At 77.0% G+C, this 50310-nt stretch carries 49 protein-coding genes, 1 pseudogene and 1 riboswitch; of the genes and pseudogenes, 25 read left to right on the top strand and 25 right to left on the bottom strand.

The genetic code is table 11. The features are described 5' to 3' along the window. Positions 1 to 166: 166 nt before the first annotated feature. The 4 genes from E9529_RS08375 to E9529_RS08360 all read right to left on the bottom strand — a co-directional run bounded on the left by E9529_RS08375 (position 167) and on the right by E9529_RS08360 (position 5942). Positions 167 to 1063 (bottom strand): deoxyribonuclease IV, encoded by an 897-nt coding sequence (locus E9529_RS08375; protein WP_236830695.1) that lies wholly within the window; start codon positions 1061 to 1063, stop codon positions 167 to 169. A 4-nt stretch (positions 1064 to 1067) separates the two neighbouring features. Then, the gene (gene pknB, locus E9529_RS08370; RefSeq protein ID WP_236830694.1) at positions 1068 to 3053 is read right to left on the bottom strand and encodes a Stk1 family PASTA domain-containing Ser/Thr kinase; all 1986 of its coding nucleotides are present in this window, start codon (positions 3051 to 3053) and stop codon (positions 1068 to 1070) included. A 175-nt stretch (positions 3054 to 3228) separates the two neighbouring features. Beyond that, the gene (locus E9529_RS08365; protein WP_236830693.1) at positions 3229 to 4692 is read right to left on the bottom strand and encodes a glycine hydroxymethyltransferase; all 1464 of its coding nucleotides are present in this window, start codon (positions 4690 to 4692) and stop codon (positions 3229 to 3231) included. 24 nt (positions 4693 to 4716) lie between these two features. Then, a riboswitch (ZMP/ZTP riboswitch) is annotated at positions 4717 to 4801 on the bottom strand. A gap of 4 nt (positions 4802 to 4805) precedes the next feature. Beyond that, on the bottom strand, positions 4806 to 5942 hold the full coding sequence (locus tag E9529_RS08360) for an alpha-hydroxy acid oxidase (RefSeq protein WP_236830692.1): 1137 nt from the start codon (positions 5940 to 5942) through the stop codon (positions 4806 to 4808). 13 nt (positions 5943 to 5955) lie between these two features. Between E9529_RS08360 and E9529_RS08355 the strand changes: the two genes are divergently transcribed. The 3 genes and pseudogenes from E9529_RS08355 to E9529_RS22665 form a co-directional block, all read left to right on the top strand. Then, positions 5956 to 6279: an Rv2175c family DNA-binding protein gene (locus tag E9529_RS08355; RefSeq protein WP_236830691.1), complete on the top strand. Its 324-nt coding sequence runs from the start codon at positions 5956 to 5958 to the stop codon at positions 6277 to 6279. Positions 6280 to 6322: 43 nt separating this feature from the next. Next, complete coding sequence (locus E9529_RS08350; protein ID WP_236830690.1) at positions 6323 to 6673, top strand: lycopene cyclase domain-containing protein; 351 nt, start codon at positions 6323 to 6325, stop codon at positions 6671 to 6673. Next, positions 6586 to 6879: pseudogene (locus tag E9529_RS22665) on the top strand (hypothetical protein); the annotation flags it as partial. The gene E9529_RS08350 and the pseudogene E9529_RS22665, both read left to right, overlap by 88 nt. Here E9529_RS22665 and E9529_RS08340 read toward each other — a convergent pair. Genes E9529_RS08340 through E9529_RS08330 form a run of 3 tightly spaced genes read right to left on the bottom strand, consistent with a single transcriptional unit; the run spans position 6876 to position 10515 of the window. Continuing rightward, positions 6876 to 7826: a phytoene/squalene synthase family protein gene (locus E9529_RS08340; RefSeq protein WP_236830689.1), complete on the bottom strand. Its 951-nt coding sequence runs from the start codon at positions 7824 to 7826 to the stop codon at positions 6876 to 6878. The pseudogene E9529_RS22665 and the gene E9529_RS08340 sit on opposite strands and share 4 nt — an antisense overlap. Then, positions 7823 to 9319 carry a phytoene desaturase family protein gene (gene crtI, locus E9529_RS08335; protein ID WP_236830688.1) on the bottom strand — a complete coding sequence of 499 codons (1497 nt, stop codon included), beginning with the start codon at positions 9317 to 9319 and terminating at the stop codon, positions 7823 to 7825. Before crtI ends, E9529_RS08340 begins: the two co-directional genes overlap by 4 nt. Next, on the bottom strand, positions 9319 to 10515 hold the full coding sequence (locus tag E9529_RS08330) for a polyprenyl synthetase family protein (RefSeq protein ID WP_236830687.1): 1197 nt from the start codon (positions 10513 to 10515) through the stop codon (positions 9319 to 9321). The genes crtI and E9529_RS08330 overlap by 1 nt, the downstream gene beginning before the upstream one ends. Before the next feature lie 94 nt (positions 10516 to 10609). Here E9529_RS08330 and metF point away from each other — a divergent pair, with 94 nt between their 5' ends. Then, a complete protein-coding gene (metF, locus tag E9529_RS08325) occupies positions 10610 to 11515 on the top strand; it encodes a methylenetetrahydrofolate reductase [NAD(P)H] (protein WP_236830686.1) in 906 nt (301 codons plus the stop codon). A 4-nt stretch (positions 11516 to 11519) separates the two neighbouring features. Here metF and E9529_RS08320 read toward each other — a convergent pair whose 3' ends face one another. Then, positions 11520 to 12158: a hypothetical protein gene (locus E9529_RS08320; RefSeq protein ID WP_236830685.1), complete on the bottom strand. Its 639-nt coding sequence runs from the start codon at positions 12156 to 12158 to the stop codon at positions 11520 to 11522. 63 nt (positions 12159 to 12221) lie between these two features. On the opposite strand from E9529_RS08320, the gene E9529_RS08315 reads away from it, so the two are divergent. Then, complete coding sequence (locus tag E9529_RS08315; protein WP_236830684.1) at positions 12222 to 12599, top strand: hypothetical protein; 378 nt, start codon at positions 12222 to 12224, stop codon at positions 12597 to 12599. A gap of 41 nt (positions 12600 to 12640) precedes the next feature. On the opposite strand, the gene E9529_RS08310 is transcribed toward E9529_RS08315, so the two are convergent. Continuing rightward, positions 12641 to 13396, bottom strand: coding sequence for a crotonase/enoyl-CoA hydratase family protein (locus E9529_RS08310; RefSeq protein ID WP_236830683.1), 756 nt, complete (start codon positions 13394 to 13396; stop codon positions 12641 to 12643). Positions 13397 to 13404: 8 nt separating this feature from the next. Then, positions 13405 to 14946: a class I adenylate-forming enzyme family protein gene (locus E9529_RS08305; protein WP_236830682.1), complete on the bottom strand. Its 1542-nt coding sequence runs from the start codon at positions 14944 to 14946 to the stop codon at positions 13405 to 13407. 80 nt (positions 14947 to 15026) lie between these two features. Here E9529_RS08305 and E9529_RS08300 point away from each other — a divergent pair, with 80 nt between their 5' ends. The 4 genes from E9529_RS08300 to E9529_RS08285 all read left to right on the top strand — a co-directional run bounded on the left by E9529_RS08300 (position 15027) and on the right by E9529_RS08285 (position 18528). Beyond that, on the top strand, positions 15027 to 15632 hold the full coding sequence (locus tag E9529_RS08300) for a TetR/AcrR family transcriptional regulator (RefSeq protein WP_236830681.1): 606 nt from the start codon (positions 15027 to 15029) through the stop codon (positions 15630 to 15632). 63 nt (positions 15633 to 15695) lie between these two features. Next, entirely contained in the window at positions 15696 to 16805 is a 1110-nt protein-coding gene (locus tag E9529_RS08295) for a transcriptional regulator (RefSeq protein ID WP_236830680.1), read from the top strand. Continuing rightward, positions 16802 to 17722, top strand: a complete 921-nt coding sequence (locus E9529_RS08290; protein WP_236830679.1) for an ABC transporter ATP-binding protein — start codon at positions 16802 to 16804, stop codon at positions 17720 to 17722. The genes E9529_RS08295 and E9529_RS08290 overlap by 4 nt, the downstream gene beginning before the upstream one ends. After that, the gene (locus E9529_RS08285) at positions 17719 to 18528 is read left to right on the top strand and encodes an ABC transporter permease (protein WP_236830678.1); all 810 of its coding nucleotides are present in this window, start codon (positions 17719 to 17721) and stop codon (positions 18526 to 18528) included. Before E9529_RS08290 ends, E9529_RS08285 begins: the two co-directional genes overlap by 4 nt. On the opposite strand, the gene E9529_RS08280 is transcribed toward E9529_RS08285, so the two are convergent. Next, the gene (locus tag E9529_RS08280) at positions 18525 to 19325 is read right to left on the bottom strand and encodes a triacylglycerol lipase (protein ID WP_236830677.1); all 801 of its coding nucleotides are present in this window, start codon (positions 19323 to 19325) and stop codon (positions 18525 to 18527) included. The genes E9529_RS08285 and E9529_RS08280 overlap by 4 nt on opposite strands. 16 nt (positions 19326 to 19341) lie before the next feature. Between E9529_RS08280 and E9529_RS08275 the strand changes: the two genes are divergently transcribed. Both E9529_RS08275 and E9529_RS08270 read left to right on the top strand, forming a co-directional pair. Beyond that, positions 19342 to 20091, top strand: a complete 750-nt coding sequence (locus E9529_RS08275; RefSeq protein ID WP_236830676.1) for a CDP-alcohol phosphatidyltransferase family protein — start codon at positions 19342 to 19344, stop codon at positions 20089 to 20091. 138 nt (positions 20092 to 20229) lie between these two features. Beyond that, a complete protein-coding gene (locus tag E9529_RS08270; protein ID WP_236830675.1) occupies positions 20230 to 21207 on the top strand; it encodes a carbohydrate kinase family protein in 978 nt (325 codons plus the stop codon). 9 nt (positions 21208 to 21216) lie between these two features. Here E9529_RS08270 and E9529_RS08265 read toward each other — a convergent pair whose 3' ends face one another. The 6 genes from E9529_RS08265 to E9529_RS08240 are packed head-to-tail and all read right to left on the bottom strand — an operon-like array spanning position 21217 to position 26650. Continuing rightward, positions 21217 to 21891: a flavin reductase family protein gene (locus tag E9529_RS08265; RefSeq protein ID WP_236830696.1), complete on the bottom strand. Its 675-nt coding sequence runs from the start codon at positions 21889 to 21891 to the stop codon at positions 21217 to 21219. Next, a complete protein-coding gene (locus tag E9529_RS22405; protein ID WP_308195265.1) occupies positions 21888 to 23027 on the bottom strand; it encodes a glycosyltransferase family A protein in 1140 nt (379 codons plus the stop codon). The genes E9529_RS08265 and E9529_RS22405 overlap by 4 nt, the downstream gene beginning before the upstream one ends. Continuing rightward, the gene (locus E9529_RS08255) at positions 23024 to 23833 is read right to left on the bottom strand and encodes a carotenoid biosynthesis protein (protein ID WP_308195264.1); all 810 of its coding nucleotides are present in this window, start codon (positions 23831 to 23833) and stop codon (positions 23024 to 23026) included. The genes E9529_RS22405 and E9529_RS08255 overlap by 4 nt, the downstream gene beginning before the upstream one ends. Then, entirely contained in the window at positions 23830 to 25497 is a 1668-nt protein-coding gene (locus tag E9529_RS08250) for an NAD(P)/FAD-dependent oxidoreductase (RefSeq protein ID WP_236830674.1), read from the bottom strand. Before E9529_RS08250 ends, E9529_RS08255 begins: the two co-directional genes overlap by 4 nt. Then, positions 25494 to 26087, bottom strand: coding sequence for an N-acetyltransferase (locus tag E9529_RS08245; RefSeq protein WP_236830673.1), 594 nt, complete (start codon positions 26085 to 26087; stop codon positions 25494 to 25496). Before E9529_RS08245 ends, E9529_RS08250 begins: the two co-directional genes overlap by 4 nt. After that, positions 26084 to 26650: a YbaK/EbsC family protein gene (locus E9529_RS08240; protein ID WP_236830672.1), complete on the bottom strand. Its 567-nt coding sequence runs from the start codon at positions 26648 to 26650 to the stop codon at positions 26084 to 26086. The genes E9529_RS08245 and E9529_RS08240 overlap by 4 nt, the downstream gene beginning before the upstream one ends. 143 nt (positions 26651 to 26793) lie before the next feature. On the opposite strand from E9529_RS08240, the gene E9529_RS08235 reads away from it, so the two are divergent. The 4 genes from E9529_RS08235 to E9529_RS08220 all read left to right on the top strand — a co-directional run bounded on the left by E9529_RS08235 (position 26794) and on the right by E9529_RS08220 (position 33202). Beyond that, positions 26794 to 28314 (top strand): HNH endonuclease signature motif containing protein, encoded by a 1521-nt coding sequence (locus tag E9529_RS08235; protein WP_236830671.1) that lies wholly within the window; start codon positions 26794 to 26796, stop codon positions 28312 to 28314. 288 nt (positions 28315 to 28602) lie between these two features. After that, positions 28603 to 28926 (top strand): DUF6504 family protein, encoded by a 324-nt coding sequence (locus tag E9529_RS08230; RefSeq protein ID WP_236830670.1) that lies wholly within the window; start codon positions 28603 to 28605, stop codon positions 28924 to 28926. Continuing rightward, on the top strand, positions 28926 to 29417 hold the full coding sequence (locus tag E9529_RS08225) for an SAV_6107 family HEPN domain-containing protein (protein WP_236830669.1): 492 nt from the start codon (positions 28926 to 28928) through the stop codon (positions 29415 to 29417). The genes E9529_RS08230 and E9529_RS08225 overlap by 1 nt, the downstream gene beginning before the upstream one ends. Then, the gene (locus E9529_RS08220) at positions 29414 to 33202 is read left to right on the top strand and encodes a DNA polymerase III subunit alpha (RefSeq protein ID WP_236830668.1); all 3789 of its coding nucleotides are present in this window, start codon (positions 29414 to 29416) and stop codon (positions 33200 to 33202) included. Before E9529_RS08225 ends, E9529_RS08220 begins: the two co-directional genes overlap by 4 nt. A 53-nt stretch (positions 33203 to 33255) precedes the next feature. Here the strand turns inward: E9529_RS08220 and E9529_RS08215 are convergent, their stop codons facing one another. Continuing rightward, positions 33256 to 33450, bottom strand: coding sequence for a hypothetical protein (locus E9529_RS08215; RefSeq protein WP_236830667.1), 195 nt, complete (start codon positions 33448 to 33450; stop codon positions 33256 to 33258). A gap of 95 nt (positions 33451 to 33545) precedes the next feature. On the opposite strand from E9529_RS08215, the gene E9529_RS08210 reads away from it, so the two are divergent. From E9529_RS08210 to E9529_RS08195, 4 genes are all read left to right on the top strand, one after another. Further along, entirely contained in the window at positions 33546 to 34166 is a 621-nt protein-coding gene (locus tag E9529_RS08210) for a GDSL-type esterase/lipase family protein (protein WP_236830666.1), read from the top strand. Between the two features lie 70 nt (positions 34167 to 34236). Beyond that, positions 34237 to 34731, top strand: coding sequence for a VOC family protein (locus tag E9529_RS08205; protein WP_236830665.1), 495 nt, complete (start codon positions 34237 to 34239; stop codon positions 34729 to 34731). A 73-nt stretch (positions 34732 to 34804) separates the two neighbouring features. Continuing rightward, positions 34805 to 35536, top strand: a complete 732-nt coding sequence (locus tag E9529_RS08200) for a methyltransferase domain-containing protein (protein ID WP_236830664.1) — start codon at positions 34805 to 34807, stop codon at positions 35534 to 35536. Beyond that, positions 35533 to 36720: an alkaline phosphatase family protein gene (locus E9529_RS08195; protein WP_236830663.1), complete on the top strand. Its 1188-nt coding sequence runs from the start codon at positions 35533 to 35535 to the stop codon at positions 36718 to 36720. Before E9529_RS08200 ends, E9529_RS08195 begins: the two co-directional genes overlap by 4 nt. Positions 36721 to 36741: 21 nt before the next feature. Here the strand turns inward: E9529_RS08195 and E9529_RS08190 are convergent, their stop codons facing one another. Next, positions 36742 to 37698: a helix-turn-helix domain-containing protein gene (locus tag E9529_RS08190; RefSeq protein WP_236830662.1), complete on the bottom strand. Its 957-nt coding sequence runs from the start codon at positions 37696 to 37698 to the stop codon at positions 36742 to 36744. Between the two features lie 234 nt (positions 37699 to 37932). On the opposite strand from E9529_RS08190, the gene E9529_RS08185 reads away from it, so the two are divergent. Together E9529_RS08185 and E9529_RS08180 are read left to right on the top strand one after the other, a co-directional pair. Then, the gene (locus tag E9529_RS08185; RefSeq protein WP_236830661.1) at positions 37933 to 38796 is read left to right on the top strand and encodes an alpha/beta hydrolase; all 864 of its coding nucleotides are present in this window, start codon (positions 37933 to 37935) and stop codon (positions 38794 to 38796) included. Then, on the top strand, positions 38793 to 39596 hold the full coding sequence (locus tag E9529_RS08180) for an MBL fold metallo-hydrolase (RefSeq protein ID WP_236830660.1): 804 nt from the start codon (positions 38793 to 38795) through the stop codon (positions 39594 to 39596). The genes E9529_RS08185 and E9529_RS08180 overlap by 4 nt, the downstream gene beginning before the upstream one ends. A gap of 25 nt (positions 39597 to 39621) precedes the next feature. Here E9529_RS08180 and E9529_RS08175 read toward each other — a convergent pair whose 3' ends face one another. The 3 genes from E9529_RS08175 to E9529_RS08165 all read right to left on the bottom strand — a co-directional run bounded on the left by E9529_RS08175 (position 39622) and on the right by E9529_RS08165 (position 42159). After that, positions 39622 to 40599, bottom strand: a complete 978-nt coding sequence (locus E9529_RS08175) for a sucrase ferredoxin (protein WP_236830659.1) — start codon at positions 40597 to 40599, stop codon at positions 39622 to 39624. 13 nt (positions 40600 to 40612) lie between these two features. Next, positions 40613 to 41836 (bottom strand): cupin domain-containing protein, encoded by a 1224-nt coding sequence (locus E9529_RS08170; RefSeq protein WP_236830658.1) that lies wholly within the window; start codon positions 41834 to 41836, stop codon positions 40613 to 40615. A 68-nt stretch (positions 41837 to 41904) separates the two neighbouring features. Next, positions 41905 to 42159 (bottom strand): BatC protein, encoded by a 255-nt coding sequence (locus E9529_RS08165; RefSeq protein ID WP_236830657.1) that lies wholly within the window; start codon positions 42157 to 42159, stop codon positions 41905 to 41907. 281 nt (positions 42160 to 42440) lie between these two features. Here E9529_RS08165 and E9529_RS08160 point away from each other — a divergent pair, with 281 nt between their 5' ends. The 3 genes from E9529_RS08160 (at position 42441) to E9529_RS08150 (ending at position 44945) form a co-directional block, all read left to right on the top strand. Then, positions 42441 to 43091, top strand: a complete 651-nt coding sequence (locus tag E9529_RS08160) for a permease (protein WP_236830656.1) — start codon at positions 42441 to 42443, stop codon at positions 43089 to 43091. A 112-nt stretch (positions 43092 to 43203) separates the two neighbouring features. Continuing rightward, on the top strand, positions 43204 to 44382 hold the full coding sequence (gene dinB, locus E9529_RS08155) for a DNA polymerase IV (RefSeq protein WP_236830655.1): 1179 nt from the start codon (positions 43204 to 43206) through the stop codon (positions 44380 to 44382). Between the two features lie 164 nt (positions 44383 to 44546). Next, positions 44547 to 44945 (top strand): DUF3040 domain-containing protein, encoded by a 399-nt coding sequence (locus E9529_RS08150; RefSeq protein WP_236830654.1) that lies wholly within the window; start codon positions 44547 to 44549, stop codon positions 44943 to 44945. Here E9529_RS08150 and E9529_RS08145 read toward each other — a convergent pair. Genes E9529_RS08145 through E9529_RS08135 form a run of 3 tightly spaced genes read right to left on the bottom strand, consistent with a single transcriptional unit; the run spans position 44933 to position 49595 of the window. Continuing rightward, on the bottom strand, positions 44933 to 47266 hold the full coding sequence (locus E9529_RS08145; protein WP_236830653.1) for a DUF3488 and transglutaminase-like domain-containing protein: 2334 nt from the start codon (positions 47264 to 47266) through the stop codon (positions 44933 to 44935). The genes E9529_RS08150 and E9529_RS08145 overlap by 13 nt on opposite strands. Continuing rightward, a complete protein-coding gene (locus E9529_RS08140) occupies positions 47263 to 48609 on the bottom strand; it encodes a DUF58 domain-containing protein (protein ID WP_236830652.1) in 1347 nt (448 codons plus the stop codon). The genes E9529_RS08145 and E9529_RS08140 overlap by 4 nt, the downstream gene beginning before the upstream one ends. A gap of 2 nt (positions 48610 to 48611) precedes the next feature. Continuing rightward, positions 48612 to 49595 carry a MoxR family ATPase gene (locus E9529_RS08135; protein ID WP_236830651.1) on the bottom strand — a complete coding sequence of 328 codons (984 nt, stop codon included), beginning with the start codon at positions 49593 to 49595 and terminating at the stop codon, positions 48612 to 48614. A gap of 224 nt (positions 49596 to 49819) precedes the next feature. Here E9529_RS08135 and mraZ point away from each other — a divergent pair, with 224 nt between their 5' ends. Then, positions 49820 to 50254 (top strand): division/cell wall cluster transcriptional repressor MraZ, encoded by a 435-nt coding sequence (mraZ, locus tag E9529_RS08130; protein ID WP_236830650.1) that lies wholly within the window; start codon positions 49820 to 49822, stop codon positions 50252 to 50254. Positions 50255 to 50310: the final 56 nt, after the last annotated feature.

Genomic DNA, 50310 nt, shown 5'->3' with positions numbered 1-50310 from the left:
GGACTCCGACGACGCCGTGCCGCCGGGCCACGTCATCCGCTTCGACCCGCCGTCCGGGATCGAACCATGCGGACTCGTGGTGATCAGCGCCCGATCGCCACGAGTCCGCATGGTTCGGGCACAGGAGGCCGGGCGGACCCCCTCATGACGGGGCCCACGGCGTGGGTCAGTCGCCGATGAGCGCGTTCAGCAGCTTGATGTCGGCCGCGTGCCCGCCGCAGGGGTCGCCGTCCCGCTCGCTGGGGGTCTCGACGACCATCGGCACCGCGGCGGTCGTGCGGTGCCGCACCAGCTCGGCGAACGGGCCGGTGCCGTACTCCCCGGAGCCGATCAGCCCCTCGCCGATCGTGGTGTGCCGGTCCCGCTTGGAGCCGCACTCGTCCAGCGAGTCGTTGACGTGCACGAGGCCCAGCCGGCCGGGTCCGACGGTCGCCTCGAGCGCGTCGAGCGTCGCCGACATCCCACCGGGGACGGCGAGGTCGTGCCCCGCGGCCCAGGCGTGGCAGGTGTCGAAGCAGACGCCGAGCAGCGGGTGGTGCTCCAGCGCCGCGAAGTACGGCCCCAGGTCCTCCACCGTGGCCGCCAGCGCCTTGCCGCCGCCGGCGGTGGGTTCGACGAGCAGCCGCGGGCCGTCGGGGTCGGCGGCCTCCAGCACCGGCAGCAGCTGCTCGTGCAGCTGGCGCAGCGCGGGCTCGTAGCGGTCCTCGCCCACCGCGGAGCCGGCGTGCACGACCACGCCCTGGCAGCCCAGCTGCGCCCCGCGCCGCAGGTTGTGCGCGATCGAGGCGATCGACTGCGCCACGGTCGCCTCGGTGGGGGAGCCGACGTTGACCAGGAACGGGGTGTGGATGAACGACGGCACCCCGCGCTCGGCGCACCCGGCGGTGAACAGCGCGTCCTGCTGCGGGTTCCCGTCGGTGAGCCGCCAGCCGCGCGGGTTGCCGACGAAGACCTGCACGGCCCGCGCGCCGACGGCGTCGGTGTAGGGCAGGCCGCCCTTGGCCAGGCCACCCTTGATCTGGATGTGCGCGCCGATCGGCGGCACGGGGGAGGTGTCGGGCACGGGCCTATCCGAAGCTGAGCAGGATGGTGACGGAGGTGCCGCGCTCGACGGTCTCCCCGGCCGCGGGGCTCTGCCGCAGCACCCGGTTGCCGAAGAAGCGGGTGGCCTCGACCTCCAGGCCCGCCTGCTCGAGGATCGACGCGGCCTCGTCGCCGCTGCGGCCGACGACGTCGGGCACGGTGACCAGCGGGACGCCGGCGGAGACCTGGATGCGCACGGTGCTGCCGTAGGGCACCGGCCCGGCCGCGGGGCCCGGCTCGACGGCCATGACCTCGCCCCGGTCGACCTGGTCGCTGCGCCCGTCCTCGATGCGCTGGACGACGAAGCCCTGCGCCTCCAGGTTGGAGGTCGCCTGCTCCGGGGTCTGCCCGGTCACGTCGGGGACGGAGACCGGCGCCCGGCCCTGGCTGATCACCACCGTCACGAGCTGGTCGCGCTTGAGCGCGGTCCCGGCCGGCGGGTCGAAGCGGATGACGTGGCCCGGCGGCACGGCGTCGTCGTAGTCCTGACCCCGGGTGATCTGGATCGGCAGGTCGGCCTGCAGGCGCGCCTCGACCTCGTCGACCGGGAGGCCCACGAGCTCCGGGGCCACGGTGTAGCGCTCCAGGCCCTTGGAGACGACGACCCGCACGTCGGTGCCGCGGATGACCTCGCCCGAGGCCGGGTCGGAGGAGATGACGACGCCCTCGGGCACCTCCTCGCTCCACTCCCGGACGACCGGGTCGGGGTCGAGGCCGGCGTCCTGCAGCAGGTCGATGGCGGCGGCCTCCTGCTTGCCGGTCAGCTCGGGCACGTCGGTCCACCGGCCCGAGCCCAGCCACCAGCCGACCGCGCCCACGGTGACGGCCATCAGCAGGACGATCGCGATGATCAGCCGGGCGCGGCGGCGGCGGACGTGGTCGGGGACACCGGGGCGCGGCCGGCCGGGGGCGGGCCGGCGACCGTGCACGTCGGTCGTGGGGCCGGCGCCCATCCCCGGCAGCATGCTGGTGCGCCCGGTGCGGTCGGCGCGCTCGCCGAGCACCGCGGTGCCGGGGTTGCTCGGGTGGCCGGGGCGGGGACGCGTCGGCCGGTTGGTGGGGCGCAGCGTGCCGGGGCCCGCGGTGCTCTGCCCGGTCGGCACGGGGACCGGCTCGACGCCGAGGTCGGTGCGGACGTCGGTCAGCTCGGCGAGGAACGCACCCGCGTCCAGCGGCCGCCCGGCGGGGTCGCGCCGGGTGGTGCGGGCGACCAGCTCGTCGACCTGCCACGGCAGGCCGGGGACCTCGGCCGACGGCGCGGGCACGTCGTGGTGCACGTGCTGGTAGGCGACCGCCAGCGGGGTGTCACCGCCGAACGGCGGGTGCCCGGTGAGCATCTCGTAGAGCACGATGCCGGCGGCGTAGATGTCGCTGCGGGCGTCGGCCCGGCCGCGCTCGAGCTGCTCGGGGGACAGGTAGGCGACGGTGCCGATGAGCACCCCGCCGGTCTGGCTGGTCTGCCCGGTGCCGACGACGGCGCGGGCCAGGCCGAAGTCGGCCACCTTGACCACGCCGTCGACGCCGATCAGCACGTTCTCCGGCTTGATGTCGCGGTGCACGATCCCGGCTCGGTGCGCGGCGGTGAGCCCGGCGAGCACCGGCTCCAGGACGGCGAACGCCTCGGCGACGGTGAGCCGGCCGCGTGCGCTGAGCAGGTCGCGCAGCGTGCGGCCGCGCACCAGCTCCATGACGAGGAAGACCAGCCCCTGGTCGCTGCCCTGGTCGCTGACGCCCACGACGTTGGGGTGGCTGAGCATCGCCGCCGCGCGCGCCTCGCGGGTGAACCGGTCGACGAAGGTGGGGTCGTGCGCCAGGTGCTCGGCCATGACCTTGACGGCGACGGTCTTGTGCAGGCGCAGGTCGGTGGCCGCGTAGACCGTGGACATGCCGCCTCGCGCCACCCGCTCCTCGAGGCGGTAGCGCCCCTCGAGAACGAGGCCGACCACGGGGTCGGTCACGGCGGTGTCCACACGGCCGAGTGTATGAGCGACCGGGGCGTCGGTCGCTCCGCGACGCGGCGACGGGGGTCACCGTGGCCCCTGTGACAGGTGGAAAAGGACCTCCCCGCCCCCCGGCGCTCGCGAGCTCGCACCGGGACCCTGCGGGGAGGCCGAGTGCGAGCGGTGAGGGGGACGGGGTCCTTTCTCAGGCGAGGTCGATGCCCGGGTAGAGCGGGTGGGCCGACAGCAGCTCGGCCGCCGCCGCGCGGGTGCGGTCGGCCACGCCGTCGGCGACGACGTACTTGGCCTGCGACGTGCCCCCGTCGCGCGTGGCGGTCGGGGTCGTGGCCGACAGCACGTCGACGATCAGCTCCGCCGTCCGGTCGAACTCCGCCGCGCCGAAGCCGCGGCTGGTGAGCGCCGGGGTGCCCAGCCGGATGCCGGAGGTGTACCAGGCGCCGTTGGGGTCGGCCGGGACGGCGTTGCGGTTGGTCACGATGCCGGCGTCCAGCAACGCGGACTCCGCCTGGCGGCCGGTCAGCCCGAACCCGGTGACGTCGACGAGCACCAGGTGGTTGTCGGTGCCGCCGGTGACCAGCCGGGCGCCGCGCCTGGTCAGCCCCTCGGCCAGGGTCTGCGCGTTGTCGGCCACCGCCCGGGCGTAGCCGGCGAACTCCGGACGGCGGGCCTCGGCGAACGCCACCGCCTTGGCGGCCATGACGTGGGGCAGCGGGCCCCCGAGCACCATCGGGCAGCCGCGGTCGACGGCGTCGGCGAACTCCGGCTGGGCGAGCACGAACCCGCCGCGCGGGCCGCGCAGCGACTTGTGGCTGGTGCTGGTGACGATGTGCGCGTGCGGCACCGGGTCGAAGTCGCCGGTGAGCACCTTGCCGGCGACGAGCCCGGCGAAGTGCGCCATGTCGACCACCAGGGTGGCCCCGACCTCGTCGGCGATCTCGCGCATCGCCGCGAAGTCCACCCGCCGTGGGTAGGCCGAGTAGCCCGCCACGATGATCAGCGGCCGGAACTCGCGGGCCCGGGCGCGGACGGCGGCGTAGTCGAGCAGCCCGGTGGCGGGGTCGGTGCCGTAGGAGGACTGCTCGAACATCTTGCCGCTGATGTTGGGGCGGAAGCCGTGCGTGAGGTGGCCGCCGGCGTCCAGCGACATGCCGAGCATCCGCTGGTCGCCCAGCGCGCGGCGCAGCACCGCCCAGTCGGCGTCGGTGAGGTCGTTGACGTGGCGAGCGCCGGCCTCCTGCAGCGCGGGGAGCTCCACCCGCTGGGCGAGCACCGCCCAGAAGGCGACCAGGTTGGCGTCGATGCCCGAGTGCGGCTGGACGTAGGCGTAGGGCGCCCCGAACAGCTCCCGGGCGTGCTCCGCCGCGAGCGCCTCGACGGTGTCGACGTTCTGGCACCCGGCGTAGAAGCGGTGCCCGACGGTGCCCTCGGCGTACTTGTCGCTGAACCAGTTGCCCATGGTGAGCAGCACCGCGGGGCTGGCGTAGTTCTCGCTCGCGATCAGCTTCAGCGAGCCGCGCTGGTCGGTGAGCTCCCGGCTGATCGCGTCGGCGACCCGGGGCTCGACGGCCCCGATGACCTCCAGGGCGCTGCGGTAGGCGGCCGAGGCGGCGGCGCCGTCGAAGGAGTGGGTGGTGCGGGCTGCGGTCACGGGTGCCTCCTGCGCTGAACGACGGTGAGGTGCCCAGGCGCACGGCGACGGTGGTGCGGACCGCTCCCCGGTGGTGGCCCACCTCGACGCGCCAGTCACGGCCCTCGCAGAGGTTAGCGCGCCGCCACCACGGTGTCGGAGGGCACCGACCGGACGTCGTCGAGGCCGCACAGCACCATCGTGTGCTCGAGTTCCTCGGCGAGCCCGGACAGCACCCGCGCCACGCCCGCCTCGCCGCCGGTGGCCAGCCCCCAGACGACCGGCCGGCCGAGGAAGACCGCCGTCGCCCCGAGGGCGAGCGCGGTCAGCACGTCCGAGCCGGAGCGGACGCCGCCGTCGGCGTACACCTCCACGTCCTCGCCCACGGCCTCGACCACCTCGGGCAGCGCCTGGGCGCTGCTGATCGTCGGGTCCACCTGCCGCCCCCCGTGGGTGGTGACCCACACGGCGGCGGCACCGGCCTGCACGCAGCGGATGGCGTCGTCGCCCCGGAGGACCCCCTTGACCACCACCGGCAGCCCGGAGAGCTCGCCGAACCGGGCGATCTCGTCGAAGGTCCAGGTGCCGGTGGCCAGGCCGTCCAGCGTCGGCTCCTCGCCCTCGGGAGGCCGGTTGGCCATCCGGACCCCGGCCCGGTGCACGAAGTCGTGCCGCAGGTCGCGGCGGCGCCTGCCCAGCAGCGGGACGTCGACGGTGAGCACCAGCGCCCGGTATCCGGCGTCGCCGGCGCGGCGGGCGAGGTCGTCGGTGTGCCGCTCGGAGTGCAGCCGGTAGAGCTGGAACCACTTCGGGCTCGCGGGCGCGACGGCGGCGACCTCCTCGAGGCTGTGGTTCGCGCTGGTGGACACGGTCATCAGCGCGCCGGTCGCGGCGGCGGCCCGGGCGGTGGCGAGCTCGCCGTCGGGGTGGGCCATCGCCTGGTAGGCCCACGGGGCGATGCCGATCGGGGTGCGCACCGGGCTCCCGAGCAGCTCGGTGCCCAGGGCGGCGGTGGTCGTGCCCCGCAGCACCCGCGGCCGCAGCCGCCACGCCCGCCAGGCGGCCGTGGCCTCGCGCACCGTGGTCTCGGTCTCGGCGCCGCCGGCGTAGTAGTCGTACACCGGCTCGGGCAGCAGCTGCCGGGAGCGGGACTCCAACTCCTCGAAGTCGACGAAGGGCGGTTCGGCGCGGGGCTCCTCGGCGGCCTCGGCCGCCCCGTCCCGCCCGCTCGTCCCCGGTACCGGGCTGCTCGCTGGTCCGCCGCTCGCCATAGGCTGACACTCTATGGACACGCTCACGCCCGCGGAGGTCGCCCAGCTGCTGGGCACGTCGCCCAACCGGGTCCGGCAGCTGCTGCGGGACCGGAAGCTGATGGCCGTCCCCGGCAGCGGGAACGGCAAGATCCCCGCGGCGTTCCTCAAGGACGGCGCGGTGCTCAAGCACCTGCCCGGGTTGCTGACCGTGCTGCGCGACGGCGGCTTCAGCGACGAGGAGGCCTTCGACTGGCTGTTCCGCGAGGACGCGTCGCTGCCCGGCACCCCGGTGCAGGCGCTGCGGGACGACCGGCACACCGAGGTCACCCGCCGGGCCCAGGCCCTGGCGTTCTGACCCGGGTGCATCCGGAGCCGGTGCGGGAACGGAAGCCCGACCCGTGGAGCAGCTGACGTACCTGGGCCTGCTGGCCGGCTGCCTGGTGGTGACCGCGCCGCTGGAGCTGGTGCTGGGCGTCCGGGTGTACGCCCGCTGGCGGCGGCTGCTCCTCGCCGTCCTGCCCGAGTTCGTGGTGTTCGTCAGCTGGGTGCTCTACGCCATCGCGCAGGGGCACTGGGACTACTCGGCCGAGCGCACCACCGGCGTCCGGCTGCCCGGCGGGATCCCGTTCGAGGAGGTCCTGTTCTTCCTCGTCGTCCCGCTGTGCTCGGTGCTGGCGCTGGAGGCGGTGCGGAAGGTGACCCGGTGGGACGCCGGGTACCCGGCCGAGGAAGCGGAGGTGGGCCGGTGAGCTACAGCGCGCTGGCGGTCACCGCGGTGGTCGCCGTCCTGGTGGTGGACCTGGCCGTCTACCGCACCCGCATGGTGACCCGGCCGGTGTTCTGGGTGGCCTACGCGATCATCGTCTTCTTCCAGCTGCTGATGAACGGCGTGCTCACCGGGCTGGACGTGGTCACCTACGACCCGCAGACCATCTGGGGGCCGCGCATCGCCTACGCCCCGGTGGAGGACCTGCTCTTCGGGTTCGCCATGGTCACCCTCACCCTGGCCAGCTGGGCGGCGGTCAACCGGCGGGCGAACACGGCCAGGCGGCGCGGCTTGGACACCGACACCCGCCGGTCGAGCACCCGGTAGCCGGCGCGCTCGATCTCGCGCAGGATCCCGCCGTAGAGGTCGGTGGCGGCACGCACGCAGTCCCGGGACTCCGGCGCCAGCATCGGTGTGCCGGGCGCCGCGTCGTCGTACCGGCGGCGCACGATCGCGACCATCTCGCGCATCAGGGCCTCGAACCGCTGGTCGTGGCGCTTGGCCGCCAGCTGCTCGCGGGTCACCCCGTGGGCGGCCATGAGGTCGGCGGGCAGGTAGACCCGGCCGCGGTCGACGTCCTCGCCGACGTCGCGCAGGAAGTTGGTCAGCTGGAACGCCTCGCCGAGCGCGATGGCGTGCGGGGCGGCCTCCTCGCGGGTCACCCCGGGCGCGGTGCCCAGGACGGGGAGCACCTGCAGGCCGATGACCGACGCCGAGCCCCACATGTAGCGGTCCAGCGCGTCCAGGTCGGCGTAGCCGGTGACGTCGAGGTCGCTGGTCATGGCGGCGAGGAAGTCGACGAGGTGCTCGACGGGGATCGCGTAGCGCCGGTAGGTGTGCACCAGGGCCAGCCGCACCGGGTCGTCGGACCAGCCGGTCTCCAGCTCCTCCAGCAGCGCCTTCGACCAGGTCATCAGGTCACCGGCGGGGTCGGCGCCGGGGTGGTCGACGAAGTCGTCGGCGACCCGCGCGGCGGCGTAGAGGGCGTGCACCGCGGGCCGCCGCTCGGGCGTGAGCAGCCGGGTGGCCAGGTGGTAGCTCTTGCCGTGCTCGGCGGCGATGGCGGCGCAGTGCCGGTAGGCCGCGGACAGCTGCGCCTGCCGGGCGGCCTGGGTGCCGGGGGGCTGCAGGATCACCGCGCCACCGGCCCGGTGATCCGCTCGGCGGCCAGCCGGCCGCTGATGAGCACCATCGGGACGCCGACGCCCGGCTGCACCGACGACCCGGCCAGCACCACGTTCTCCGGGCCGCGGCGCGGCAGCGTGGAGGGGCGGAACGGGCCGGTCTGGCCGAAGGTGTGCGCCAGCGCGAAGGGGGTGCCGGCGGCCATGCCCTGCGCCGCCCAGGTGGCCGGGGTGTCCATGTGCTCCACCTCGATCGCGCCGGAGACGCCGGTGAGCCCGCGGGCCTCCAGCGCGGCCAGCAGCTCCTCCCGGTAGCGGGGCCCGAGGGCGTCCCAGTCCAGGTCCGGGTTGCCGCCGCTGCGCCGGTCGAGGTTCGGGGTGGGGGCGACGACGCTGAGCACCTGCCCGCCCTCGGGGGCCAGCGAGCGGTCGGTGCGCGAGGGCATGCTGATCAGCAGGCTGGGGTCGCTCATGGGGCGGCCGTCGCGGGTCAGCTCGTCGAACACCTGCCGCCACGAGTGCCCGAAGCTGATCGTGTGGTGCGCCTGACCGGGCAGCTCGGCCCGCACGCCGAGGTGCAGCGCGACGCAGGAGGGCGAGTAGACCGGGCGGCGGGGCCCGCGCAGGCCGGGCACCAGCGCGTGCGGGGCGTCGGTGGTGACGACGACGGCGTCGGCCGGCAGCCGCTCGCCGTCCTCCAGCAGCACCCCGGTGACGCGGTCGCCGCGGAGCTCGAGCTCGTCCACCGCGCAGCCGTAGCGGAAGGTGACGCCCGCGTCGGCCGCGGCGGCGGCGAGCGCCCGCGGCACCGCCCCGATCCCGCCGACCGGGTGCCAGACGCCGGCGCCGATGTCGAGCTGGGCGATCACCGCGTAGGCGGCGATGGCGCGGAAGGGGGAGACGCCGGCGTAGAGGGCCTGGAAGCTGAACAGCCGGCGCAGCCGGTCGTCGGTGAAGTACCGGCCCACGTGGGCCGACAGCCGGCCGAAGCCGCCGCGCCGCACGAGGGCGAGGAGCTCGGGCCCGAGCAGGTCCAGCGGCGAGTCCAGGTTTCGGTCGATGAAGGTGGACAGCTGCAGGCGGTAGAGCTCGGCGAGGTCGGCGAGGTAGCGCCGCAGCGCGTCGGCCTCGCCCGGCCCGCAGAGGGCGGCGACCTCGGCGGCGAAGGCCTCGGGGTCGGCGTGCACGTCCAGGTGCGTGCCGTCGGCGTACTGCGCCCGGTAGCTCGTCTCGAGCCGGCGCAGCTCCAGCCTGTCCTCGAGCCGGTCCCCGACGGCGGCGAGCGTCTCCTCGACGATCTCCGGCGCGGTGAAGACCGACGGCCCGGTGTCCAGCGCGTAGCCGTCGCGCTCGATCCGCCCGGCCCGCCCGCCGGGGCCGCCGGCGCGCTCGACGACGGTGACCTCGCGGCCGGCGCCGCGCAGCCGGAGCGCCGTGGCCAGCCCGGCCAGCCCTGCCCCGACGACGACGACGCGGTCGGTGCGGCCGGGAACGGTGCGGACCATCAGGCGGTGCGCGACGTCGCGGCGACCGCGAGCGCGTCCAGCGCCCGGCGGGCGTCGTCGGCCAGCGGCGCCTCGGCGATCGCCTCGCGGGCCCGGGCGGTGCTCAGCGCGATCCGCTCCTCGACCCGGTCGCGGGCGCCGGTGCTCACCAGCAGGTCGCGCAGCTTCTCGAACTCCTCGTGCCCGGCCTCCGGGTTGCCCAGCAGCTCGCCGAGCAGGGCGCGCCCGGCGTCGTCGGCGGCCTCGGCGGCCAGCGCCACCAGCAGCGTCTGCTTGCCCTCGCGCAGGTCGTCGTCGGCGGACTTGCCGGTGACCTCCGGGTCGCCGAAGACGCCGAGGAGGTCGTCGCGCAGCTGGAACGCCTCGCCCAGGGGCAACCCGATGGCGGTGCACGCCTCGACCACCCGCGGCCCGGCGCCGGCGATCGCCACGCCGAGCTGGAGGGGGCGCTGGACGGTGTAGCCGGCGCTCTTGTAGCGGGCGACGGTGAGCGCCCCGTCCGGGCCCGGCAACCCGCCGGCGGCCCGCAGCAGGTCGAGGTACTGGCCCGCGGTGACCTCGCTGCGCATCGTGTCCCAGACGGCGCGGGCCCGGCCCAGCGCCGCCTCCGAGATGCCCGAGCAGCGCAGCAGCTCGTCGGACCACACCAGCGCCAGGTCGCCGACGAGGATCGCCGCGCCGACGCCGAACAGCTCCCCGTCGCCGGAGAACTCGGAGTCGGCGTGCCGGCCGGCGAACCCGACGTGCGTGCTGGGGCGGCCTCGGCGGGTGCCGGCGGCGTCCATGACGTCGTCGTGGACCAGCGCGCTGGCGTGCACGAACTCCAGCGCGGCGACGGCGCGGAGCACGGCGTCCTCGTCCTCCCCGGCGCCCGGGCCCTGCCCGCGCGCCCCGCGCCAGCCCCAGTAGGCGAAGGAGGGGCGCAGCTTCTTCCCGCCCTCGGCGACGGCGCAGACCTCCTCGACGACGGGGACGAGGCTGGCGTCCATCGCGGCGAGCGTGGCGCGCTGCTGGTCGAGGAAGCCGGTGAGCGCCTCGGCGACCGCGGCCCGCACCCGGTCGAGCTCCGCGACCGACAGCGGTGGTGCCAGGCGGGCGGTCTCGCGCTGCTGCGCCCCGGAGGTCATGCGGTCAGTATCGCCCAACCCGGTGGGGTGCCGCCCCACCAGCGGGGTGGCCGAGGGGGTCTGCTGCATGGTTCCTCCGTCGATCCGGCGTCCGGGACACGGCCTCTTCCCCGCCGGTGCCGGTTCCGGATGCACCCGTGCGCCGCCCGTAGGCTCGGGTGCCGTGACACCCACCGTCCGCGAGCTCCTCGCCACCGAGCGCCCGACGTGGTCGTTCGAGTTCTTCCCGCCGAAGACGCCGGCGGGGGAGGAGCAGCTGTGGACGGCGCTGCGCGAGCTGGAGCGCCTGCACCCCTCGTTCGTCTCGGTGACCTACGGGGCCGGCGGGTCCACCCGCGAGGGCACCGTGGCGATGACCGAGCGGATCGCGGCGGACACCACGATGACGCCGCTGGCGCACCTGACCGCCGTCGACCACAGCGTCGCCGAGCTGCGGCACGTGATCAGCCGGCTGGCCGCGGCGGGGGTCCGCAACATCATGGCGCTGCGCGGCGACCCGCCGGGCGCCGATCCGCAGGCCGACTGGGTGGCCCACCCCGAGGGGCTCAACTACGCCGCCGAGCTGGTCGAGCTGATCCGCTCGGTGGGCGACTTCTCCGTCGGCGTCGCCGCCTTCCCCGAACGGCACCCGCGCTCGCCGGACTTCGACACCGACGTCGAGATGTTCGTGGCCAAGTGCCGCGCGGGGGCCGACTTCGCCATCACCCAGATGTTCTTCCGCGCCGAGGACTACCTGCGGATGCGGGACCGGGTCGTGGCGCGCGGCTGCGAGGTGCCGGTCATCGCCGGGGTCATGCCGGTCACCAACGTCCGGCAGATCACCCGGATCGTGCAGCTGTCGGGCCAGGCGTTCCCGCCGGAGCTGGCCGAGCGGTTCGAGGCGCTGGACGGCGACGCGCCCGAGGACCAGGCGGCGGTCCGCGCCCTCGGCGTCGAGGTGGCCACCGACCTGTGCCGCAAGCTGCTCGACGAGGGCGTGCCGGGCATCCACTTCATCACCATGAACCGGTCGACGGCGACCCGCGAGGTGTTCGCCAACCTCGCCGGCCGGGTGCCCGCCGTCCGCTGAGCGGTCACCGGGCCGGCTGCACCCCCTCCAGCAGGTCGGCGGCGCGGGCGGCCGCCCGGCGCAGGCCCTCGCGCTCGGAGGCGTAGCCGCCGGCGACGCCGACGACCGGCAGGTTGGAGACGGCGCGGGCGAGCAGCTTCCCCTTCGGCCGGGCGTCGAGCGCGTCGTCGATGCGGCCGAGCAGCCGGGCCGCCCGCCACAGCGTCCGCACCGCGCCGGTGGCGCCGCGGCGCTCGTCGCGCGGGCCGAGCGCCCCCTCCACGTAGGTGCCCTTGGCGCGGGTGAGCAGCGGCTCGACCTGCTCGGGGGTGAGTTCCCGCCGGAGCAGCACCCGGGCCAGCAGGGAGACGCGCTCGGCGGGCGGCTCGACCCCGTGCTCGCCCGCGACGCCGAGGACGACGAGGGACTGCACCGCGGTGCCGACCGTGTTCTGCAGCGGGAGCAGGTCGGCGAGCTTGCCGGCGAACCGCGGCGCGGCCGACACCCCGGCCGCCACCCGGGACACGCGGTCGGCCCACCACTCGTCGCGCTCCTCCCGTGGCAGCGCCGGGGGCCGGCCCAGCCGGGTGGCCAGCGGGGTGAGCAGCCGGTCGAGCCGGCGCAGGACGTCGACGACGACGGGGTCGCTGATCGGGGCAGCCATGGGTGCGGGGTGCCCCGGGTGCCGGTCGCCGACACCCGTCGTCGCGGGCCCTACCCTGCGCCGGTGATCACCGGAGCCGCCGTCCTGGCCTGCGCGGTGCTGGGCGGCCTCGCCGTCTTCCAGGTGGCGCTGGCCGCCGGGCGGCCGTGGGGCCGGTTCGCGTGGGGCGGGCAGCACGACGTGCTGCCGCCGCGGCTGCGCACCGGCAGCGCCGTCTCCGTCGTCCTGTACCTGGTCTTCGCCGTCGTCATCCTGCAGGCCGCCGGCCTCGTCGCGGTGCTGACCGCGACCGTGGCCGACGTCGGCATCCGGGTGCTGACGGGCTACTTCGCGCTCGGCGTCGTCCTGAACGGCATCTCGCGGAGCCGGCCCGAGCGGTTCGTCATGACCCCGCTGGTGCTGGTGCTCGCCGCCTGCTGCCTGGTGGTGGCGCTCGGGTGAGCGGCCGGTCCGGGGCGCGTGGCACGCCCCGGACCGGCCGGTCAGACCCCGGTGCCGTGCCGGCCCTCGCCGGCGGCGAACCGCGCGGCACCCGGCAGCGCGTCGACGGCGAGGGAGACCAGGCCGTGGCGGAACTCGTTGGCCATCGCCGCCTCCTCGTCCAGGCCGTCCTGCTCGAGGAGCGAGGCGCGGTCCTCGCGCAGGCAGGTCTGCGGGAAGGCGGCGATCCGGGCGGCCAGCGCCTGCGCCTCGGCCAGCGCCCGGCCCTGGGCGACCACCCGGTTGACCAGGCCCATCTGCAGCGCTTCCGCCGCGTCGACACCGCGCCCGGTCAGCACGAGGTCCATCGCCCGCGACGTGCCGATCAGCCGGGGCAGCCGCACGGTGCCGCCGTCGACGAGCGGGACGCCCCAGCGCCGGCAGTAGACCCCGAGCACCGCCGTCTCGTCGGCCACGCGCAGGTCGCACCACAGCGCCAGCTCCAGCCCGCCGGCGACCGCGTGCCCGGCGATGGCGGCGATCACCGGCTTGCGCAGCCGCATCCGGGTGGGGCCCATCGGCCCGTCCCCGTCGGTCTCCGTGCGGTTGCCGCGGTCGGTGCCGATCGCCCGCAGGTCCGCGCCGGCGCAGAAGGTGCCGCCCTCGCCGTGCAGCACCGCGACGGCGGCGTCGTCGTCCTCGTCGAAGGCGCGGAAGGCGTCGGCCAGCGCCGCGGCGGTCGGCCCGTCGACGGCGTTGCGCGCCGCCGGCCGGGAGAGCCGCACCGTCGTCACCGGGCCGTCCCGCTCGACGGTCACCGCCCCGCTCACGACGCGCGCCCGGGGGTGTCGGCCCACAGCGGCTCGCGCAGCGCCCGGCGGAGGATCTTGCCGACGGGGGAGAGGGGCAGCTGGTCGACCACGTGCACGGCCTTCGGCACCTTGTAGCCGGCCAGCGCGCCGCGGACGGCCTCCCGCAGCTCGTCCGGGCCGGCGCTCGCCCCGGGGCGGAGCGTGACGAAGGCCGTGACCGCCTCCACCCACGTCGGGTCCGGGGCGGCGACGACGGCGGCTCCGGAGACCGCCGGGTGCGCCATCAGCGCCTCCTCGACCTCCCGCGGGTACACGTTGTAGCCGCCGGTGATGATCATGTCGCTGGTGCGGTCGACCAGGGTCAGGTAGCCGCGGTCGTCCAGCCGGGCGAGGTCGCGGGTGGCGATCCAGCCGTCGGCGTCGATCGTCTCGGCGGTGAGCCCCGGCGCCTCGTGGTAGCCGGCCATGCCGAACGGGGCGCGCACCTGGAGCTCGCCGATCTCCCCGGCCGGGAGCGCGCCGCCGTCGGTGCCGACGATGCGCACCTCGGCGTCGACCGAGGGGTGGCCGCAGGTGCCCGCGAGGGCCGGGTCGGTGTGGTCGGTGGCGTCGAGCACCGTGATCGCCAGCGGGGCCTCCGTCTGCCCGTAGTACTGCACGAGGCGCGGGCCCCAGACGTCGAGGGCCTGGGCGAGCACCGGGCCGGGCATCGGGCTGGCCCCGTACACCGCCGTCCGCAGGCTGGAGACGTCGGCGCGCTCGGCGGCGCCGGAGGACAGCAGCATGCCCAGCATGGTGGGCACCAGGTTGATCTCCGTGGCCCGGTAGCGGGTGAGGGAGTCGAGGTAGCTGCCCGGGTCGAAGCCGGGGAGGACGGCCGCGGCGCCGCCGCGGATCCAGTACGGCAGCACGAAGGTCCCGCTGGCGTGGATCAGCGACGCGGCGTGCAGCATGACCGAGTCGCGGCCGGGTGAGACCAGGTTGGCCAGGATGTTGGCGCAGATCGCCGCGTAGCTGGCCTGGGTGTGCACCACCGCCTTGAGCGAGCCGGTCGTGCCCGAGGTGTAGAGGATCAGCACCGGGTCGGCCGGCTCGGCCGGCAGCCGCGGATCGGCGGGGCTGGCCTCCGCCATCTCGTCGAGCAGGTCCAGCGTCTCCACGTCGGCGGTCTGCCCCAGGCTCACCAGCCGCAGCCCGTCCACCCGCTCGGCGAGCTCCGCCGCGCGGTCGGCGAGCGCCGCGCCGTGCACCAGCAGCCGCACGCCCGTGGCGGCGAGCATCCGCGCCTGCTCGTCGGCCGAGAGCCGGGCGTTGAGCGGCACCCGGGCGGCCCCGGCTTTGAGGCAGGCGAAGTCGATGGGCACCGACCACAGGCCGTTGTCGACCAGCAGGCCGACCCGGTCCCCGCGGGCCACCCCCAGGCCGATGAGCACGTTGGCCATGCGGTTGGCGGTCTCGTCCACCTCCCGGAAGGTCAGCGACGCGTCGCCGCTCAGCACCGCCGTCCGATCCGCGAACCGCCGGGCGCCGCGTCGCACCAGATCCACCGTCAACACCGGTCCACCACTCCTCTCGCCGTTGGTGCTCGGCAACTTACAGTCCGTTCGGACGGTTTGTCAGCGCCTATCCTCTCCCGGTGACCGAGCGACGGACCCAGGAGCAGCGGCGCGCGGACACCCGCTCGCGGCTGCTCGCCGCGACGATCCAGTGCCTCGTGGAGCACGGGTACGCGGGCACGACCACCCAGCGGGTGCAGGAGCGGGCGGGGCTGTCGCGCGGGGCGCTGCTGCACCACTTCGCCACCAAGGAGGCGCTGCTGGTCGCCGCCGTCTCCCACGTCGCCGACTCCCAGATCGGCCAGGTGCGCGCCGACGCCGGCGCCGGCCGGGTCCGCGACGAGGTGGACCTCCTGCACCGCGTGATGTCCGGCCCGCTCTTCCTGGCCGGGCTGGAGCTGTGGTCGGCCGCGCGCACCGAGCCGGCCCTGCGCGCGGCGCTGCTGCCGGCCGAGCGGCGCGTGGGCGCGGCCGTCCGCGAGCTGGTCGGCGAGCTCTTCCCGGGGGCGCCCCGGGACCGGGCCGAGATCGACGGGCTGCTCGCCCTCTACCGGGGGCTGGCCCTCACCAGCGTGCTCCGCGGCGACGGCGATCTCGACCGGCGGGTCCTGCAGCTGTGGGTCGACCGGGTCCTCGCCACCCCGGCCGCGCGCGTGGGCGGAGGTGCCGGGCCGGCCTCCCTGTGAGTTCCCGGTGAGAACCCGGGGACGGGCCCGCCGGGTCGGGGCCCGCGGGCTACGGTGACCGCCATGGCGTCCCGAGCACGGGCGGCGGCCCCGCGCTGGGCCGTCGTGGGGGTGGTCGTCGCCGTCCTGGCCGCGCTGCCCGCGATCGTGGCTGCGCTGCCGGTCGCCGACGACCCCGTGCCCGCCGCCGAGCTGCGCGCGGCGGTCCTGGCCTCGGCCGACGTGCAGTTCTCCGGGTACGCCGAGTCGGCCGGCGGGCTGGCACTGCCGGTCACCGACCAGCTGGACGCGGTCGCCGACCTGTTCAGCGACCGCACCGAGATGCGCGTGTGGTGGCGGGGCCCCGACGACCACCGGGTCGACGTGATCACCCCGGCCGGGGAGACCGGCATCCACCGCGACGCGCGGGGCACCTGGACGTGGGAGTACGAGCGCGCCACCGCCACGCGCGCGGCCGCCACCCCGCTCGCGCTACCCGCGCCGCCGGACCTGCTGCCCGCCACCCTCGGCCGCCGGCTGCTCTCCGAGACCGCCGACGCGGAGCTGGCCCGCATCGGGGCGCGGCGGATCGCCGGCCGGGACGCCCTCGGGCTGCGCGCCACGCCCGCGGAGCCCGCCTCGGCGGTGCGCCAGGTCGACGTGTGGGTGGACCGGGCCAGCGGGCTGACGGTGCAGGTGGTGGTCCTGGGCGAGACCTCCGAGGTGCCGGCGCTGGACACCCGGTTCCTGGACCTGGAGCTCGCGGTGCCGGACGCCGCGACCACCGCCTTCGCCCCGCCCGCGGACGCCCGCCTGCGCACCGCGGAGGAGACCGAGATCGTGCTCGAGGCCGGGCGGCGGCTCGTCCCGGTGCCCTTCCCGCCCACGGTGGCCGGCCTGCCGCGCCGCACGCTCGAGGGCGCACCGCCGGGGATCGGGCTCTACGGGCGCGGCGCCACCCTGCTCGCCGTCGCCCCCGTGCCGCGCCGGCTGGCCGAGGGACTGGGGCGCACGCTCGCGCAGAGCCCGGACGCCGTCGTCGAGGGGACGAGCACCCGCATCGCGGCCGGCCCGGTGGGGCTGATGCTCGTCGACCCGCGGGACGCCGAGCCGTACCTGCTCACCGGGACGGTCACCCTCGACGCGCTGGTCGAGGCCGCCGCGCAGCTGCCGGTGACGAGGGCGCAGCGGTGAGCACCGTCATCGCCACCCGCGGCCTGGCCAAGCAGTACGGGCGGGTGCACGCCGTCGACGGCATCGACCTGGACGTGCGGGCCGGCGACGTCTACGGCTTCCTCGGCGCCAACGGCTCGGGCAAGACCACCACCGTCCGCATGCTCCTCGGCCTCGTGCTGCCCACCCGAGGGGAGATCGACCTGCTCGGCGAGCGGATGCCGCGCGCCGGCCGCCGCGTGCTGCCCCGGGTGGGGGCCCTCATCGAGTCACCCGCCGCCTACGGCCACCTCTCCGGCAGGGAGAACCTCGCGCTGCTGGACGCCGCCGGCCCCGGCGGGGGGCGCCGCGACCGGCGCCGGCGCATCACCGAGGTGCTCGACCAGGTCGGGCTCGGGGGCGTGGGACGCCGGCCGGTGAAGGCCTACTCGCTGGGCATGCGGCAGCGCCTCGGCCTCGCCGGCGCCCTGCTGCGCCGTCCCGAGCTCCTGGTGCTCGACGAGCCGACCAACGGGCTGGACCCGCAGGGCATCTCCGAGATCCGCGAGCTGCTGCTCGACCTGCACCGCGGCGGGACCACGGTGTTCCTCTCCAGCCACCTGCTGGCCGAGGTCGAGCAGCTCTGCAGCCGCGTCGGCGTGCTCGACCGCGGACGCCTGGTGCTGCAGGACGACCTCGCCGCGCTCACCGCCCCGACCGGCGCCACCGTCGTCCGCACGCCGGAACCGGGACAGGTGCGCGCGGTGCTCGACGGCCGCGTCGCCGCCGTGGACGGCGAGCGGGTGGTGGTGCGCGGCGGCGACCCCGCGGAGGTGAACGCGCTGCTGGTGCGCGCCGGCGTCCCGGTCACCGGGCTGGCGGCCGACCGCCCGACGCTCGAGGAGGTGGTGCTGGCGGCCGCGGCCACCAGCGCCGACCGGGTGGAGCGCGAGCGGTGATCGCCGTCGAGCTGCGCAAGCTGTTCCGGCGGCCCCGCACCTGGGCGATCATCGCCGTCCTCAACGCGCTTCCGGTGCTCGTGGCGGTGCTGCTCGTGCTCACCGACCTGGCACCGCGGCCGGGGGAGGGGCCGCCGTTCCTCTCCGCCGTCCTCACCAACGGCGCGCTGTACCCGCTGGCCGCGCTGGCCATCGTGCTGCCGCTCTTCCTGCCCATCGCGGTGGCGGTGGTCGCCGGTGACTCCGTGGCCGGCGAGGCGCAGGCGGGCACGCTGCGCTACCTGCTGGCCCGGCCCGCGGGGCGGACCCGGCTGCTGGTCGCCAAGCTCGTGGCGGTGCTCGCGTTCGTGCTGGTCACCGTGGTGGTGGTCGCCGCCGTCGGCTACCTGGTCGGGACGACGCTGTTCGAGGCGCGGCCGGGGGCGGGGACGTCGGTGTCGGGCACCTCGCTCACCGCGGAGGAGCTCGCCGTCCGCACCGTGCTCGCCGTGGGCTACGTCGGGGTGTCGATGCTCGGCGTCGCGGCGTTCGCGCTGTTCTTCTCGACGCTCACCGACTCGCCGCTGGGCGCCACGATGGGCGCGCTGGCGGTGCTGGTCACCTCGTCGCTGCTGTTCACCCTCGACGCCGCCTCGCCGATCGCGCCCTACCTGCCGACCCGCTACTGGCTGGCCTTCGTCGACCTGTTCCGAGACCCGATCCTCTGGCGGGACATCACCCGGGGGCTGGCGCTGCAGGCGGTCTACGTGGGCGTGCTGCTGGCCGCCGCCTGGGCCAACTTCACCACCAAGGACGTCACCAGCTAGCCGCCGAGGCGGGCGCAGTCGGCGGTGCCCAGCGCCACCGGGTCCTCGGGCCCGAGCTGCTCGAGCACGATCGCCTGCACCAGCGGGTCGCCGGGCAGCTGCCCGTGCCCGACGCGGCTGTCCGCGCACACCTCCTGCACGGCCAGGTTGAGCGCGCCGTCCAGCCGCGCCGAGTCCGGCGGGGTCACCGTGCGGTCCAGCGTCGTCCACACCGACACCCAGCCCACCCCGTCCGGCGTCTCGTCGCCCGCGTTGAGCCGGGCCAGGACGGGGCTGTCGCTGGCCAGCTGCCGGCAGCCCTCGGGGCAGGACTCCGGCGCGATCCGCCCGGCCAGGTCGGCCAGGCCGGTGCCGTGGTGCGGCGAGCCCAGGGTCACCACCCGGCGGGCCACCCCCGCGCCGCCGTCGGCCACCCACAGCCGGGCGATCACCCCGCCGGCCGAGTAGCCGACGACGTCCACGCTCTCCTCGCCGGTGCGCGCCAGGGCCGCGCGGGCGGCGTCGTCGAGCGCGGCGGCCGCCTCACCCAGGTCACCCCTCCCGTCGCCGGGCAGCGGCACCACGGTGGCGTCGCGCCCGGCCTGCTGCAGCCGGTCGGCCAGCGCGCGCAGCGACGTCGTCCCCCCGCCGTAGCCGGGGACCAGCAGCACCGGTCCCGGGCGCGCCTGCGGGCCGGGGCCCTCGGCGTCCGTGCCGCCGGTGGCCAGCAGCACACCGACGGCGACGACCGCGGCGGTGACCAGGGCGAGCACCGCGACGACGAGACGGCGGCGGGCGGGGGAGAGACCGGCGAGCACTCACCTACTGTCCCTGGTGCAGGAGCCGGCGTCACCGGACGGCGCCGGGCCGGGGGAGGAGGGCGCCGTGCTCAGCCGGGAGGAGTACCTCGAGGCCTGGTCGCGCTGGCACGGCGGCGCCGACACGTCGGCCCCCCTCGTGCGGGGCTGGCTGACCATCGCGCACGGGCTCGCCCGGCCCCTGGCCGCGCTGCCCCCGGCGGTCGCGACCGCCTCCGGCGTGGTGGTCGCGGCCGCGGCCGTGCCCCCGGCCGCGGCGGGCGGCGCCTGGCTGCTCCTGGCCGGGGTGCTGGTCGGGCTGTCGGGCCTGCTGGACAGCCTCGACGGCGCGCTGGCGATCGGCACCGGGCGCGCCTCGCAGCGCGGGTTCGTCCTCGACTCGGTGGTCGACCGGCTGACCGAGGTCGCCTACGCGGCGGCGCTGTGGGTGGCCGGGGCGCCGGGCTGGCTCGCGGTCGCGTTCGGCGCGCTGTGCTGGCTGCCGGATTACCTGCGCGCCCGCGCCGGGCAGGCCGGGGTGCACCGGACCGGCCCGATCTCGCTCTGGGAGCGGCCGACCCGGGTGGCGATGGCCGGCCTCACGCTGGGCGGGGCCGGGGTGGTGAGCGGCCTGGAGGTGGCGGGGGTCGACGGCGCGGTCCTCTCGGTCACCGCCGGCGCCGCCGCCGGGGTGCTCCTCGGCGCCGTCGGCACGCTGCAGCTGGGCCGCTGGCTGGGGGCCGAGCTCGCCGGCCCGGGCGAGGGCGGGCTCCCGCCGTCGGGCTGACCCGGCTCTCCGACGGCGGTGCCCGGCCGCTGCCCCTAGGGTGTGCGGTGCCCGATCCCCACCGTTGTTCTCCCGTTTCCCGCCCGGTCCCCCGCGGCGCAGCGGCCCGAGGCAGCCCGACCCGGAGGAGCGCCTCCCGTGCCCGTCGTCGTCACCGGTTCCATCGCCACCGACCACCTGATGACCTTCCCCGGCCGCTTCACCGAGCAGTTCGTCGAGGGGCAGATGGAGAACGTCTCCCTCTCCTTCCTCGTCGACGACCTCGTCCAGCACCGCGGGGGTGCGGGGGCGAACATGGCCTACGGGCTGGGGCTCCTGGGCCTGGCGCCCGTGCTGGTCGGGGCGGTCGGCAGCGACTTCGCCGACTACGAGGCTTGGCTGTCGCGCCACGGCGTCGACACCGGCAGCGTGCACTGGTCGGAGCTCAAGCACACCGCCCGCTTCGTCTGCACCACCGACGAGGCGAACAACCAGATCGCGTCGTTCTACTCGGGGGCGATGGCCGAGGCCGCGCAGATCGAGCTGGCGCCGGTCGTGGAGCGGGTCGGCGGCCCGGACCTGGTCGTCGTGGGCCCCAACGACCCGACCGCCATGGTGCGGCACACGCAGGAGTGCCGGCAGCGGGGCTACCCCTTCGCGGCCGACCCCAGCCAGCAGCTGGCCTGGGCCGACGGCGAGATGATCCGCGAGCTGGTGCACGGCGCGGAGGTGCTGTTCACCAACGAGTACGAGTCGGCGCTGCTGCTGCAGAAGACCGGCTGGACGGCCGACGAGGTGCTGGCCCGGGTGGGCACCTGGGTGACGACCCGGGCCGCCGACGGCGTGCTGGTGCGGCGGGAGGGCGAGGAGCCGCTGTCGGTGATCGCGGTACCCGAGACCAAGCCGGTGGAGCCCACCGGTGGCGGTGACGCGCTGCGCGCCGGGTTCATCGCCGGCCGCACCTGGGGCCTGGGGCTGGAGCGGGCCACGCAGCTGGGCTCCGCCGTCGCCACCGCCGCGGTCGAGGTGATCGGCACCCAGGAGTACGACCTCCCGCGGCAGAGCTTCCTGCAGCGCTTCGCCGCGGCGTTCGGCGCCGAGGCCGCGGACGAGGTCGCCGCCCACCTGCCGGGCTGACCGCCGGGGTCAGCCCTCCTGGTCGTCGCGGCGGCGGAGCGACTCCCCGATCGACGGGTCCGCGGTCCACGTCCGGTGCGGGATGCGGGCGATCTCGCGCACCTCGCCGATCGTCGCCCACTCGTTGCCGCCCAGCCGGGCCAGCGGCTGCAGGTGCTCGATCCGCGGCCGCCCGTCCCGCACGGCCTCGGACCAGGCGCTGATGTGCTGCACCCGGCCGAGGACGACGGTGCTGTCGCCGAGCCGCAGGGTGGCGTGCAGGACGCACTCGATCGAGACGGGCGACTCCGCCACCCGCATCGCCTGCACCGTGTCGGCCGGCTCCAGCCGCACCCCGGCCTGCTCGGCCTCGCTGGTGTGCGGCGGGAAGTCGGTGGCGGTGGCGTTGACCTGCTCGAAGAGCGGCTCGGGCGTGAGGTTCACGGTGAACTCACCGGTCGCCTCCACGTTGCGCAGCGAGTCCTTCCGCCCCACGGAGGTGAACTGGACGATCGGCGGGTCGACGCAGGCGACGGTGTAGAAGGAGTGCGGGGCCAGGTTGTGCACCCCGTCGGCGGAGCGGCTGCACACCCACGCGATCGGGCGGGGGACGACGACGCTGTTGAGGACCCGGTAGAAGGCGCCGGCGTCCATCGCGGCGGGGTCGAACGAGGTGCGCGGGCGCTGCTGCTCGGCGGAGGTCACGGGGCCATCGTCTCCGACGCCGGCGGCCGGGTCGCGTCGACGGGTCGGCCGCGCCACCGCAGCGTGCCCCGCCGCCGTCCCCGCACCGAGCGCAGCACCAGCGCGTCCAGGGCCAGCACCGACACCGGGTGGGCCAGCGCGTCGGGCCAGGCCCGGCCGCCGCTGACCCGCGCGCTGGCCACCCGGCCGGCCACCCCGGCCAGGTAGCCCACCAGCCCGGCGCGCGACCCGCGGGCGGCGGCCACCGGTGGGACGACGTAGACGGCGGTGAGCGCGGCCGAGGCGGCCAGCGCACCGGCCGGCGTCCCGCCCACGGAGGCCCACAGCGACTTCGCGTAGCCGTCGCGGACCGCGGCCCAGCCCTCGTACATCCGGCAGGCGGCGAGGCGGGAGCCGTCGATCGGCACGCCCCGGCCGCCGGCGCGCTTGACCGCCCGCAGCAGGGCGATGTCCTCCAGCACCTCGCCGCGCACCGCCGCGTGGCCGCCCGCCCGCTCGTAGGCGCCGCGGCGCACCACGAGGAACTGGCCGTTCGCGGCGGCCAGCGACGGCCGCGGCGAGCGCTCGGCCAGCCGGAGCGGCAGCGTCGTCGTCCACAGCCACGGGGCCAGCGGCTGCACGAGGCGCTCGGCGGCGCCGACCGCGAGCGGCCGCGGCCACGGGGAGACCAGGTCCAGCCGGTGCTCGTCGAGCACCGCGACGGCGGCCGCGACCGCGTCGGGGAAGAGGCGGACGTCGGCGTCGACGAACACCAGCACCTCGGCGGCGGCATCGGCCGAGGCGGCCCCCACGGCGCAGGCGTGCGGCTTGCCCAGCCACCCGGCCGGTAGCGGCGGCGCGGTCACGAATTTCACCCGCGGGTCGGCCACGGCCCGCACGACCTCGGCGGTGCCGTCGGTGGAGCCGTCGTCGACGACGACGACCCGCAGCCGCGCCAGCCCGCGCTGGTCGAGCAGCGCCTCCAGGCAGCCGGCGACCTGGTCGGCCTCGTCGCGCACCGGCAGCACCACCGTGACCGCGCGGGTCACCGGCGGCGGGTCGGCCGGGGGGCGGCGCAGCAGCGCGGCGTTCAGCGTGGCGTGCGCGGCACCGGCGACCGAGATGCCCGCCAGCGCGCGGAGCAGGCGCCCGCTCACCGTCGGCCCGCGCGCCGGTGCTGCACCGCGAGGACGGCCAGCACCGCCGCCCCCAGCCCGGCCCCCCAGGCCGCCGACCCGGGCAGGCCCAGCCAGCCGGCGTGCGCCAGCGCACCACCGAGCGTCATCCAGGCCAGCGCGAACAGCGGCGCGCCCGGGCCGGTGCGCGGGGCGCGGCCGGCGCGCTCGACCAGCAGGTCCATCAGCGTCATGAGCACCAGCCCGGCCAGCAGCCAGCCGGCCAGGTTGGTCAGGGGCACGGTGTCGATCCCCGGCAGGCCGGGGCTCGGGTTCTCCCACGTCCAGTAGCCGGCCTGCACCAGCTGCGGGTCGAGGACGACGTCCCACGCCGCGAACACCGCCGCGGCCCAGGCGATCCGCGCGGGGCGGCGGCGGTCGGCGCGCACCGGCCGGGCCAGCACCTCGCCGAGCAGCCAGCTGGGCCAGGCCATCATCAGCCAGGCCAGCGGCACCAGGAACGGCACGCCGAGCAGGGTGGGGCCGAGCACGTCGCTGTAGGTGTAGGAGCCGTAGGGGAACCCCGTCGCCACCCCCACGGACTCGAAGGCGATCGAGACCAGCGCGACCAGCACGAGCACACCCGCGCCGGTGCGGGCGCCGCGGCTGAGCCCCGCGTGGGCGACCGACAGCGCCGAGCCCAGCAGCACGATGCCCCAGGAGACGGCGTCCCGGGTCGAGCCGGAGGCCAGCGGGTAGGCGATGGCCGTCGCGACCAGCGCCGCGGTCAGGGCCCAGGGGACCACGCGCACGGCGGTGGGCGCGGGGGCCGGTGCCGTCGTCGTCACGAGCGCCCCGCCCCGCCGCGCACCCGGCGCAGCACCCGCCGGGCGGCCGCCCGGGCGCGGGGCAGCGCCCGGCGGTCGGCCAGCAGCGTGCGGGCCGCCGTCCGCCCGGAGTTGCCCGAGACCCCGCCGCCGGGGTGGGTGGAGGCGCCGGCCAGGTAGAGGCCGCCCAGCCCCGGCACGCGGTAGCCCGACAGCCCCGGCGCGGGGCGCAGCGAGAACATGCTGGCCAGGCCCATCTCCACGTGCATGACGTTGCCACGGGGGAGCGACAGCTCCCGCTCGAGGGCCAGCGGGGTCTGCACGTAGGTCTCCCGCACCGAGGCCGCGAAGCCGGGGGCGTAGCGGTCGACCGCGGCCACCAGGCGGCGGGCCTCGGCGTCGGCCAGCGCGTCCCAGTCCCCGCCGTCGGCGAGCGCGTAGGGGTACCACTGGCCCCAGACGGTGACGACGTGCTGCCCGGGCGGGGCGAGCGTCGCGTCGCTGGCGGAGAACGACATCGCCAGCGGCACCGGCTCGCGGGGCACGCGCCCGGCGCCCCAGTCCCCGTGGGCGGCGGCGAGCTGGGCGCGGTCGGTGCACAGCAGCTGCAGGCCCTGCAGCGCCTCCGGGCCGGCGCCGGGGTAGGACGGCGGCGCGTCGGTCAGCGCCCGCACGACCAGCCCGAAGCCGTTGCCGACCGGTGGCGCCGCATCGGCGAGGACCGGTGGTGCGGCCTCCCCGGCCAGCTCCCGGGTGACACCGATGTGGCAGGCCGCCACCACCGACGCCGCCCGCACGACCCGGCCGGACCGGGTCTCGACGCCGGTCACCCGGCCGTCCTCGACCAGCAGCCGCGCGGCGCCGTCGCCCAGCACGACCCGCCCGCCGTCGTGCTCCAGCCGCCGGCGCAGCGCCTGCGTCAGGCCGCCGGAGCCGCCGACCGGGTGGCCCGGCGGGACGTCGTGCAGGAGCGCCGCCCAGCCGACCATCGCGGCGGTGCCGGGCTCGGACATCGGCGGGCCGGACTGCGCGCCGAACCAGGCCAGCGCCGCCTTGAGCCGCTCGCTGGTGAACCACTTGTCCAGCAGCGCGTCGCCGGAGCCGAGGAAGTCCACGGCGAGCTCGCCGCCCGGGGTGCGGGGCCGCCCGTCGGCGGGCGCGCCCAGCGGCCAGAAGGAGCGGAGCAGCCCGCCGGCCGACGGCGCCCGGCCGAACGACGCGACGACGGCACGGCTGCGCGGGCCCCACACCTCGACGAAGCGGCGGTAGGCGGCGGCGTCGTCCGGGCCGCACGCGGCCGCGATGGACGCGCAGGTGGCGTCCAGGTCGACGGAGAGGACCAGCGGCCGGCCGTCGGGGCCCGGGTCGCCGGGGGAGAGCGCGGGCGCGAAGCCCCACGGGTCGCAGTCGATGTAGCGGAGGCCGTGCTCGGCGAGCGCGAGCTCCTCGACGATGCCGCTGTGCCGGACGATCACGTGCGCGCTCGACCCGCGGTCCACGCGCACGCCGGGCCAGCGCTCCACGGTGGAGACCGCCCCGCCCAGGACGTCGTCGGCCTCGACGACCTCCACCGAGAGGCCCTCCCGGGCCAGGTAGCAGGCGGCGACGAGGCCGTTGTGGCCGGCGCCGACGACGACGACGTCCAGGGGCTCGGGGAGGACGGGGCCGGAGGGGGAGGTGGTCACGACCGGGGGTTCGCCGCGGATGGGTCGCGCGGATGCAGCGGCAGCCGGGCGCCCAGGATGGCGAAAGGCCGCGAGTCGCCGGGGAAGTGGTAGCCGCGGGCGAGGTCGACGAAGCCGTCGGCGCGGTACAGCCGGAAGGCCTTGGTGTCGGCGTCCGGGGTGGACAGCAGCGCCACCGGGTGCGGCAGGCCCTCGACCAGGGCGTGCAGCAGCTGCCGCCCCAGCCCCTGGCTCTGCGCGTCGGGGTGCACGTGCAGCTCGCAGACCTCGAAGGCGCCGGGCAGCCACTTCTTCGCCGTCCGCCGGTCGAGCGCGGCCCGCACCTGGTCGTGCCACCACTGCCCGGGGGCGATGAGGTAGCCGTAGCCGAACCCGACCAGCCGCTCGCCCTCGGGCGTGCGGGCGAAGGCGCCCACCGCGCGGAAGCCGGGGCGCTCGGTGTGCTGGACGGCGTAGCCGTAGCGGCCGGCGACGATGCCGGAGTCGTACCCCATCGCCAGCCCGTAGATGGCCAGCACCTCGTGCATGTGCTCGCGCATCCAGGGGGCGGGCAGCTCGAGGATCCGGGTGGCGGAGCGGGTGCCTGTCACGGGGCGACCGCCCCGGCGGTGCCCTGCGGGGGCGCGTCGGGCAGCGGCTCCCCGCCGACCGTGGTGCCGGTGCCGTCGAGGAGGCCGCCGCCGACCTCGGCCGCGGTGCCGGCGGTGATGCGGAGCAGCTCGTCGTAGCTGGTGGGGAAGACCGCGGCCGGGTGCCCCGCCGCGGCCCACAGCCGGTCGTAGCGGGCGAGCTCCACGTCGACCAGGGTGCCCAGGGGGGCGGGGTGCCCGACCGGGGCGACGCCGCCGATGGGCTGGCCGGTCTCCTCGCGGACGACCTCCGGCGGCGCGGGGACCAGGGAGCCGACGCCGAGCAGCGCCGCGACCTGGAGGACGTCGACGCGGTGCGCGCCGCTGGTCAGGACGAGCAGCGGTGCGCCGTCGGCGAGGAAGACCAGGCTGTTGACGATGGCGCCGACCGGGACGCCCAGCGCCTCCGCAGCAGCGGCCGCGGTGCGGACCTCGGCGGGGAGGGTGCGCACCTCGCCCTCGGCGCCGGCCGCGGCGAGGGCGCGGGCGACGGCGGCCACCCGGGGGTGCGTGGGCGGGCTCATGGGTCGATCCTGCCACCGCCCGCAGGCACGCGCGCCCGGCGGTGCGGGCCGCGTGGTCGCGCCCACCGGACCGGCCGGTCCCCACGCCGGCCGGCGCGGCTGACCGGCTCAGAACTGTCGTACCCCCGGCCTAGCGTGCAGCCATGGAGGACGACGGCTCGTGCCCGCCCGGCGACGGCGTGCCGATGCCGCTGCTCCCCGGCGAGGTGGTGCCACCGGACGGGGGCGAGTTCGAGCTGGTCTGCGACATCTGGTCGGCCGACGCGCACATGGCCCGGGAGCACGCCCGGGAGGCGGCCGCCATCGCCGAGCTGGCGCGCCGCCGGTCGGTGGAGCGGGACGCCGATTACGGCCCCCGCGGCGGGCCGGGGCCGGACTCCCGGGCGGCGCGTCCGGCCGCGCTCGCCGACGTCTCCGACGACTTCGTCTCCGAGCTGGCGGTGATCCGCCACTGCGCGGAGGCCGAGGCCGGCCGCCTGGCCGCCGAGTCGATCCTGCTCACCACGAAGCTCGCCGCCACGTGGGCGGAGATGTTCGCCGGGCGGCTGAGCATCCGCAAGGCGCGGATCCTGCTCGACCTGCTGGGCGACGCCTCCGACGCCGTCGCCGCCGCGGTGCAGGCGCGGGTGCTGCCGGGCGCCGCGGACTGCCCGCCGTCCCGGCTGGGCGACCGCGTCCGCTACCACCTCTACCGGGTCGACGGCGAGGCGAAGGAGCGCCGCCGCAGGGAGGCCGAGCGGAAGGCCGACGTGCACGTGCAGCGCACCGCCGACGACGTGGGCCGGCTGGTCGTCGAGGGCCCGCTGCCGGCGGTGCACGCGGCCCGTGACGCGGTCGACCAGTACGCGCGGTGGATGCGGGCCGACGGTGACGACCGGCCCATCGGCGTGCTGCGCTCGGCGGCGGCGCTGGACCTGATCCTCCGGCCGTGGGACACCAGCCGTCCGCCGGTGACCGCGCAGCTGCACGTCCACGCCGCGCTGCCCTCGCTGCGGCCCGAGGCCCCGCCCGGGGCGGCGCCGGCGGAGCTGGACGGGCAGCTGATCTCCGCCGCCCAGTGCCGGGAGCTGCTGGACTCCTTCGACGTGCTCGACCTGTCCCCGGCACCCGCGGGCGGGTCGGTCCACGTCGCGATCGACGACCCGGCCACGGGTGAGACCGTTGCGGTGGTCACCCCGGCCGAGCTCCGCCGCGCCGCCGGCCGGGGCCGCCGGGTGCGTCGCGGGAAGAGCTCACCCCGCAACCACCCACCCGGCAACCACCCGCCCGGGCAGCCCGACGGGCCCGGCCTCCGACCGCCACCGCCGACGCCCGGGTACCGGCCCACCGCGACGCAGGAACGGCTGGTCGGCGTGCGCGACCGGCACTGCCGCATGCCCGGGTGCCGACGGCGCGCAGGCCGCTGCGACATCGACCACGGGCAGGCCTTCGCCGACGGCGGCCCGACCGACTGCTGGAACCTCTGCTGCCTGTGCCGGCGGCACCACCGGATCAAGACCTTCGCCCGCGGCTGGTCGTTCACCCTGCACCCCGACGGCCGGCTCGTGGTCCGCACCCCGTCGGGCGTCTCCCGCACCACCCGCCCGCCCGGCTGGTACCACGACCCCGAGCCGGAACCGCCGTGGCTCGACGAGCAGGCACCCCCGGACCCGCTCCGGAGCTGAGGGGGGGCCGGGGCGCTGCGGGTGGCTCGGCGAGGCGGAGCTGCAGGTGAGGACCGGGCCGGCGTGCGTCCGGCGGCCTCGGGGATCCGCGCGCACGGGCTCGTCGCGCGGCCTGGGTCCGGGTGGGCGGACACGCCGCGGCCCGGCTTGACGAGGGGGGAGCGCTCCGGTCTACTGGACACCAGTTCGAACGCATGTTCGAACGAAGCGGATCGGCCCGCCCCTCCCGGCTTCTTCCCCGCCGGCGGGGTGGTGGGCGTGCGGCGGGCGAGGCGTGGGGAGGCTGTCATGGGTCGGGTGCTCGGTGAGGTCGTCGGTCGGGCCGGCGAGGAGGTGCAGGTCGAGCGCGGCCCGCTGGGCCCGGTGCAGTTCTGGCGCGGGCAGTCCCGGTACGTCGTGGGCGAGCTGCTCGACTCCTGGGTGGAGACGGCGCCGTGGTGGCTCCGGGACGCCGAGGCGGGCGGCGCGTCGGACGACCTGGTCGCGCCCCGCGAGGTCTGGCGGGTGGAGGCGGTGCGGGCCGGTCGGTCGCGCATGAGCTTCGCCGGCGTCTACGACCTGACGTGGGACGCCGCGGGCAACCGCTGGTGGCTCGTCCGGGTGCACGACTGATGGGCGCCGCACGCGCCGTGCCGGCCGGCCAGCTGCCGCTGCCCCCCGCGCTGCCCGCCGCGGCCGCCGGGCTGCTGCGCCAGGCCCACCGCGGCCTGGCGGAGGCGGTCGCGGCCACCGACCCGCGGGAGCGGTACGCCACCGCGCACCTGGCTGCCCTCCGTGCCGCCGCGGCGGTGCTGGCCGCACGCACCCGGCCCGAGGGTGGCCGCCGGCGTCCGCGCAGCGCCTGGGTCCTGCTCGGGGACGTCGCGCCCGAGCTGGGGGAGTGGGCCACGTTCTTCGCCGCCGGCGCGGCCAAGCGCGCCGCGGCGGAGGCGGGGCTGTCCCGGGCGGTCACCGAGCGGGAGGCTGACGACCTGGTCCGCGACGTGCGGAGCTTCCTCACCGTGGTCGAGGCCGGGCTGGGCGCCGACCCGCTGCCCGAGCCGCCCCGCTACCCGCGGCCGCACGTGGTCGCCGGGTCCTCGTCCCGGTCCTCCCGGCGGTGAGCGACCCCTTCGTCCACCTGCACGTCGCGTCCGGTTACTCCATGCGGTACGGGGCCAACCACCCCGCCGACCTGGTGGCGCGGGCGGCCGAGCACGGCATGCCGGCCCTGGCCCTGACCGACCGGGACGGGCTCTACGGCGCGGTGAAGTTCGCGCAGGCCTGCCGGTCGGCCGGGGTGCGGCCGATCTTCGGGGTCGACCTGGCGGTGGCGCCGGCGCTGGGCACCAGCGTGCCGCCGGCGCTCGCGCACGTGCTGGGGGAGGACCCGGCCACGGCCCGGGCCCCGCGGTCGCGGGCCGCCACGCCGCCGCGCCGGTCGCCGGCCCGCGGTGGGGTGAGCGTCGACCCGCGGCTGCCCCGGGTCACCTTCCTCGCGCGCGACGGCGCCGGCTGGCGCTCGCTGTGCCGGCTCACCAGCGCCACCCACCTGCGCGGCACCCGCGGGGAGCCGGTGAGCTCGCTGGCGATCGCCGCCGAGCACGCCACCGGGCTGGTGCCCCTGCTCGGTCCCGGCTCCCCGGTGGGCCGGGCCCTCCTCGCCGGCCGGGCCGACCTGGCCGTCCAGCAGCTGGACGCCTGGCGCGCGGTCTTCGGCCCGGGGCTGGCGCTGGAGGTGGTGCACCACCGCGGCCGGGGCGACCGGCAGCGCGCGCAGGCGCTGCTGCGGTTCGCCGCCGAGCAGCAGGTGCCCGTGGTCCTGAGCAACGCGGTCCGGTACGTCGACGCCCTGGACGCCCCGACCGCCGACGTGCTCGACGCGGCCCGGCGGCTGGTCCCGCTGGGCGCCCGGCACGTCGATCGCACCACGGCCGAGGGCTACCTGAAGTCGGGCAAGGAGATGGCCGAGGTCGCCGAGGACCTCACCGGCCCCGACCGGGACGCCGCCCTGCGACTGCTCGAGCGCACCGCCCGGCTGGCCGAGCAGTGCGCCGTCGACCCCGCCGGCGACCTGGGCATCGGCAGCGTCCGCTACCCCGAGCTCGACGTCGTCACCACCCCGGCCGAGCGGGGGATGGGCCCGGCGCAGGTGCTGCGCGCCCGGTGCGAGGCCGGGCTGGGGCGGCGCGGCATGGCGCCCACCGCCCGGGTCCGCGGGCGGCTGGAGGAGGAGCTTGCGGTCATCGACTCCCTCGGCTACCCCTCCTACTTCCTCACGGTCGCGGACGTGGTCGACCTCATCAAGAGCTTGAGGGTCCGGGCGGCGGCGCGCGGATCGGGCGCCGGCAGTCTGGTCACCTACCTGCTGGGCATCTCCGACGTCGACCCGCTGCGCTACGGGCTGCTGATGGAGCGGTTCCTCTCACCGCTGCGCCACCAGCTGCCCGACATCGACATCGACGTGGAGTCGGCCCGCCGGATGGAGGTCTACGACGCGGTCATCGACCGCTTCGGCGCCGACCGGGTCAGCTGCATCTCGATGATGGACACCTACCGGGTCCGGCACGCCATCCGCGACGTCGGGGCCGCGCTGGGGCTGCCGCCGGCGGAGATCGACGCCGTCGCCAAGGCCTTCCCGCACATCCGGGCCAACCAGGTGCACGCCGCGCTGCGCGACCTGCCCGAGCTGCGGGCCAGCCGGTACGGCTCGCGGCGCGCCGGCGGCACCGGCGACCTCGACCTGCTGTTCGACCTGGTCTCCCGGCTGGACGGCCTGCCCCGGCACATCGCCCTGCACCCGTGCGGGGTGCTGCTCTCCGACGCCACGCTGCTGGACCGCACCCCGGTGGAGAGCAGCTACCTCGGCTACCCGATGAGCCAGTTCGACAAGGACGACGTCGAGGAGCTGGGGCTGCTCAAGCTCGACCTGCTGGGCATCCGGATGCAGTCGGCGATCGCGCACGCCCTGGACGAGATCGAGCGGGTCGACGACGAGGTCGTCGACATCGACGCGATCCCGCGGGACGACCCGACGACGTTCGAGCTGATCCGCAGCACCCGCACGCTCGGCATGTTCCAGATCGAGTCGCCGGGGCAGCGGGAGCTGGTCGGCAAGTTCGGGCCGCGCACCTTCGAGGACATCATCATCGACATCTCGCTGTTCCGGCCCGGGCCGGTGAAGAGCGACATGGTCACCCCGTTCCTCATGGCCCGGAACGGCTGGCGCGACCCCGAGTACCCGCACCCCGACCTGGAGTTCGCCCTCGCCGAGACCGCCGGGGTGGTGGTCTTCCACGAGCAGGTGCTGCAGGTGGTGGCCCGGATGGCCGGCTGCACGCTGGCCGAGGCCGACGAGGTGCGCCGGGCGCTGGGGGAGAAGGACGCCCACCCGGAGGTGCGGGCGTGGTTCGTGCCGCGGGCGCTGGACGCCGGCTACCCGGTGGAGGTCGCCGAGCGGGTGTGGGAGGTGCTGGCGGCCTTCGGCTCGTTCGGCTTCTGCAAGGCGCACGCGGCGGCGTTCGCGCTGCCCACCTACCAGTCGGCGTGGCTGAAGACCCACCACCCGGCGGCGTTCCTGGCCGGGGTGCTCACCCACGACCCCGGCATGTACCCGAAGCGGCTGATCCTCGACGACGCCCGCAACTTCGGCGTCCGGGTGCTCGGCCTCGACGTCAACGCCTCGACCGGCAGCTACCGCGTCGAGCGGCTCGACGGCGGGGTCGGCGACGCCGACGGCGGCGACCCCGAAGCTGAGGTGGAGGTAGAGGGTTCGGGTCGGCGGCGCCCGGAGTGGATGCCCGCGGCGATGCCCGACCCCGGGCGGTACGGCATCCGGCTGTCGCTGGCCGACGTGAAGGGCATCTCCGACGACGAGGTGGCGCGGGTGGTCGCCGGGCAGCCCTACCGGTCGCTGACGGACTTCTGGGCGCGGGCGTCGGTGTCCCGCCCGGTCGTCGAGCGGCTGGTGCTGGCCGGCGGGTTCGACTCGCTCTACGGGTTCGGGATGCGCGACCGGGAGGCCGGCCGGCCCACCCGCCGGCGCCACCAGGTGACCCGGCGCGACCTGCTGCTGCAGATCAGCGAGCTCGACCGGTGGAACCGCAGCGGCGCCCGGGCGACCTCCGACGGGCAGCTGAGCCTGGACCTCATGGGGCTGGAGCTGCCGGGGGAGCCCGCCGACGAGACCGCCGGGGAGCCGGCCGGTCCGGACTGGGCGGAGGGCAGCGGGCTGCCCGAGTTCACCGACGCCGAGCTGGTGCGGGCGGAGCTGGAGGTGCTCGGGCTGGACGCCAGCCGGCACGTCGTCGACTTCTACCGGCCGTTCCTGTCCGCGCTCGGCGCGGTGCCGGCTGGGGAGCTCCTCGGCTGCCGCAGCGGCAGCGAGGTGCTGGTCGCCGGGGTGAAGGTGGCCACCCAGACACCGCCGATCCGGTCCGGCCGCCGGGTGGTGTTCGTGACCCTCGACGACGGCACCGGCTGCACCGACTCGACCTTCTTCGAGGACGCGCAGGGCCCGTACGCGGCGACGGTCTTCCACTCGTGGCTGCTGGTCATCCGCGGGGTGCTGCGCCGGACCGGGCCGCGCGGGGTGTCGCTGCGGGCCACCGGGGCGTGGGAGCTGCCGGCGCTGCACGAGGCGTGGGAGGCCGACGGGCTCGGCGGCGTCCGCGACCTGATGGCGGCACCGGGGGAGTACACCGAGCAGTCGATCGCCGGGGCCGCCGCCTCGCACGGCTCCCGGCCGGTGGTCGTGCGGCCGGTCCTGGTCCACCCGACCGGCTTCCGGATGTCGCCCTACGCCGACATCAAGCCCGCCGGCGAGGAGACCAAGGTCGCGGCGCGCCGCGCCGCCGCAGGGCCGCCGCGGAAGCTGTGGCACTCCAGCCCCGGAAGCTCCGGCCACTGAACGGGTGAGCTCGGCCCACCGAGGCCGGGAGCTCCCGGCCTCGGTGGCCCGGCTCAGCCGTTGCCGTCCTCGGGCTCGGTGGCGTCGTCCACCTCCTGCTCGACGTCGTCCACGCCCTCCTCGATGTTCTGCTCGACGCCGTCGTCGACGACGTCGTCACCGCACGCGGCGGTCGTGAGCGAAGCGGCGGCGATGGCGAACGCGGCCACCGACCGGCGGACCAGGCGGGGACGGGTCGAGCGGGCCATGAGCTCTCCTCGTGTTCGGGAACGTCGTCCCGCCACCTGTGCCCTCGGGTCCCCGGCCGGTAAACGATCGACCGGTCGCCCCGAGGTGGCCCAAGATGGCCCGGATGAGCCCCGACCTGCGTGTCTGCTTCCTCGGTGACTCCTTCGTCGCGGGGGTCGGCGACCCCGAGCACCGCGGCTGGGTCGGCCGGATGAGCGCCCGCAGCACCGGCGCCGGTCGACCGCTCACCGCCTACAACCTGGGCGTCCGCCGGGACACCACCGCCGAGGTGCGGGCCCGCTGGGCCGCGGAGTGCCGGCCGCGGCTCGCCGCAGGGCAGGACCGCCGGATCGTCGTCTCGACCGGGGTCAACGACACCACGGTCGAGAACGGCTCCCGGCGGCTGGCGGCGGAGGCATCCCTCGCCGCCCTGGCGGCCCTGCTGGGCGGCGCTGCGGACGCCGGGTGGCCCGTCCTGGTCGTCGGCCCGCCCCCGGTCGCCGACGCCGGTCACGACCGCCGCGTTGCCGAGCTGGACTCCCGGTTCGGCGAGCTCTGCGCCGCCACGGGCGTGCCCTACGTCGCCGTCCTCGACGCCCTGGCGGGCAGCGCCACCTGGCGCCGGGAGGTGGCCGCCGGCGACGGGGCGCACCCCGGCGCGGCCGGGTACCAGCGCTACGCCGACCTCGTGTGGCCCGGCTGGGCGGCGTGGACCGGCGCGCCCGCCGACCGATGAGTCCGGCCGCCGAGGGGCGTCCACACCCCGACACCGGTGCCCGGCCGGTGTGCGGAAGGAGGACCCGACCATGCCCCAGCAGATCCCGTGCCTGTGGTTCGACGGCCAGGCCGAGGAGGCGGTGACGCTGTACACCTCGGTCTTCCCGAACTCCCGCATCGACGGCATGACCCGCTACGGCCCCGGCATGCCCCCGCCGATGGAGGAGGGCGACGTCCTGACCGTCGACTTCACCCTCGACGGCCAGCGGTACACCGCGCTCAACGGCGGCCCCCAGTTCCCGTTCACCGAGGCGGTCTCCTTCCAGATCATGTGCGCCGACCAGGAGGAGGCCGACCACTACTGGGACCGGCTCACCGACGGTGGCGAGGAGAGCATGTGCGGCTGGCTGAAGGACCGTTTCGGCGTCTCCTGGCAGGTGGTCCCGGTCGAGCTCATGACCCTGCTCCGCGACCCCGACCCGGCGCGCGCGCAGCGGGCGACCCAGGCGATGCTGCAGATGCGCCGCATCGACCTCGCCGGGATCCGGCGGGCCGCCGACACCGCCGACACCGTCGACGCCTAGGACCGTCGGCCACCCGCGGCGCCCACCGGCGGGGAAGCGGTGGGCGCCGCGGTCCGCCGCTAGGCTCCGGTGGGTGCCGACCGTTCCCGCCTCGCCGACCGCGGAGCAGCTGCCCGTCCGGACCGCTGCCGTGTGGGCCGCGCTCGACCCGCTGGTCAGCGCCGGGGATGCGCTCCGCGTGCTCGACGTCGGCGGCGGCAGCGGGATGTTCGCCGTGCCCCTGGCCCGCCTCGGCCACAGCGTCACCGTCGTCGACCCCAGCGCCGACGCCCTCGCGACCCTGCGCCGGCGCGCCGAGACCGCCGGCGTGGCCGGGCGGGTGCGCGGCGTCCAGGGCGACGGCGACCTGCTGCACGAGGTGCTCGCCGACGACGGCGGGTACGACCTGGCCCTCTGCCACTCCGTGCTCGAGGTCGTCGACGACCCCGCGGTCACCCTGGCCGAGATCGCCGGCGCGCTGCGCCCCGGCGGCCGGGTGAGCCTCGCCGTCGCCAACCGGGCAGGCGCCGTGCTGGCCCGCGCGGTCGCCGGCCACCCCACCGAGGCCCTCGCGACCCTCCGCGACGAGGGCGCCCCCGGCCGCACGGCCCGCCGCCGCTTCGCCCCCGAGGACCTGCTGGCGCTCGTCGCCGGCGCCGGGCTGGCCCCGGGCGCCTGGCGCGGCATCTCCGTCGTGGCCGACCTGCTCGACACCGCCTCCGGCGCCGACCCGGCCGCCGTCCGGGACCTGGAGCTCGCGCTGTCCGGCACCTCGCCCTACCGCGAGGTGGCCGCGGGCCTCCACCTGCTGGCGACCCGGGCGTGACCACGGACGCCGACGGCGCGCTGCCGCCCGACCTGCACCGCCCGGAGTACGGCGTCGCCACCCTCGCCGACGTCCTGCCCGGTGTGGCGGCGGCCCTGGGCACCCCCGTGCCGCGGGGCGACCTGCCCCGCGACCCGCTGGGCCTGGCCGACGCCCTGCACGGCGCCCGGCGCGTCGCGGTCCTCCTCGTGGACGGCCTCGGCGCCGACCTGCTCCGGGCGCACGCCGACGTCGCCCCCACGCTGGCCGCGCTGGCCAGCCCGGCCGGCACCCTCCAGGCACCCTGCCCCAGCACCACGCCGGTCAGCCTCGCCACCGTCGGCACCGGCCTGCCCCCGGGCAGCCACGGCATCCTCGGCTTCGTCACCGACGTGCCGGGGCAGGGGCGCACCCTCAACCACACCCAGTGGGCCGACGACCCCGACCCCGCCGACTGGCAGGCCCGGCCCACCGTCTTCGAGCACGTCGCCGCCGGGGGCGCCGCGGTCACCGCCGTCGGCCCGTGGGCCTACGCGGGCTCGGGCCTCACCGTGGCCGCCTACCGCGGCGCCGCCTACACCGGTGCGGTCGGCCCCGGCGACCTCACCGCGCTCATGCGCTCGGCGCTCGGCGAGGGGCCCCGTTCGCTGGTGTACGGCTACATGGCCGAGCTCGACCTCACCGGGCACGTCCGCGGGGTCGACTCGCCGAGCTGGCGGGCCCAGCTCGCGCTGGTCGACCGGGTCGTCGAGCAGCTCGTCGACGGCCTCCCCGACGACGCCGCGCTGCTGGTCACCGCCGACCACGGGATGCTCGACGTCCCCGCGGCCACCCGGCTGGACCTGGACGACGAGCCCGACCTCGCCGACGGGGTGCGGCTGCTCGCCGGCGAGCCGCGCGCCCGCTACGTGCACACCGAGCCCGGCGCGGAGGCCGACGTGCTCGAGCGCTGGCGCGGGGTCCTCGGCGACCGGGCGTGGGTGGTCGGGCGCGAGGAGGCGATCGCCAGCGGCGTCTTCGGGCCGGTGGAGGAGCCGCTGGCGGCCCGCATCGGCGACGTCGTGGCGCTCGCCCGCGGCAGCTGGGCCCTGGTCAGCCCCCGGCTCGAACCCGGCCCCAGCCGGCTGGCCGCCTACCACGGGTCGCTGACCGCGACGGAGCTGGCGATCCCGCTGCTCGTCGCGACCGGTTCCGCGCTGGGCTGACGGGGACCACCGCGGACCAGGTCACCCCCGCCGGCGCGACGACTCCCGCCACTCCCGGGGCGTGAGGCCGTAGGCCTGACGGAACCGGCGGGTGAAGTGGCTGGCATCGCTGAACCCGCACTCCCGGGCGACGGCGGTGACGGTGCGGTTCCGCCGGGAGGGTGCGACCAGCTCCGCCCGCGCCCGCTCCAGCCGCTCGGCGATGAGCCACTGCTCGAGGCTCACCCCGGCGTCGGCGCACACCTTGTACAGCTGGCGGAGCGAGACGTTGTGCACCGCCGCGATCCGCGCCGGGTCGACGTCGGGCTCCGTGAGGTGCGCCCGCGCCCAGGCGAGCACCCGGGTCAGCAGCGTCTCCTCCCGCACCTCGCGGAGTGCCCGCCCGTCGCCGCCCGCCGAGACGAGCAGCGCGCGCACCAGCTCGGTGGTCGCGGTCCCCAGCGCGGCGGCCCCGGGGTCGGCCGCCAGCCCGTCCGCGTCCGCGGCCAGCCGCACCAGGTGGTCGCGGACGAGGCCGTGGAGCGGGCTGGCACGCAGCCGCGGCCCCGCCCGGCGCACGACGTCCCGCGGCAGGGCCAGCCGGTCGTAGGGGATCTGGAAGGCGCGCGAGCCGCCGCTGTCGACCCACGAGAACTCGTACGGCGCGGTCAGGTCGCTGAGCATGAGCTGCCGCGGCGGCACGAGCGTCTCGGCGTCGAACTGGCGGAACCGGCCGACCCCGCTGGCCTGCACGGCCAGCGCCACGACGGGCGGGCTCTCCATGCGCAGGTGCCGGGGCGTGCGGACGAGCCGGAAGCCCGACGCGTCGGTGGTGAAGAGGTTCGCCCGGCCGAAGTGCCACAGGTGCATGCGGGAGTGCACGCGGGAGTCGGGGCCGAGGTGCTCGATCCGGCACGGGACCGAGGCCTGGTCGAAGGCCGCGCGGAACGCGTCGACGCGGTGCTCCGGCGCGAGCGTGGCGGTGTCGAGCAGCTGCATCGGCATCTCCCACGGTGGAGGGCGACGGGAGCACGGGTGCGTGCCGGCCAGCGTGGCAGAGCAGCCGCGCTCGGGGAACCGTCCCGGGCGTGGACCGGGCGTGGACCGGGCGTGGAGAGGCCGTGCAGGGAGGGACCGGAGCTGTGCGCGCAGGGTCGATGCGGCCTCCGGCGACGGTGCCAGGGTCGGCGGATCGGATGGCCCGGCCGTCGCGCGGGCGTGGGAGGAGACGACATGACCGACATCCCCGTGCCCCGGCGGGCCGACGGGCCGGCCCCGGGCGGGCCGGACACGATCGTGCTGGTCCACGGCTTCTGGGTCACGCCCCGCAGCTGGGAGGACTGGATCGCGCACTACGAGGACAAGGGCTACCGGGTGCTGGCCCCGGCCTACCCCGGGTTCGAGGTCGAGGTGGAGGCGCTCAACGCCGACCCGACCGCCATCGCCGAGCTCACGCTGCCGCCGATCGTCGACTCCTACGCGGCGGTGATCGAGGAGCTGGACCGGCCGCCGATCCTCATCGGGCACTCCGCCGGCGGCGTGATCGTGCAGCTGCTGCTGGACCGCGGGTACGGCGCCGCCGGCGTCGCCCTCTGCTCGGCCCCGACCGAGGGCGTGCGGGTGCTGCCGCTCTCGCAGCTGAGGTCGACGTTCACCGCCTTCAAGAACCCGGCGAACCGGCACCGCGAGGTCCCGCTGACCGAGGAGCAGTGGCGCTACGCCTTCACGAACACCTTCACCGAGGAGGAGTCGCGCCGGCTGTACGAGCGGTACGCCATCCCGGCGCCCGGCAGGATCATCTGGAGCGGCGTGCTGGCCAACTTCATGCCGGGCCCGCAGGACGCGCACGTCGACTACGCCAGGCCCGACCGGGCCCCGCTGCTGTTCGTCTCGGCCGGTGAGGACCACATCATGCCGCCGAGCGTGCAGCGGTCGAACGCCGGGCACTACACGTCCGGCGTCGTCGAGCGGCTCGAGTACCCCGGTTTCGCGCACCTGCTGCCGGCCCAGGAGGGCTGGCAGGAGGTCGCCGACGCCGTCCTCGACTGGGCGGTCGCGCACGCCGGCGCGCCGCGGCAGGAGGCCGGCCAGCAGTGACCGGCGTCCGGCTCACCCACCTCGGCGGGCCGACGGTGCTCGTCGAGGTGGGGGGCCGGCGGATCCTGGTCGACCCCACGTTCGACGCCCCCGGCCGCAGGTACGCCTTCGGCTGGGGGACGTCGTCGCGCAAGCTCACCGGGCCCGCCGTGCCGGCCGCGGACGTGCTGCCGGTGGACGTCGTGCTGCTCACCCACGACCACCACGCCGACAACCTCGACGACGCCGGCCGGGCGCTGCTGCCGTCCGCCGGCGCGGTCGTGACCACCGTGCCCGGGGCCCGGCGGCTGGGCGGCTCCACCCGCGGGCTGCGGCCGTGGGAGACCGCGGAGCTCGCGGCACCCGGCCGCCCGGCCATCGAGGTGACCGCGACGCCGGCACGGCACGGCCCCCCGCTGAGCCGCCCCCTCGCGGGGGCGGTCGTCGGGTTCGCGCTCCGCTGGCCGGATCAGGACGGCGGCGTCCTCTGGATCTCCGGTGACACGGTGCTCTTCCGGGGCCTGCGCGAGGTGGCCGACCGGCTGGACGTCGGCACGGCGCTGCTGCACCTGGGCGGGGTGCGCTTCCCGGTCACCGGACCGGTGCGCTACTCGATGACCGCGCGCCAGGCCGTGGAGCTGTGCCGCCTGCTGCGGCCGCGGACCGCGATCCCGGTGCACTACGAGGGCTGGTCGCACTTCGTCCAGGGCCGCGACGCGGTCGAGGCGGAGTTCGCCCGGGCGCCGGCCGACGTGCGGGAGCGGTTGCGCTGGCTGCCGGTCGGCGAGCCGGTCGACCTGGCGGCCCCGACCGGCGGGTGACGCGGGCCGGCGGTGGCCCTGTGGCTCAGCCGGGTCCCGGCGCCGGCCCCGTGACGGCGAGGTGGTGCCAGGTCCGCACCCGGCCGGGTGCGGTCGCCTGGCAGGTGAGGTGCACCGTCTCCGGGGACGGGCGGCTCTCCACGGTGACGACGACGGCGCTCCCAGCGTGGGCCAGCGTGACCGCCCACCGCTCCACGCCCGGCTCGTCCGCGTCCCGCGGGACGACGCCGAGCGGGGCCAGGTCGTCGGTGCCGAGCGCGCCGAGCTCCTCCCGCGCGAAGTGCTGCGCGGCCTGCACCGGCGCGGCCAGCCCCGCCCGCCCGCGCAGCCACGGCAGGGCCACCTCGCCCCGGTCGTGCGCGGCGACGACCAGCCCGCCGTCGCCGGGGACCTGCCCGTAGTAGAAGCCGTGGGGCAGCACCAGCATGTTGGCCGCGAAGCGGTCACCGCCCAGGTGGCTGCACTCCCACACGTCGGTCGGTCCGGGTGCGGGCAGGGCCCGGGCCAGCGGCCGGCCGCGCAGCGCGCAGCAGGCGTCGTGGCCGCCGTGGGTGCAGACCAGGTAGGTCGGCCCGCGCGCCGGCTCGCCCACCGAGCCGTCCCACGGGACGGAGAGCAGGTCGGAGTCGGACGCCCGCACCGACCACCACAGGCCCTCCCGGCCGGGGCGGCCGTCGGCGTAGGCCCACCGCCGGCCGGAGTCGGCCAGCCGGTCGCCGGGCCGGCGCACCAGCAGCACCCGCACGCCCTCCCGCTGCGCGCGCTCGGAGAGCAGCCGGGCCACCCGCCCGTCGAACCGCGACTGCAGCAGGGCCTGCCGCCCCCACGGCCCCGGCTGCTCGACCAGCAGCCAGCGGGACACCGGGGCCGCCGTCGCCACCCCGGAGTCACCGCGCTCCAGCGCCTGCACCGAGCAGCGGCTCGCGTCCAGCCGGCCCAGCGGGCGGGCGGGGACGTCGGTGCGGCAGAAGTCGTCCCCACCCGCCGGGCCGGCCGGGGTCACGCCCCCCACCGGGTCACCGGGGCACCCCGGTGGCCGGCAGCTCGGCGTCGGGCACGGTCGCGACCGACTCGGTGACCAGCCGGCGGGCCAGCGTCAGCCGGTCGTCGGCATCCAGACCGGGCAGGTCGCCCACCTTGAGCTCCCCGGCGTCCAGGAGCTCGGCCAGCGCCGCGCGCACCTGCCCCGGGAAGGTGTGCGTGCGCCGCCCGGCGAGGAGGGTCACCCGGCCGTCGGGGGCGTCCCGCAGCGAGCACCGCAACCGCCGGCGCACGCGCAGCACGGACTCCGGGCCGAGGGCCGCGGCCGCGGCCGACTGGGCCAGCGGCGCCACCGGCTCGGGGCGCACCTGGGCCCAGGTGCGCTCGCGCAGCCGGTCGGCCACCTCGGTGGGGTCGACGCGGCCCAGCCACTCCTGCAGGCCGGCGATCACCGCGGCGACGTCGTCGCGCACGGAGTCGGGGCGGCTGAGGTCCAGGCCGAGCGGCAGGGAGCCGCGCAGCGCTCGGTCCTCGGCCGCGAGGGTGCGCACCAGGTCCAGCGCGGACTCGGCGGCCGCCCAGCGGGTGACGGGGTGGATGCCGACGGTCAGGTGCGCGCTGATCTCGCCCAGCGCCTTGGCCGAGTGCAGGAACCCGCGCGGCAGGTAGAGGGCGTCCCCGGGGCGCAGCACCGCGTCGATCACGGGCGGGTGCTCGGCCGCCGCGGCCACCTCGGCCGCGCGGTCGCCCCAGGGCTGGGTGCGCAGCGGGTCGGGGAGCACCGGCTCGTGGATGGTCCAGTGCTTCTCGCCGGCCACCTGCAGCACGAACACGTCGTGGACGTCGTAGTGCGGGCTGAACCCCTGGGAGGAGGGCGGGGTGATGTAGGCGTTGACCTGCGTCGGGTGGCCCAGGTCGGCGGCCAGCTGGTCGGCGAACTCGATCAGCGGCGGCCACAGCCGGTGCAGCCCCTGCAGGACGACGGTGCTCCCGTCGGCGAAGAGCCGCAGCACCGCGTCGGAGGAGACCTGGTCGGCGATCTCGGCGCCCGCGCCGCCCGAGGTGGTGAACCGCTTCGGGTCGACGACCGCGCCGTCCTTGGCGATGCGCAGGAAGGGCGTGCGCAGCCCGCGCCGGGACAGCAGCTCGTCGACCGCCGGCAGGTCCAGCAGGTCGGTGAAGGAGTTCCCGGTGTCCTCGGCGCGCGTCAGGAGCGGGTGCCGGGCCCAGTGCTCCCGCGCGAACTGCTCCGGGGCCATGTGCGTGCACCGCTGCAGGGCCGGGCGGAGCTGCAGCTCCGCCCGGCCCCGCGCGGCCGGGTTCTCGGTCAGGCCGACCCGTCCGCGCCGCCGTCGGCACCACCGTCGGCGCCACCGTCGGCACCGCCGTCGGCACCGCCGTCCGCGCCGCCGTCCGCACCGCTGTCGGCGCCGCCGTCGGCGCCGCCGTCGTGACCGCCGGGCGTGCCGCTCGCGCCGTGGTCGGCCGTGCCCGCGCTGCTGTCGGCCGGGCCGTGCGCGCCGCCGTCGGCGCCGCCGTCGGCACCGCCGTCCGTGCTGGTCATCTCGTCGTCGAGCGCCATGGGCTCCTCCGCTCCTGTCGGTCCGGGCCGCCGTGCGGCGGCCCCGGCCGCTGCAGTACCTCCCGCGCGCGGCGTTGACACCTGCGCCCACCAGCGGTTTCCACCCGCCCGGTCCGCCGCGGTCGGCCCCCGCGGGAGGCTCGGCCCCAATGTGACGATCAGGTCACGGCTGGCCGGTCGGGTGGGCGGCCGGGCCCGCAACGGGCACCCACGGGGGTGCGGGGGGCGTGCCCGAGCGCCCCGCAGCGGGACAACCGCACCACGACCGGAGGAGGTCACTCGTGACCGAGAGCCGTACGCGTACCGACACGACGTTCGAGGACAACAGGGTCCACGACAGGGCGGTCGACCGGCCGGCCGAGGGGGCGACCGCGACGGCGCCCTCTCTCACCGCGCCGCCCCGGCGCGACCGGGTCCGCTGGGGGCCGGTGTGGGCCGGCCTGATCGTCGCCGTCCCGACGTTCCTGCTGCTGCAGCTGGCCACACTGGCCCTCGGCTGGTGGGACGTCGGCCCGGGGGCCACCGGCAACAACGCCGACTGGATCAGCGGGATCAACGGGCTGATCGCCCTCTTCCTCGGCGGGCTGACCGCCGGTGCGAGCGCGATCTGGCGCGGGTTCAGCGACGGGCTGCTGCACGGCATCCTGGTGTGGGCGCTGACGGTGGTCTCCATCGTGTTCCTGACCCTGTTCGGCGGGGGCGCGCTGCTGGGCTCGCTCGCCGGCGTCGTCACCGACGTGACCGGCATCCAGCAGGCCGACCTGCCCGACGTCGCCGCCGGCCAGGTGGCCGACGTGGCGACCGCCAGCGCGAGCTGGGCCGTCCTGGGCCTGGGGCTGGGCATCGCCGCCGCGGCGCTGGGCGGCGTGCTGGGCGCCAAGATGTGGCCCAGCCGCACGGACGCCGAGCGGCAGCGGGTCGCGGCCGCCTGACGGCACCCCGCACCGCTATCGTCGACCCCGGATCGAACACCCGTTCGATCCGGGGTCGACGTGCGGGAGGGGCGGCGTGGGGCGGGACGGCGGGCGTGCGGGGGGCTGCACCGTGCTGCACGTCGACATGGACGCGTTCTTCGCCAGCGTCGAGGTGCGCCGCCGCCCGGAGCTGGCCGGCACCCCGGTGATCGTCGGCGGGGCGGGCAACCGCGGGGTGGTCACCTCGGCCACCTACGAGGCCCGCCGCTACGGCGTGCACGCCGCCATGCCCACGGCCCGGGCGCTGCGGCTGTGCCCGACGGCGACGGTCCTGCCGGGGGACATGGCGCTCTACGCCGAGGTGTCCCGGTCGGTCATGGCGCTGTTCCGGTCGATCACCCCGCTGGTCGAGCCGCTGAGCATGGACGAGGCGTTCCTCGACGTCGCCGGCGCCGGCCGCCGGCTCGGCGATGCCGCGGAGATCGGCGAGCACCTCCGCGCCCGGGTCTTCGACGAGCAGGGCATCACCTGCTCGGTCGGCGTGGCCGGCACCAAGTTCGTGGCGAAGCTGGCCTCCACGCGCGCCAAGCCCGACGGGCTGCTCGTCGTCCGCCCCCCGGAGGTCATGGGCTTCCTCCACCCGCTGCCGGTGGGCGCGCTGTGGGGGGTGGGCCCGAAGACGGAGGAGACCCTCCTGCGGCTGGGGCTGCGCACCGTGGGCGACCTCGCCCACGTGCCGGCGAAGACGCTCCAGCGGGCGCTCGGCGCCGCGGCCGGCGCCCACCTGCACGAGCTCGCCTGGGGGCGTGACCCGCGGCGGGTGGTCCCCGACGAGCCCGAGCGCTCGACCGGCGCGGAGGAGACCTTCGCCACCGACGTCGACGACCCCCGCGTCGTCCACCGGGAGCTGCTGCGCCTCGCGGAGCGGACGGCGGGCCGGCTGCGCTCGACCGGCTGGCTGGCCCGCACGGTCAGCATCAAGGTCCGCTTCGCCGACTTCACCACGATCACCCGCAGCCGCACCCTGGGGGCACCCACCGACGTGGGGCAGGAGCTCTACGACACCGCCCGCGCCCTCTACGACGCCCTGGGGCTGGACCGGGCCCGCATCCGGCTGGTCGGCGTCCGGGCCGAGCGGCTCGTGGCGGCCGGGTCGGCCCCCCGGCAGCTGGAGCTCGGCGCCCGCGAGCACGGCCGGCGGGAGGCCGAGCTCGCCGCCGACCGGGCCGCCCGGCGGTTCGGCGCCGGCGCGGTCCGCCCGGCCACGCTGCTGGGCCCCTCGGGCGCGTCCGGACGACCGGGGCGCTGAGCAGCGCGGACGTGCCGGGGCGTGCACCCGCGCGGGTGATCGGTGCGCGCGCTCGGCGGGTCGCCGAGGAGTCGCCTTTCGCCGCGTGCGATCGGCTCGTATCCTCGGATGCACCGTCGGCGGGAGCCTCCGACGGAACTGGCTCCGCCCAACTGGAGGTCGACGTGCCGCTCTCCGAGCACGAGCAGCGTCTGCTGGAGCAGATCGAGCGCGCCCTCGTCGATGACGATCCGAAGTTCGCATCCTCGGTCCGCACCGGCGATCGCCGTCAGAAGGCTCGCCGCAAACTGCAGCTCGGTGGGCTGCTGGTCGTGGTGGGCCTCGCCGTCCTGATCGCCGGCGCCGTCGCCGAGTCCGTCCCGCTGGGCGTCCTCGGCTTCCTGGTCGCCTTCGGCGGTGCCGCCCTCGGGGTGCTGCACTACCGGGGCGCCACCGGCGCCGTCGAGGCAGCCGGCCCGGCCGGGCCGCGCGGCTCCACCGCCGGCGGCCGTGGCGGCCGCCGCGGGCGGCAGCCGATGAAGAACCGGCTGGAAGAGCGCTTCCGCCGCCGCTACGACCAGTAGCCCCCGCCCACCGGCTCCCCGGCCGCCGTCCGCCCCGGACGGCGGCCGGACTCGTCCCGGCGCCACCGTCCGGCCCACGCCCGGGCACCCGCCACGAGCGAGGCCGGCCAGAGCAGCGCCCGCAGCCGCACCGACCGTGGGCGGGCCACCAGCAGCCCCCGGCGGGCCGCCCGCAGCGCCCCCCGCAGCTCGGCGGCCGGGGGCTCGCCGCCCGGCCGCCCGTAGCTGGCCGCCTCCTCCGCCCGGGCGAGCCGGCGCACGGCGGCCGCCGCCAGCTCCGCCGTCCTGCCGCCGGGGCCCCGGTCCAGCGTGCGGACGAGCGCCTCGGCGACGCGGCGCGGCGTCCACGACGGCTGCAGGTACACGCCCAGGTCGGCGGCCGAGGCGCGCAGCTCCGCCCAGGTGCCGGCGGCGCCGCCCCCCGCCAGCCGATGGCGGCGCTGCAGGGCGCGCACCCCGGCCGGCGCGGCCCCGACGAGGGCGACCAGCGCCAGCGCCCCCGCGGTGACCAGCAGCGGACCCCGGTCGGTCTCGGCCGCCGCCGTCGGCGCGGCCTGGGGCACCGCCTCCGGCAGCCGGTCCGTCCGCGGCGCCGTCGGCTGCGGCGCCGCCGTCGGCGCGGGCACGGCCGGGCCGTCGTCGACCCGCTCCTGCGCCGTCGCCCGCGGGGACCACGGGAGGTCGACCTGCCGGTCGACGGCCAGCGGGGTGGGGTCGAAGGGCACCCAGCCCACCCCCTGGAAGTACACCTCCACCCAGGCGTGCGCGTCGTCGCTGGTGATCAGCCGGCTGCGATCGTCCTGCACGTCGCCGGGCGTGTACCCCAGCGCCACCCGCGCGGGGAGCCCCGCCTGCCGCACCAGCACGGCCATGGCGCCGGCGTACTGCTCGCAGTAGCCGCGCTTGAGCCGCAGGAAGTCCACCAGGTCGTCGCCGCTGGTGCCGGGGGCGGTGGAGAGGCTGTAGACGAAGCCGTTGGCGCGGTCGCTGAGGTACCCCTGGATCCGCAGCACCCGCTCGTAGGGCGTCGCGGTGCCGGCGGTGAGCCCGGCGGTGAGCTCGGCGATCGCCGGGTCCAGCTCGGGCAGCGTGCCGAAGCGCTGCTGCACCGGGTCGTCCGGCGAGAGGGGCGCGGCGCGTGCCAGCACCTCGTCGGAGGGGCGCGGCTCCACCGCGGTCACCCCGTAGGCCAGCCCCGCGCTGGTCACCCCCCGGCCGAACACCGTGCCGGTCGCCTCGTCGAACCGCCAGGCGGCCGCCTCGCCGTCCACGCGGACCGACAGGGGGGAGGTCGGTACCGGGAGGAAGCGGTCGTCGTGCTCCAGGACCTGCACCTCGGCGGAGACCTGCCGCGTCGGCGGGCCGCCCGGCAGCGGCGCGAGCGCGCCGTCGTCGGCCACCGAGGTCTCGCCGTCGAGGTTGCTCAGCGACCACCCCGCGGCCGGGTCGTACTCGTCGAGGGCGACGGCGCGCAGGTAGCCGGGGTCGTCGACCGAGCTGGCCACCCGCAGCAGCGGGACCGGCTCGGGCAGGGTCAGCTGCCCGCGCAGTTCGGCGGCCGGGTCCAGCGACGTGCCCGTGGCCGAGCCGGTCCCGCCGCCGAGCCCGGTGGCGAAGGAGCCCTCGGGCAGGGTGGGCACCGCCGCGCCGAGGACCGCGCCGGCCGCCAGCGCCACCACGCCGATCCGCACCGCGGCCCCCGAGCCGCCGGCGGGGCCGGCCAGCTCGCGGCGCTGGTCGGCCCACAGCAGGACGGCGAACCCGGCGGCCGGCCCGACCAGCGCCACCAGCCCGATGCCGCCGGTCACCGTCGCCACCGGGACGCACACCAGGGGGAGCAGCGCCGCGCCGGCCACGGCCGCCTGCCGGCCGGCGACCGCCAGCGCGTCGACGACGACGGCGACCAGCCCGACGAACAGCGTGGTCAGCGCGAGCAGGCCGGTCAGCGGGAGGGCGGGGGTCGCCTGCTCGCGGATCTCGGCCGCACCGGCGCCGAAGACGTCGCCCAGCTGCGCGATCGTCGTCGGGGTGGGCAGCAGCCCGCCCAGCGCGGTCTCCGGCACGAACACCGCCGCGAGCACGCAGACCACGAGGACGAGCTGCCCGAGCGGCACGGCCACGGCCAGCACCCAGGGGGCGCGGTCGCCGGCGAGCCGGGTCACCGCCGCGCGCAGGGCCAGGCCGCCGGCCAGCACGGCGACGACGACGGTCACCACCGGTGGCACCCAGGCGCGGGTGGTGAACACGGGGGAGAGCGCCAGGGCGCCCAGCAGGGTCGCCGCGGCGGCGGCGACCGCGGCCCGGACGTCGGCCGGGCTCACCCCGCCACCCCCGCGGGCGTCCCGGTGAGGGCGGCCCACACCTCTCCGACGTCCTGCCCGGCGGTCGCGGTGGTGACCCGCCAGCCCGCGCCGGCGAGGACGGCGACGGCCTGCTCGCGCTGCACGGCGAGGGCGTCGAGCGCGGCACCGGTGGCGCCGCGCCGGCCACGCCCCGGCTCGCCCCACGAGGCGACGTCGAGGAGCACGGCGAGGCCGGGCACCGGGCCCTGGCGCAGCCGCGCCAGCTCGGCGACGTCGTCGGGCCCGACCGCGCCGAGCAGGCAGACCAGCGGGCCGTCGCCCGCGGCGCGGCAGGCCGCCGGCGCGGCGTCGGAGAGGACCCGGGCGCGGGAGGGCGCCAGGACGGCCAGCCGGTCCAGGAGCTCCTCGGCGCCCAGCGCCGCGCCGGCGGACGCGGGACCGGGTTCGTCGCCGGCCGTCACCACCCGCAGCCGCGCCCCGCGCCGGGCGAGGTCGGCGCCGATGCTGGCGGCCGCCTCGACCAGCCACTCGAAGCTGTCGCCCGGCGGCGCCGGGTCACCCGGTGGTCCGGGGACCCGCCGGGCGTCGTCCCACGCGGGCGCGACGAGGTGGGCCCGGGCCCGGGTGTCCAGCAGCAGGGTGCCCTGGGCGCGCCAGGGGGTCTCCTCGAGCCGCACCTTCAGGTCGCCGGTGCGCGCGCTGGCCCGCCAGTGCACCTTGCGCATGTCGTCGCCGCGCCGGTACTCGCGGATGCTGACGTCGTCGTCACCGTGGACGGCGAACGCCCGGTGCACGCCGTCGCCCCCGCCGCTGCCGCCGCCGGGGCCCCCGCGCCCCAGCGGGCGGACGCGGGGCACCACGACCAGCGCCGCGGTGCCCGACCCCGTGGCGGTGCGCTCGACCAGCCCGAAGGGGTCCAGGACCCGCAGCCGCAGCGGACCCAGCTGGTAGCGGCCGCGGTGCCGGCCGGCCACGCGGTACCGGACGGTCGTCGTGGCGCCGGGCGCGAGGCCGGCCACGGTGAAGCGGTGGGGGCGGCCCAGGGTCGCCGGGAGCTGCTCGGTGAGCAGCCACAGCCCGCCCCGGCGGGCGTCGACGTTCTGCAGCCGCAGCTCGACGTCGGCCGCGGTGCCGCGGGGGACCCGCTGCGGGGTGACGGAACGCCGGGTGGTGACCCGGAACCGCCCGCGCACCACGGTGACGCCGGCGAGCAGCGGCAGGACGAGCACGAAGGCGGCGAGCTGGACGAGCGCCTGCTCCCCGAGCACGGCACCCACCAGCCCGAGGGCGATGCCGCCCGCCAGGAGCGAGCGGCCGCGGGGCGTGAGGGCGCCGCGGGCCCGGACCGGACCGCCGCCCACCCTCAGCGCCTGCGGGGGACCGGGACGGAGGCCACCAGCGAGGCCACGACCTGCTCGGCGCTGCGCCGGGCGACCACCGCCTCGCCGGCGAGCAGCAGCCGGTGGGCCAGCACCGGCACGGCGAGGGCCTGGACGTCGTCGGGCAGCACGTGGTCGCGCCCGTCGAGGGCGGCCGAGGCGCGGGCGGCGCGCAGCAGCTGAAGGCCCGCACGCGGCGAGGCCCCCAGGCGGAGGTCCGGCGAGCGGCGGGTGGCCTCGACGAGGGCGACGACGTACCGGCGGGCTGCCTCGGCGACGTGCACCAGCCCCACGGCCGCCACCAGGGACCGGACCAGGGCGGCGTCGGCGACCGGGCGCAGCGCGGTGAGCGGGTCGACCGTCGACCGGTCGTCCAGCATGGCCAGCTCCGCGGCCGGGTCGGGGTAGCCCATCGACACCCGGGCGGTGAAACGGTCCCGCTGGGCCTCGGGCAGGGGGTAGGTGCCCTCCATCTCCAGCGGGTTCTGCGTCGCCATGACGAGGAAGGGCCGGGCCAGCTCGTAGCTGACGCCGTCGACGGTGACCTGGCGCTCCTCCATGCACTCGAGCAGCGCGGACTGCGTCTTGGGGGAGGCGCGGTTGATCTCGTCGGCGACGACGACGTTGGCGAAGATCGCGCCGGGCTTGAACTCGAACGCCCGGGTCTCCTGGTCGTAGACCGCCACGCCCGTCACGTCGCTGGGCAGCAGGTCGGGCGTGAACTGGATGCGCCGCACCGTGGCGTCGATCGACCCCGCCAGCGCCTTGGCCAGCGTCGTCTTGCCCACCCCGGGCACGTCCTCGATGAGCAGGTGCCCCTCGGCCAGCAGGACGACCAGCGCCAGCCGGACGACGTGGTCCTTGCCCTGCACGACGCGGCCGATCGAGGCCGCGATCCGTGCGCCCTCCGCGGCGACGTCGACCGACGCGTCGGCCGTCCCGTCGGCGGACCGTGTCGCCTCCGTCACCGCTCCACCGTACGTGCCGGTCGACCCCCCGTCCCGGGTGCTGACCACCGTGCGCCTGCGCGCCCGCCGGCGGCCCGCGTCGCCGGTGGGGGCGGCGGGTCACGACACGGCCTCAGGTGGTGTCCAGTGGGGGCGAGTGGGTTACTGTGTCGACCGGTGGGGAGGCAGGGTTCCGCCAGGGGGACCTGCAGAGCCATGGGAGGACCGATGCGGGAGGTGATCCGGTGTTCGTCGGCAGCTACCAGTTGCGGCTCGACGAGAAGGGCCGGCTCGCACTCCCCGTCCGCTTCCGCGACCAGGTGGCCGACGGCATGGTGATCAAGAAGGGCCAGGACCGCTGCATCTACGGGCTGACCATGGCCCGGGTCGCCGAGCAGAGCGCCGCGATGGCCGCGATGGCCCCCTCCGACACGGCCGCCGCCCGCATGCGGGCCCGCATGAGCTTCGGCTCGATGGTGGAGCTCGAGCCCGACAAGACCGGCCGCATCACCATCCCCGCCGGCCTCCGGGAGTACGCCCACCTGGACCGCGACGTGGTCGTGGTCGGCGTGGACACCCGCTTCGAGATCTGGGACTCCGCGACCTGGGACGCCTACGTGGCCGAGCAGGAAGCCGCCTTCGCCGACATGGAGAGCGAGGGGATGCCGACGCTGTCGTGATCCCGGGAACGCCCCACCCGCTCCCACCGGCCCCCGCGCCGCACCGTTCGAGCCGC

The organism is Blastococcus sp. KM273128, assembly GCF_021698975.1.
Lineage (GTDB): Bacteria > Actinomycetota > Actinomycetes > Mycobacteriales > Geodermatophilaceae > Blastococcus.
This window is presented reverse-complemented; position numbering and strand designations above follow the sequence as displayed.

Coding starts and splice junctions, on each gene's coding strand:
- E9529_RS08210 (WP_236830666.1), top strand. CDS start 33,546: ATGGCCCGGATGAGCCCCGACCTGCGTGTCTGCTTCCTCGGTGACTCC.
- E9529_RS08295 (WP_236830680.1), top strand. CDS start 15,696: ATGGCGTCCCGAGCACGGGCGGCGGCCCCGCGCTGGGCCGTCGTGGGG.
- E9529_RS08225 (WP_236830669.1), top strand. CDS start 28,926: ATGGGCGCCGCACGCGCCGTGCCGGCCGGCCAGCTGCCGCTGCCCCCC.
- E9529_RS08235 (WP_236830671.1), top strand. CDS start 26,794: ATGGAGGACGACGGCTCGTGCCCGCCCGGCGACGGCGTGCCGATGCCG.
- E9529_RS08360 (WP_236830692.1), bottom strand. CDS start 5,942: ATGGCGAGCGGCGGACCAGCGAGCAGCCCGGTACCGGGGACGAGCGGG.
- E9529_RS08165 (WP_236830657.1), bottom strand. CDS start 42,159: ATGGCGCTCGACGACGAGATGACCAGCACGGACGGCGGTGCCGACGGC.
- E9529_RS08205 (WP_236830665.1), top strand. CDS start 34,237: ATGCCCCAGCAGATCCCGTGCCTGTGGTTCGACGGCCAGGCCGAGGAG.
- E9529_RS08330 (WP_236830687.1), bottom strand. CDS start 10,515: ATGCAGCAGACCCCCTCGGCCACCCCGCTGGTGGGGCGGCACCCCACC.
- E9529_RS08185 (WP_236830661.1), top strand. CDS start 37,933: ATGACCGACATCCCCGTGCCCCGGCGGGCCGACGGGCCGGCCCCGGGC.
- E9529_RS08355 (WP_236830691.1), top strand. CDS start 5,956: ATGGACACGCTCACGCCCGCGGAGGTCGCCCAGCTGCTGGGCACGTCG.
- E9529_RS08230 (WP_236830670.1), top strand. CDS start 28,603: ATGGGTCGGGTGCTCGGTGAGGTCGTCGGTCGGGCCGGCGAGGAGGTG.
- E9529_RS08190 (WP_236830662.1), bottom strand. CDS start 37,698: ATGCAGCTGCTCGACACCGCCACGCTCGCGCCGGAGCACCGCGTCGAC.
- E9529_RS08320 (WP_236830685.1), bottom strand. CDS start 12,158: ATGGCTGCCCCGATCAGCGACCCCGTCGTCGTCGACGTCCTGCGCCGG.
- E9529_RS08170 (WP_236830658.1), bottom strand. CDS start 41,836: ATGGCCCCGGAGCAGTTCGCGCGGGAGCACTGGGCCCGGCACCCGCTC.
- E9529_RS08240 (WP_236830672.1), bottom strand. CDS start 26,650: ATGAGCCCGCCCACGCACCCCCGGGTGGCCGCCGTCGCCCGCGCCCTC.
- crtI (WP_236830688.1), bottom strand. CDS start 9,319: ATGGTCCGCACCGTTCCCGGCCGCACCGACCGCGTCGTCGTCGTCGGG.
- E9529_RS08215 (WP_236830667.1), bottom strand. CDS start 33,450: ATGGCCCGCTCGACCCGTCCCCGCCTGGTCCGCCGGTCGGTGGCCGCG.